This is a genomic window from Aliiroseovarius lamellibrachiae (assembly GCF_018599245.1).
GTDB lineage: Bacteria > Pseudomonadota > Alphaproteobacteria > Rhodobacterales > Rhodobacteraceae > Aliiroseovarius > Aliiroseovarius lamellibrachiae.
Window position 1 is genome coordinate 1 of the sequence record NZ_JAHEVJ010000010.1, and the last position, 57671, is coordinate 57671.

The following is a 57671-nucleotide window of genomic DNA, read 5'->3' on the forward strand; positions in this document are numbered from 1 at the left end:
GTGATTGGTGAGGATACGTCGGAGCGGTTGGACATCATCCCTGCCCAATTCCGCGTGATTGTCACCCGCCGCCCGAAGTATGCTTGTCGCTCCTGCACGAACGGAGTCGTCCAAGCGCCCGCACATCGAACTCGGACTCCGATAGCTGCTTGGTCTTGCTCAGCCCCGCTAACGGCCAGAAGAAAACGAAGTGGTTGGGGAAATCTTCATAGGTGCAGGAAACCGTTTCGCCTGTGGAGAGGTCCTCAGCTTCAAATGTCTGACCGTCGGTGGCCAACAGGAAGCGAACTTTGTTACGCTTCGTCTCGGTCGCTTTGCTGTCACGCAGGGTCGTCAAGGTTTGTGGGACTTGGCCAACGTCACAGGTCTTGAGGTGGATGTGATTTACCTGAAGAACGCCCTCGATATCAGATTTGTTGGACACCCCTTTGCGCAGCTTCTTAATGGTAGCTCCCTTATTCCCAAACGATTCAAGGAAAGCGAATGGAAACTCAGCCGCATCAAAGGGTTGGTCAGCCAAAACAGTGATGGCCTGTTCAATTTCGACAGCGTTCAATTGGTCTCACCCGTTCAAATTACTTCGTGCAGCCCGCAGCTTAGTTCGGTCTGATCTGGATGACGCGATTAATGCACAACTTGGTTGGCAGGCACAATGTCATTCCAAGACAAACAAAACACCAACTATATCAACAGGAAGGTTAACCGCTTATGTCCGGTGACAACCCCTAAGCCCGACATAATTAGTAAAGAGTTCTTACAAGACAGCGCCAACAAAACGCCCCGCGAGTGCGGGGCACTTCATATTGGCTGTCATGCTCCGCGCCTCATTAAGAGCGCTAAGAGCGAGCCGCCGTCGCCGCAAAACCCATCTGAGAGCGCATCAAAGCCATGGGTGAGACGCTAAACTCTTCCGCCCACTGTAAAAAACCCCACATAATCTCACAAAAGCGCTCTTCAGCCCCAGCCGGACCTTTAGGAAGTGGCGGAACGCCTGCCCCATCGAGAATAAAGACTCCCGGCTGGGAGCGACCACTGGCAAGATCTGGGCGGCGGACAATCACAAGAACGGAAGTCGCATCCTTAGGAATTTGGACGTCGCACGCCATGCCCAGCTGTGGCACATCGGTGGCACACCCGGATAGCCAACCTGCCTTAGACACGCCTTGCAAGGCAGAAACGGGCAAGCACGTGATCCGGAATTCACGTTCGGGACGTTGATCAAACCAACGCTGTGCATTTTTCATCCATGGGTGCGGGGTGTTTTGGGTCTGCTTGGACAAAACATGTCCTTTCGGTTTGTTAAGTTTGGTCGCGGACCGGGCGGCGTCCACGGCAATTAAATTTGCGCCCTTGATTTGAGATCTGGCCATTTCCTATCTGCAGATGTGCTGTTGGTACCGCTTTCAGTTGGCTATTAAAGTCGGATATTGATGCCCTGCCAAACCGCCCTGACTTGCGCGCGTTAGAAAAGGATTGAGAGGGGATTTCCACAGTCCGAACAAGCAACTGAGGAAACATTCGACTGGTTCCGGCAGACGGCATTTTCTTCCACCACAGTAGTTTCGCCCTATGGTAAAACCACCGTGGTGGAGGGTGCGCTTTAAAGCGCGCGCACCTCCGCCCCGTTTGGTATTTTCAAAGCCGCCCCACAGTCGTCCACATTTAACTGTGGAACTGAGGATGCCCCGCTGCCGGAGGCTAATACTGTGGCCGTTGGTAACCATTAAACAGCCAAGCCCATGGTGGTGTCGATGTCCTCGCATTCGATAGCGGGGTTTCCAGTTTCAACATATTGCACGGGGCGTCCGGCTCGCCCGTCATGGTGCTCCACGACCTTTAATCCACCGTTGCTCAGCCAACCGTTAAGCATGTCTTTAGCACTTTGAAAGTTAACGGCTTGTTCTGGGGTTCGCTCTTCTGCCTTCAAGCCCCTACCAGCATCCATCCCCAGCGTATCTGCAATCAACCAGCCGACCCAATCCCCAGCACGATAATCTGCACGTGGCCTTTTCGTTGCGCTCATGATTGCGGCCTGCATTCGGTAAAGGTCGTTTGGAGTTCCCTCGACTGGGCCGGGCGGCACCCAATCCTCCACCACAACAACACTATCACCTACAGGATAATCCCGCGTGGCGTTGCCCAATGACACAGGCGTGAGGCGACGCCAGCAGGCAGCTTGAAGGGGGGCCAAATTTGCTTTCCCGTTTGCCACACGCACATAGCTGTGGCGTTCATCCTCGGGAATTCGCAGCTTTTTTGCCTCATTGGTGGTCATGCGGACCACCTGCCTGACATTGCGCGCCCCATCCACAATAGCGGACGCGCCCCGCGCAGCATTCGCCCCGGCAGTGTCCATATCCGATCCAGCAGCTTTCGATGTGTGATGGACCAAAACGATGGCTGCGCCGGTCTTTTCTGTAATGTCGCGCAAGACACCGAGCAGGATGTTCGCAGCGGTATTGTCATTTTCTGGAAGGGTGTGGATCGCCCCAAGTGGGTCCAAAACCAACACGTCCACCTGCGCACCGCACATGGCATCAACAAGCCCGTCTACACATTCCTGCACGACTTCGGGGCCATCGCGCCCTGCCCGAACCAGACACAAGGGCAGTTCACGGCCTGACGTGACAAACAGCCTCCCGCCCAATTCAGCGTCCGAAACCATGTGGTGCATTAGCACAGCAGCTAGACGGCGGTGTTGTTCGTCTTTGGGGTCTTCCGCATTATGAACCCAAACTTTAAGCGGGTGGTGGGGCGCGTCCCCATTGAAAAGCGCTTTTCCAGACGCCATAGCCACTGCCTCGGCCATCATGAGTGCAGACTTGCCCGCTCCACCCGGAGCAACCACTACCGAAATGAAGCCTGCGAAGACAACTTGACCATAAAGACGTGCGCGCGGGGAGATTTGTGAGGGCGCAGGGGAAACGGCCGGAGACAGCGTGAAATTCGACCATGCTTGCTGCATCGCGACACTGCCTTGCTCGACATGGCTGGTGTTGCCGCGTGCGCAAGCAGCGGCCAAGGTAGAAAGGGTCGACATATGCGCATAGTCCTGTTGAGTGAGAGGTGAGCCTGCGAACGCAGCCTGAGCCTCGACAGTTTTTACCGCCTCAACGCCTGCCGGGTTGGTCCGATCTAACGCCTGCATGAGCGTACCCCAACCTGTGTGCGGGTCGCGGCAAGTGTCCCAAAACTCTGCGTCTTTTTCGGGAACACTGAATGCACAACGCGCGGACCAGCTCAGAAACAATTCTCGACCCTCAGCATCCAAACCGGCCTCCTGTGCCGCACCCTTGATGGCATGACCGATGCTCGCCCACTCGCCGCGACTATCAAAAGGGCCATCATTGGGCAGTTGCGCCAGCAGCATACGCAAGGCCTCTAAGCTGGGCGCAGGTCTGCCCCTCTTTGGCGCTCCGCTCGCACCGAGGGAGCTAGAGACCAGAGCAGCAATGCTATGAGCATTCCCTTTTCTTTGCACACCGGGTAGCCCAAGGCGTTCCGCAATTGCCTTCACTTCACTGCATACAACTTCGAGCGACCGCGAGACGGCTGTTTTGCAAGGAACGTCCAGAGGCAAAGCAAACTGCGTGACGTTGCCCCGTTTAAGTTTGCTCGCGCAGGGCAAGTTTACCGTGAAGGGCATGCGAGCGATACGCGCGGGATCAGACATATTGTCAGCCCCAAGACGTTGCATGGCGTCTTTGAGCGGCGCTGCGGCCACCCGCACCGCATCAGTTCCATCCATGCCATCCAAAGCCAGATGCACGTGAAAACCGTTGCCGCTGTTCAGGACAGAGACAGGGGCAAGCGAGCGCAGAGCCTCCAGCGTCCGCGCCCAACCCGGATCCACATCTGGCGCGTCTTTGTTGTCGAGGTCAAAAAACACTGCCCGTCGCGCAATCACGTCGACACTGTTGGCAGATCTAGCCGTTCCTACTAAATCCGCTTTGCGCGGGTTCACCCCAAAATACAGATTCCGAAGACCATTGTAGCGACGAATGAAGGTAGCCATTTTTTCGCGCTCGTCAGAATCTCCCAAGCAACCATTGTAAGAAACGCCTCCCCCTGCCGGATCTAGCGCACGCAACTCAACAGTGTCATTTGGCTGGAAATGATCGGCGAGGACCGCCAGAGAGCGCTCAGCAGCTACACCTCTTGTTAGCGCTTCGTTCAAAGCTTGCGGCAAAGCATCTGCGGCAATCGCTCCGACTGCAAATGCACTTTTAATATTATCCCTCTCGGCGAAGGAAATCAGCCCGCGTTCAGCGGTAATTGTGAACACAGCCAAAAGACCGTGATCAGCGTTGCCGGGTTGTGCGAATGAAGAGTTTTCGCTAGGGTCGAATGACATAAGTAGACTCCTTTCGTGGGCAAATTTTTGGAAGGTCAGCCCCACGAACCGAGGCTGGCCTTTTAAATTTTTGAGATACGGTGAGGGCTTACACAGCGGCGTGACTGTCGGCTTTGCGTGCTTCAATCCAGTCGGCGATTGCATGCTCGCTCCAACGGGACGCACGCCCAATCTTGACGGGTTTTGGAAACTCACCAGCGGCCATTTTCTTGTAAATTGCACCGATCTGAAAACCGACCATGGAAATTACATCTTCACGGGTAAGAAGGCGGTCATTGTGGGCATTGCGGGGGGCGTCGATCATCACACGATTTCCAATTTATTGTTGGGATACCGGAGTAGAATCAGGTGATTTTCTGTGAGCGTCAATGACAATTACAGATATTTATCAATAGCTTATCTGACAGATCAGACAGATATTAAATATTATTCAACAAAGTCAGCGCATTCCAGAGGCCCAAAAAACTGTGTTTTTTTAGCTTCATAAATTTCAAGCCTGACAGGGCAGTCAAACTTTCTGACTACCCTGTCAAATGAAATTTGGGGAGTCGCACTTTGGGATGCGCTATGCCCCGACCGAAGGGCGAATCAAAACCACTTTTCCGGCTTCATCTCCCATATTTTTCACCACCCAAGAATGCAGCCCAAACATCCATCATTTCACGACGCTTCACGACGGCCTGTTCCCGGCGATATGCGCGTTCGGTGCCGCCCAGAGCATGTGCCAGTGCTTCCTCGGCCAGCTCGCGGGGGAAATGTGTTTCAGACCCAGCCCAATCCCGAAACGTCGAACGAAATCCATGCGGGACGTATTCCCCCAATTCCATACGACGCATAACAGCCCGGATAGTCATGTCTGACATGGGCCTATTCTCTTTAGCCCCCTCAAACACGTAGCTATCTGCAGTCGGGTCAGTCAGGCGCAGTCGCTTCGTTTGTTCGAGAATATCCAAAGCGCGCTCTGAAAGTGGCACTACATGCGGTCTCCGCATTTTCATTCTACCTGCTGGGATGTTCCACAGTTTTGCTTCCAGATCGAATTCTGACCAGTGGGCAAGCCTGACCTCCCCTGACCGCGCTGCGGTCAACACGAGGAATTCCAGAGCAAAAGCACCCATGCTCTCTTTGCTCCGCAACGCCTGAATAAATGCTGGCATGTCTTTGCGCGGCAACGCTGGGCGGTGACCGCCTGTCAATTTGCGTGGTGCTGAAAGAGTTGCGTTGAACAATGACCAACGGGCCGGGTTGTCCCTCTGATATGCACCGTTCTGAATGGCGTGATCGAACAAATTCTCAAGCCGCCCTCGGAGGCGCGACGCGGAAACGTGCTTGGTCTCCCACATTGGTTTGAGTAATTCAAGAATGTCCTGCCGGGTGATATCTGCAAGAGGTTTAGCCGCCAGAGGGGCAGCATATTTGCGAAGCGACATACCCCATTGCGCGATGTGCTTTGGATTTGAAAAATTTTGCGTTTTCCACGGCAAGAATGTGTCCACGTAGTCCGCAAACGTAATTTGACTGGCGCGCTCAACCGTCCGGCGCTCCGCATCTGCAATCGGGTCCACGCCCGCTGCAATCAAATCCCGTGCAGCGGCAACTTTCAGTCGGGCATGAGCTAGCGTCGTTCCGGGGTAACTGCCCTGCCCCATTTCTCTTTGAGACTGGCCTTTCATCTTAAAGCGAAACACCCAGCGCTTATGGCCACCAGCAGTGACACGCAGGGACAAGCCACCTCCATCGCTCAGGCTTTTTCCGGGGGCCGCGTTCTTTATTTGTTGCGCGGTCAGGCGGTGAAGCGTCTTTGTCATTTTCCAATTCCTTGATGCAATTGATTAAGTCCGAACTGGACACACAGAAATTTCTACTTCGGCAATGCGATAGCACCGGAAATCCGATCTTTGTTGTTCGCAAAGATCTAGACGATGAGCGGATTTGATTGCACGAGGCTCTCTCTTACTGGTTGGGGTTTATGCCCCTAACATGCCCCTAATATTTAGGGGCAGCAAGTGAAATTCAGTGAACCGACATAAAATCAGTAAGGATCTAAATCCATATATAATCCTGATAAACAACAACTAAATAGAGTTTAATGTAAGTCTATGGAGTTATTAGTGGCGGACTGTCTCTCCGCCATTTACAAACAAATTGAGCACAGCTGCGCCCTCGGCTTATCGGACGACGATCGCGCGCTTTCTTAATAAACGCAGGCCACGGATGTGGATCATTACGCCCCCACCACAATTTCATCCACAAATGATCATTGGATAAAGGGCGATCAGGATCCGCCGGTTTGGCGCGCATCTGTCACTTGGCTGAACCCAGCGTCTATGGATCAGTGGAAATTGGTCTTGTCCTGCGCGGATGACGCAGACCTGGTGTGGTCGGTTCCCCGGACGCGGGTGTCCGACCACAGCCAAAGTGGCACGCGCCTGACGCACTCAGCCGTCACCGCTCAGGCCTTAAACCCGGTCGCCACCACAAATTTCTCAGAACTGTCTGAACGGCTCGACGGGGGTTTCATATATTGAACCTTCTTGAACCTCATGCGCAACAACTTTTGCAGCTCTGCTTCGGCGCCGCCCGCCAGAACCTTGGCGACAAAAGTCCCGCCATCATCCAGCACATCAAAGGCAAAATAAGCCGCCGCCTCGCACAGCGCCATGATCCGAAGGTGATCGGTTTGCTTGTGGCCAGAACTGGACGCGGCCATGTCAGACATCACCACATCCGCCTTGCCACCCAACAGCTCTTTCACCTTTAGGTCAGCGTCATTTTCCATGAAATCAAGCTGGTGGAACTCCGCCCCTGCCAGCCCTTCGACCTCTTGCAAATCAATGCCCAGAAAACGCCCGGTGCGCTTGCCCGGTTTTTCGCCAAGCGCATTGATGCGCGGCACGGCAACCTGTGCCCAACCGCCCGGCGCACAGCCCAGATCAACAACCCGCGCGCCATTGATCAAAAAGCGGAATTTATCGTCGAGTTCCATGATCTTATAGGCCGCGCGACCGCGATAACCTTCGGCGCGCGCGCGTTGCACATAGGGGTCGTTTAACTGGCGCTGCAACCAACGGGTCGACGAATTGCGGCGACCGCGCGCCGATTTCACCTTCACCGTCAGATCCCGCTGTCCCCGACCCGAGCTTTTGCGCGCCCGTTTGGAATAGGTCTTGCCTGTCCCCGGCGTACCCGTTCCAGAGGTTTCACCCGAATTTCCGTTATCGTCCGTACCGTCTGACATCAAAAAGGCCCATCTTCCAAAACACCGTCCGAAGACATCTGCGAATAAAGAATGCCCTCTCTAAGGCCCCGATCCGCAACAGACAAGCGATCCGTGGGCCAAATCCGCAAAAGCGCCTGTAAAATCGCAGCCCCCGACATGATCAACGACTGACGATCCCGGCCAATATGGCTGTTCATGCGCCGTCCTTGTGGCCCAAGCGCAAGATATCCCTGAATGACCCGCTCGATCTGATCCGAGGTCATGCGCAGCCCATCCACCTTGGTGCGGTCATAGCGGCGCAGGCCCAGGTGGGTCGCCGCCACCGTCGTCACGGTGCCCGATGTGCCGATGATCTGAAACCCTTCGCGGGGGGGCTCGTGATAAAACGGGCTGAACCCGGCCAGTTGTTCCTCAAAATGCACCGACATCAGCGCATAACGCCCGCTGTCATCCTCAACATCGTCAAACATCTCGCGCAGGGTCGCCACGCCCAAAGGCACCGAAATCCAATCCACCACAGAGGCGGCCGGAAACGGGCTGGCCCCGCCGACAAACCCACGCCCCATGCGCATGATCGACCGGGGGCGTTCCAAGGGGGGGACTTTTGACAGATCAAGCCAAACCAGTTCGGTTGACCCGCCGCCAATATCCACCACCAGCAATTGTTCTGTGCGCGTGGACACCAAAGGCGCACAGGACACCACGGCCAAGCGCGCCTCTTCCTCAGGCTTGATAATCTCAAGCTTCAGACCGGTTTCGCGGCGCACATAATTCATGAAATTTTTGGAGTTTTGCGCCCGGCGACACGCCTCGGTTGCCACCAACCGCATCCGACCCACATCATGTTTGATCAGCTTTTTGCGGCAAATGCGCAGCGCCTGAACCGTGCGCGCCATAGACGCACGCGACAAGCGGCCAGAGGCCTCAAGCCCCTTGCCCAATTGAACAGACTTGGAAAAGCTGTCCACGACGTGAAACTGACTGCCCTTAGGTTGGGCAATCAACATACGACAACTGTTTGTGCCAAGATCCAAGGCCGCATAAAGCGCACTGGGATCCGGGGTTTTCGGCGCGGGGGTTCGGACCGCTTTTGGGAACGCGCCCGCACCATCGGGACGCTTGGGCGCCATGACAACACGCCCTCCATTTCAAGTTACCCTATAGATAGGCCCGCGCGCGTGCATAAGCAATCCCCAGCAACCTGCGCGCTTATAATCATCTTGAGAAGAATTCACAGGGTTTCGCCGCTTTTATCGCGGTCAAACCATAGCCGCAGAGGGCAAATTCTCTTATGTGGGGGCGCAAAGGCGACAACGCGTCGCTAGTGATCATCGCCATGTCGAAATCCGCCCCTAACATCTGAACGGCGCGTTTTAGAACGGACGAAGTAGTTAAAGGGAGAATCGCAAATGCCTGACGTCACGATCGTTTATTGGCGGGATATGCCCGCACAAGTTATCGTCGGCAAAGGTCGTCGGGGTGCCAAGGCCCCCCTGCCCGAGCGATTTGAACAGGCCATTGACCGGGCCGCCATGAAAATCGGCGCACGCGACAGCGACGCCTATTTGGCGGAATGGCGCAAGGCTGCCCCTTATACTGTTGAGGGAGACCCGCAAGAGATTGCCAAGGCCGAAGCCGCACGCATCGACGCGGAATATGATCAGGAGCGTCTAAAAGCGCTTATTGCCAACGATGGCCAGGCATAAATAAATGCCTTGGCCCAAGCTGATGGAGGCAGCCATGGCGCTGTTGAATTTCCGTAAAAAGACGTCCGAAGATGTCAAAACCTCAAGCCCCGAGCTTCAGGCCTTTTTGAAAGGCTACTCGATCGAGGTGATGCCGCGCACGGCCGCAAAAGTGGAAGATTTCCGCGACCTGCTGCCCCAAGGCACCCGCGTTTACGTGGCCCATATCGAAGGCACCCCAATCGAGGAAATGGTTGAAACCGCCAAGCGGATCAACGGCGAAGGCTATGAGGTGATGCCCCATTTCCCCGCCCGTATCATCAAAGATGAGGCCACTTTGGCCGATTGGATCGCGCGTTACCAAGGTGAAGCCAATGTGAAACAAGCCCTGCTTTTGGCCGGTGGCGTGGCACAGCCGCATGGCGATTTCCATTCCTCGATGCAGCTTTTGGAAACCGGTCTTTTTGATAAGGCAGGCTTTACCCACCTGAACGTCGCGGGCCACCCCGAGGGCAACAAAGACATTGACCCTGATGGATCCCACAAAAACGTCGAAGACGCGCTGCGTTGGAAACAGAAATTCTCTGAAACCACGGATGCCAAAATGGCGCTGGCGACCCAGTTTGCCTTTGAGGCCGGCCCGATCATCAAATGGGTTGAAGACATGCAAGAGGCGGGCATCAACATTCCCGTGCATATCGGCATCGCTGGCCCCGCCAAACTGCAGACCCTGATCAAATTCGCGATCGCTTGCGGCGTTGGCCCCTCGCTGAAAGTGCTGCAAAAGCGCGCGATGGATGTCTCAAAACTGCTGTTGCCGTATGAGCCGACCGAGGTGTTGAACGAGCTGGCCGCCCACAAAGCCGCCAACCCCGATTTCAACATCACCAAAGTTCACTTCTTCCCACTGGGTGGGATCAAAACCAATGCAAATTGGGCCATCAACAACGGCGGCGCGAACACCGCCCCCGTAAATGCAAACAAGGGCTGACCCATGACCAAGACCATCGTAGAATCCGGCACTAAAACGGCCATTATCGGCTTTGATCAGCCCTTTGCCGTGATTGGCGAACGCATCAACCCCACGGGCCGCAAGATCCTGAACGCGGAACTGGAAGCGGGTGATTTTTCCCGCGTTGAGGCGGACGCCTTGGCACAGGTTGCCGCGGGTGCCACCATCCTTGACATCAACTCGGGCGCTGTGTTCTCGGGCAAAATGGCCGAAGATCCCCGCTATGCGGACAACAACTTTGTGGAACCCACATTGATGCGTCAGCTGGTTGAGGTGGTTCAGGCCGTGACCGATTGCCCGCTGTGTATCGACAGCTCGGTGCCCGGCGCGCTTGAGGCAGGCCTTGCCGCCGCCAATGGCCGCCCACTTTTGAACTCGGTCACCGGCGAAGAAGAACGACTGGAACAGGTTCTGCCGCTGGTCAAGAAATACAATGTGCCCGTGGTGGCAATTTCCAACGATGACACCGGGATTTCCGAAGACCCCGATGTGCGCTTTGCTGTGGCCAAGAAAATCGTTGAACGGGCCGCTGATTTCGGCATTCCGGCGCATGACATTGTGGTTGATCCGCTGGTGATGCCAATTGGCGCGATGGGCACCGCTGGTTTGCAGGTCTTTACCCTTGTGCGTCGTCTGCGCGAAGAGCTGGGCGTGAACACCACCTGTGGTGCGTCAAACATCTCGTTTGGTCTGCCCAACCGTCACGGCATCAACAACGCGTTTTTGCCAATGGCGATGGGGGCTGGCATGACCTCGGCGATTATGAACCCGGTTGCGATCCCGGTTGGCCCCAAGAAGTTCGCTGAAAAACGTGCGGAAATCGAAGCCAAAGGCATCATCATTCCCGAAGGTATGGATGACGAAACCATCTGCGAAATCTTTGGCCTTGGATCGACCAAAGCCAAAGCTGGCAAGGAAATGGAGGCCATTCGCGCCGCCAACTTCCTGACCAACAACGATGATGGCGGGGCGGAGTGGATCAAGTTCAACTCGTCCAATTCCGGTGCGGCTGGGGCCGCTGGTGGGCGTCGCGGTGGTCGTCGTCGCCGCGCTTAATGCACCCCATTGTCTTTGACAGTGTAAGGGTTTGACAGTGTAAGGGCTCGCCTCGGCGGGCCCTTTTTCATGCCAGCCCCGCCGTAAACCCCGAGTTTTGCCGATCTCGCGGATCTGACCCTCACAGGCGATCCACCGCCCGAAATCCGATGCCCCCAACAGGCACCTTGCGTCTTGCGCCGATGCCCATATCGTCATGGCATAAACCCTAACGAAGAAGACCACGCACGCAAACACCCCCGTGCGGCAGCTAAAGGAAAGAGGTTCCAATGATGATTTTCAAAACCGCAAGCGTCCTGCTCCTTGCCGCAACCTTCGCCGGTTGTGCCCCAAAACCAGAGCCGATCCCCGCCCCGGCCCCAGTCACGCCCGACGTCACCTATGACAAGCTCGGCAATCCGGTTTATTCGGGCGCGTCCTGACCCAATCAGGTCAGACTTCGCTTAAAACCAGAAAGGCCCGCATCATGCGCGCCTTTCCAAGCTGAACACCCAATGCGACACGCGTTGGGAAATGCGATCCCCCCCCAGAATACGGGGGGTACATCGCGCGCAACTCTCATGGTTTTTGGTGTTTCCCGCACAAGCACGTATCGCGTGACCGCAGCATCACGGGAAACGCCAAACGCCTTAGCGGATGTCACAATGACCTTTGCCGTGAAATGAATTGCGATACCCCAACGGCGTTGCAACAATGCTGACGGCGCCCGTGGCCTTTTTGATAGATGCCCTGAACTTAAAGGCCACTGTTCGTTGATTGCTCTGGCTTCGGGTTCCCTTCACGACCCAGCGCAACATCATTTTATCGGCGCTGTCGCGGATCAGCGTGGAACTGTCAATTCGGCCGTTCAGTTGATCGGATGTCGGCTTTAACAGCTGAACCTCTTTGCTGTCGGTGTTGACCTTGACCAGGGCGACACGGGGTATCCAGCCGCCGCCGCGCGACAGGTCGGTCATTTTACAATCAAGTGTGACGGTTTCGGCAAAACTGGTGTTCGCAACACAAAACGCGAAAAAAGTGGCAAGCAATGCTAGGCGTGACATGGTTATCCTCCAACAAAATCAGTCGAAGGTCATCTATCAACGCCAGATTGATAAGTCCACAAGTTCAAAAGGTTACCGTAAAAATCGCGGCCACTTCACCTCACTTCAGGTGAGCGGCGCGCAATCGCTGCGCGCGTCGCTCACCGGTGGATCACTTCATCATCGCATCCATCGCCATCGGGGCATCGGTGGTGAAAATGTAATCCTCAGCCCCGGAATGACAGGCAATGCAGCCCACATCCGCCCCTTTGGCCACACGGCCCGCAAGGCGCATGCCTTTGGGGTTCATATCCAGCGACCCGTCGGGCAAGTATTTCGCCCAGAACCAGTTTTGGTTATCCTCGTCATAGCCTTTTTCACGCTGAAACATCACCGTATAGGCCCCCAGATGCTTGCCGGGATCCGCCAGCACCTGATCCACCTCTACCCCTTCCGGGCCGAAATTACGTTTTACAATCAAGGTGCCGGTGTGCCCCTGCACCTCGGCGCTGGAATAGAAAGTCTCAAGCATCATGCCGTGCGGTGCGACCCCCTCATAGGGAAAGCTGCGGATCATGCCGTCGCCTGCCAAACGCTGGGCCACCATTTGCGCCCACACGGCCTGCGCGTAATCCGCATCTGCGTCTGTGCCAAAGGGGCTGTCTTGGGCGATGCCCTGCCCGGCGATCCCGACGGCAAGGGCCGCGGCCATTGTTACACTGCGTATCATCACTTTTCCTCCACATGTTTCATGGGATCAGCCTAGCCAATGAAAAGATCACAGGTGCGCAACACTGATCACCTCTGCGCGACAGGACGTGACGAGGAGTGAATGGACAGGGCGGGCCGCGACACCGCACGCTGATCCCATGAAAAAACGTCTCAGGATACGATCGGCTCTGCTTCTTGCCAGCCTGCCTTTTTTGCCACAAACCGCCGCTGGCGAAAGCTGTGTGATCAACGGATCAAACCACAGCTATTTCTTTGCGGTCACCCAGAAAAACGCCCCGCGCCTGACCGCTCAGCTCGCGCCCAACGAAACCCTTTGCACCCCGCAAGTCACCGGTGCCACCGTCAGCGTCTATGAAACCGCCGAGGTGCAGGAAGGCTGTTCGCGCCTGGTGGGATCAAATCAAAGCGACACGCTGGTCACCTATGCGGAATTTGACCGATGCCGCTGGGCCTCTCACGAATAAGGCGCGTCCGGTGTTCTGTGCAGCATCCGATATCGTTGTTGCGTTGAGCGGTGCGAATGGCCACGCATCAGCAATCCGATGTTAGCGCGAAACGCGCGCAGGCCCAATTGACGCCTTTTCCCCGGCGGCATAGCGGCTATGCACCCAACACCCCAATAAAATTGATTTTCGTCAAAGTCCTTTAACCGCGCGAGCGCTAACTGGGTCATACACCGCGCGAACCCAAAGGACTTTTCCCGTGACAACACCCATGACCGCCCCCCTTAAAGGGATCACCATTGTCGACCTGACCCATGTTTTGGCCGGGCCTTATTGCTCGATGATCCTGTCCGATCTGGGCGCCACGGTGATTAAAGTAGAACAGCCCGGAACCGGCGATGACACCCGCCAATTTCCACCCTTTCGCGATGGGCATTCCGCCTATTTCGCCACCATCAACCGCGACAAGAAATCCATCGCGTTGAACCTGAAAGATGACGCAGACCGCGCTGTGTTTGAAGGAATTTTGGCGAAATCCGACGTGGTCATGGAAAACTATCGCCCTGGCGTGATGGAGCGTTTGGGCTATGGTTGGGACGACATTCACGCCAAACATCCACAGATCATTTACGGCGCTGTGTCGGGCTTTGGCCACACCGGACCTGAGGCCTTGAAGCCCGCCTATGACATGGTGGTGCAGGCGCGCGGTGGGGTGATGTCGATCACCGGCGAGAAGAACCGCGAACCGGTGCGTGTGGGGGCGTCTGTGGGGGATATTGTTGCGGGCATGTTCTTGGGGCATGGCTTGCTTGCTGCGCTTTATCAGCGCGAAAAAACCGGATTTGGGCAAAAAATCGACGTGGCCATGCTCGACAGTCAATTGGCGATTTTGGAACATGCGGTGGCGATCACCAATGAAACGGGCGTGGCACCGGGGCCTTCTGGTGCGCGCCACCCGTCGATTGCGCCGTTTGAAGCCTTCCATGCTGAAGATGGGCTGTTTGTGATTGCCTGTGGGAATGATGTCTTATTTTCAAAGCTTTGCGCTGAGCTGGGCAAACCGAAGCTGGCCAAACGTCCCGAGTTTGCGACCAACCTTGACCGGTGCCAAAACGTCATGCAGCTACGCCGGCGGATAGAGCTGATCACGCTGGAGCATCCCGCGGCCTATTGGATTGAAAAACTCAGCGCCGCCGGCATTCCCTGTTCGCCCATTCAAAATGTCGCACAAGTGATGCAGGATCCGCAAATTCTGGCCCGCAATATGGTGCTTGATCTGCCTGCGCCAGACGGGGGGAAACCGTTTAAAGCGGCGGGAAATCCGATTAAAATGGGTGCGATTGTGGATGAAAATGACCACTCTGCGGCCCCTCTTTTGGACCAGCATCGCGCGGAAATACTGGCCTGGTTGGCGGCATAAGGGGGCTGCACATTACGGATTAGGGGCGCTGGCTATTGTGGATTTTGGGGCGCTGCCCATTGTGGATTTAGGGGCGCTGCCCCTCGCCTTACAGGCTCACCCCGAGATATTTCTGGCAAGAAAAAGCAAGGGCCGTTGGGCGTGACCCGCTGTTTAACATGTGAAATCTGCCGCAAATTGACCAGTTGTGCCGCGGATTGACATTGCGCACGCCTGTGTCATGCGTAAGTTGATCAAAAATCAGCTTTACTCAGGACGCGCGCGACATGTCTCAGGAAAACACCTCTGGTTCCCCACAAGATCCTCTTGTGATTTTCACACCCTCTGGCAAGCGGGGCCGGTTTGCGGTTGGCACGCCGGTTTTAACGGCGGCGCGGCAATTGGGTGTGGATCTGGACAGCGTCTGTGGTGGGCGCGGGATTTGTTCAAAATGTCAGATCACGCCGAGCTATGGTGAGTTTTCCAAACACGGTGTGACCGTGCAGGAAGGCGCCTTGTCTGAGTGGAACAATGTTGAGCAGCGCTATGATGATATTCGCGGGTTGCCCAAGGGCCGCCGCTTGGGCTGTCAGGCAAAGGTCGAAGGTGACATTGTCATTGACGTGCCCCCCGAAAGCCAAGTTCACAAACAGGTGGTGCGCAAGCGGGCTGAGGTGCGCGATATCACGCTAAACCCCACCGTGCGCCTGACCTATGTCGAGGTGGAACAGCCCGACATGCACAAGCCATCGGGTGATTTGGAACGTCTGATCACCGCGCTGAAAGCCGCCACAGGGCATGCGCATATTGAGATAGACACCCATCTTTTGCGCCCCTTGCAGCCGATCCTGCGCAAGGGCGAATGGACCGTCACAGCCGCCATTCACGAAGGCCATTCCGGCGGCCATCCCCGCATTGTTGCGCTTTGGTCCGGGTATTTTGAGGGGCCGATTTATGGTCTTGCCGTGGATCTTGGCTCCACCACCATCGCCGGGCATTTGTGTGATCTGTCCACAGGCGAGGTTGTCGCCTCATCCGGGTTGATGAACCCGCAGATCCGTTTTGGCGAAGACCTGATGAGCCGCGTATCCTATGGGATGATGAACGCAGGCGGCGATCTGGAAATGACCGCTTCTGTGCGCGATGGGCTGAACCAACTTGTTGAAGACATTGCAAAAGAAGCGGATGCGGACAAAAGCCAAATCCTTGATTCGGTCTTTGTGATGAACCCGGTCATGCACCATCTTTTCATGGGCATTGATCCGTTTGAACTGGGCCAGGCCCCCTTTGCGCTGGCCACATCGGATGCGCTGGAATTAAGCGCATCTGAGATTGGGCTGAACATTGCGCCGGGCACGCGCACCTATATCCTGCCCTGTATCGCGGGCCATGTGGGCGCGGATGCGGCGGGCGTTGCATTGTCCGAAGCCCCCAATAAATCCGACGACCTTGTGCTGGTTGTGGATGTAGGCACCAACGCGGAAATCCTGTTGGGCGACAAACAGGGCGTGCTTGCCTGTTCGTCCCCCACCGGGCCCGCGTTTGAAGGCGCGCAGATCAGCTCGGGCCAGCGGGCCGCCCCCGGCGCAATTGAGCGTGTGGAAATTGACCCCGTGACCAAAGAGCCGCGCTTTCAGGTGATTGGATCGACCCTGTGGTCGGATGATCCCGAATTTGACACCGAGATCGCCACCACCGGTGTGACCGGCATTTGCGGGTCCGGCATTATCGAAGTGATCGCCGAAATGCGCATGGCCGGGCTGGTGGATGCCAGCGGGTTGATCGGATCAGCCGAGCAAACCGGCACCGATCGTTGCTTCCTTGACGGGCGCACCAATTCATACCGCGTGTGGGACGGCAACGAAGATCACCCCGCGATCACCGTCACAAATGGCGACATTCGCGCGATCCAAATGGCCAAGGCCGCGCTCTATTCCGGGGCGCGCCTGTTGATGGACAAACGCGGCGTGGAAAACGTCGACCGGGTGGTGCTGGCGGGGGCTTTTGGCGCGCATATTTCGTCCAAACACGCGATGGTTTTGGGCATGATCCCGGACGCGCCCTTGGACCGTGTGACCTCGGCCGGGAACGCGGCAGGCACCGGCGCGCGCATTGCGCTTTTGAACCGCGAGGCACGACGTGAGATCGAGACCCTTGTGCGCCAGATCGAGAAAATCGAGACCGCGGTTGAGCCAAGGTTCCAAGAGCATTTTGTAAATGCCTCCGCCCTGCCCAACGCCTCTGACCCCTTCCCCACGCTGCGCTCGGTTGTGGCGCTTCCGGAACCCAGCTTTAACACCGGTGGGGGCGATGGCGACGGTGGTGGACGCAGACGTCGTCGCCGGGGGTAAGCCTTGGCTGCACCAGTGGCGATCTGAGGACATCAAAAATATCTGCGGTGTCAGGGTTTCAACCTTGACGCCCGCGCCCCACTGTCATACCTCACCCCCATCGCGGGTGTAGCTCAATGGTAGAGCAGCAGCTTCCCAAGCTGAATACGAGGGTTCGATTCCCTTCACCCGCTCCAATCCCCCGCCAAATCGAACATGTCATCCGGCGACCGGGGTGTTTCAAATTGAGTAAGGTTTTTATGTCTGATCCAATCACCGCCCCCGCCCTAGATTTTAGCAATGACCCCTTTGCCCGTATTCCGCTGGTCACCCCGCTGAATGCGGCCCAAATGCAAACGGTCGGCGTGCCGGATGGCTGGCATTACGGCTTGGCGGATCGGGTGCGGTTTCACGAATTGGACGCTTTGAACCACGTCAACAACGTCGCCTATTTCCGTTGGTTTGAATCAATCCGCATCCCGTTTTTCGCCCATTACCATGTGTCGTCCTACACCGACGACGACCCACAAGTTGTGCTCGCCACCAACTATGCGCGCTATTTCAAGCCGATGCATCTGGGCGACAATTATGTGATTGCAACCCGCTGTAAATCCTTCCGCAACACCTCGTTTGTGATGGACTATGGCGTCTATGTGCAGGGGCAATTGATGTGCGGATCGGAAAGCGTGATTGTGACCTTGGACCAGGACGGCGTGACCAAGCGCAAACTGCGTGATGAAACCGTCGCGGCCTTTATGCGGGACGGGGCGGAAAACGCCGGTTAACTGCGGGCGAAAAATCGGCAGATTGGGCGCGGAAAACTTTAATGTTTTGCCATCTGCCCCTGTAAACTGTTTACAGTTTTGCCTTTGGGACCTTTAAAGAGTTTACAGTTTCCGGTTTGAAAACTTTAAAGAGTTTACAGTTTTGACCTTACGGTAAACTCAGCCAATCCTTGACGCCACCGGGCAGATCTGGCCGGAAATAGGCCACCATGCGCCCCTCTGGCGGCGCAACCGCCTTTGCCCCCCAAGGCGCCACACCGTGTAAGGTGAACCGGTGCATCAGATACGCCTCTCCCGGCGTGGCATGGACCACCCGGCGCGGGCAGCTCTCAAAGACCTTTTTGCGTGCGTTTACATAGGCTTCTGTGATATCATGGCGGCGCATATCCTTGGGCGCGACCCCGTAAAAGGCGGTCAACATGGCGCGGCGCATCACATGGTGTGAGCCCTCCCAAACCACCAAGGGGCTGGCGTCTTCTGAGGTGAAATTCAGTGGAATTCCAATGACATAGCCATGGGTCTCATCGACGCAACGGCGCCCATTGGACAGCTCGGGCTTGACCCCGTCCAAATGCGCCGCATCGCGGTTTTTACGAAACCTGTGGGCCGCGTCACTCTCATCTTTGTCCTGTTTGGGATAGCCCGGATAGGTGATCGAGATCTGCCCTTTATCAAGCGCATGCCAACCATATGTTTCATCAATAAATTCAAAGAGTTGACCACCTATCGCAGGGCCATTTTCAACCCGGCCTTCCCCATCATTTTCAAGCGCATTCACGCCAACAAACCATGTGCCACCGGCCCGCAACCAATGCGTTTGTTGGTGTGGATCCTCGGTCGCCGCAAGGGCATGCTCGCGCACCTGCGCCACCCAGTGTTCGATGGATTTCTCCGTCGGGAACCGCGCCCAACCAAGGGCAAAAAATGGATGTTTCAAAACCCCAAAGCCTTGCGCAACATGTTAAGCGCAACCAATGTCAGAAAGACAGCAAACACGCGTTTCAGCGGTTTTGGATCCATCGAATGCGCAATTTTCACGCCGTAAGGTGCTGTAATCATTGTCATTGTGATGATGAGCAGAAAGGCCGGAATATTCACCGCACCGATCGTCCATGGCGGGGTCACAGCGATATCAACAAACAGAAACCCGATCACTGACGGCACCGCGATGATCACCCCAAAGCCCGCCGCTGTCGCGACCGCGTTGTGAATTGGGCGGCCATGTAAGGTCATGGTCGGCACGCCGAAACTGCCGCCACCGATGCCCATCAGCACGGATAGAAATCCCAAAACAGGCGAGAGGATCGCGCGCTTCACACCCATTGGCATCTCGTGCGCCAGCCGCCATTCCGCGCGACCAAACCCAAGGTAAGCCCCTACAATCAAACCCAAAACACCGAAAATGCCTTGCAGGACAGTGGACCGCAAACCAGAGGCCACCAGCACACCAATCACCGCACCAACAACGATACCGGGGGCCCAGGATCGCAGAATGGTCCACTCTACCGCGCCTTTTTTGTTATGCGACAGGACCGATCGGACCGAGGTTACGATGATGGTCGCCAAAGAGGTCGCCAAACACACTTGCATCAGCTGGTCAGATCCATAGCCAAGTGTCGAGAATGTATAGAAAAAAGCCGGAACAAGGACGATCCCGCCACCGACGCCCAAGAGCCCCGCCAGCACGCCGGCAGAGCCGCCAATGACAAGCAAAAGCACCACCATCGGCAAAAGTTGGGTCAGTTCAGGCATTCGCCTCTCCTATTCCGGGACATGTGACAGGGCGTGGGCCACAACGTCAATGCCCGCACCGGATTGATGCGCATTTTCGGACAAGCTGCGACGCCACATGCGCGCGCCGGGGCGCCCTGTGAACAGCCCAAGAATATGGCGCGTAATGGCATTTAGCCGCACACCTTGGGCCAGTTGCCGTTCAATATAGGGATACATTTCCTCTACCACCTGATGGGCGGTTTTTGGTTTGTTTTCAGCACCATATATATCTTGGTCCGCGGTCAAAAGCAGGTCACCCGGATTGTGATAAGCGGCCCGCCCAATCATCACCCCGTCCATGTGTTTGAGCTGTTCTTTCGCCTGATCCAAACTCGCAATACCGCCATTGATCGACAGATGCAGATGCGGGAACGCCTCTTTCATTCGGTGCACAAGCGGGTAATCCAACGGGGGAATGTCGCGGTTTTCTTTCGGGCTAAGCCCCTGCAACCACGCCTTTCGCGCATGGATGGTAAAGCGGTTGACCCCGGCGGCGGACACTTTTTTCAGGAAGTCCGGGAGGATATCTTCGGCCTGCTGATCATCGACGCCAATACGGCATTTCACCGTAACTTCAACACCTTGCGCCGCATCTTTCATGGCAGACATACAGTCCGAAACCAGTTGTGCGTCCCGCATAAGAACCGCGCCAAAGGTGCCTGATTGCACCCGATCCGACGGGCAACCGACGTTCAGGTTCACCTCGTCATAGCCACGTTCCACACAGAGTTTGGTGGCGGCAGCGAGCTCTTTTGGATCTGAACCGCCAAGTTGAACGGCCACTGGATGCTCTTCTTCATTGTACCCAAGCAAATGCAACGCCCCACCGCGCACCAAAGCGGGCGATGTGACCATTTCCGTATACAAAAGCGCGTGCTGGCTCATCAAACGATGAAAATACCGACAGTGACGATCGGTCCAATCCATCATGGGGGCCACGCTCAGGCGCGCTGCTGATTTAACAGGGGTCTTCAAGGCGATGCTCCGTCTGCAGTCGATCCGAGGGTTTTCATCCAGATCTTCGCAAAGGGCAAGGGGGTGGGTGTGGTTCCGTCATGTTTGGGAACGCGGCATGAGAGACATCAGGCACAATGACAACCCAATCTCAGCATATAAAAATGGCGACTTCAGGAGAGCCCAAAGCCGCCATTCTCTTTACTTTACAATCACTTCGCGTCAGCAGCGTTGGCCATCAGATATTCCATGACCAGTGCGGCTTCGTCTTCTTCAAGACCTGCGCGTGGGAACATCGAAGGGGTGATGCCTTTCCACTGTTGCTGCGTATAATGGGTCACTTCGCGCGGCGCGTGACAGACGGTGCAGCGTTCATAGAACAGTTTTTCACCCGGTGTCATATCGGCATAAAGCGATGCGGTTAAGGCTTCCAGCCGTTCCAGACCCAACAGCTCATCATCAATGGTTGCAAGCTCGATATCATCGATAATGGCTGGTTTTTCATAGGCCAAGTTGGGACCATCCGGGTCATCACATTTCTTCATCGACACCAAGGTGGTGTTGGCGGTGGTCGCCTGTGACAGGCCAGAGGCACGTTGGGTTGAGGTCAGGAAGTTGACCAGACCCGAGTTGCAGCGCCCTTTGCTGTCCACTTGTGGCCAGCAACCTTCATAGATCGAAATCACGCCGGGCATAATGTCATCGGACACCACGGCCCCGGCCAGAACGGCCCCACGATCATTGTAAAGCTCGACCAGATCCCCGTCTGCGATACCGCGGCTTTCGGCGTCTTGGGTGTTGATCCGAACAGGTTCACGACCTTGCACCTTGTAAAGACCGCGCAGGCTGGACGATTGGTCCATTTGGCTGTGCAGGCGGAACCAAGGGTGTGGGCTGACCACATGCAACTGACCTTCTTTCGCGTTGCCGAGGTATTCGTGTTTTTCCATCCAGACCGGCATGCCGGGGCAGTCTTCGATCTCCATATCCGCAATCAGATCACAGAACATTTCAATTTTGCCAGAGGTGGTGTGCAGCGGGCTGCCTTCTGGATCTTGATAAAACTCGCTGTGACGGGTCCATTTGCGCGCCTCATTCGGGACATTCATCAAGGCATAGCCTTTTTCCCAGAATTCTTCGAACGGCGTGGTTTCAGCCGCGGTGGAGCGTTCGTAGGCGGCTTTGATATGGAACATCTTGTCTTCGCTGTCGGTGAACTGTGCCCAGAGACCCAATTTATCCGCCAGACCTTCAAAAATCTCATAATCCGGCAGGGCATCCCCAATCGGCTCAATGACCTTTTTCATCGCATAGACGCGGTCGTTGGAATAGGTCCCACCCGAGGTGATGTCGTCCTGTTCCAGCGAGGTCGCAGCAGGCAAAGCAATGTCCACCCAACGGGTCGCCGCCGTCCACCAAACATCAACACTGACAATGGTTTCGACCTTTTCCAGCGCGCGGATCAACCGGTTGGTATCTTGCTGGTGCGACATAAAGTTGTTGCCCGCATTAAAGATCATCTTCACGTCAGGATAGGTGTCTTTATTGCCATTATAGCTGAACTCTTTGCCGGGGTTTTCCAGCATTTCAGTGATCCGGCTGGCCGGGCAGATTTTCTTGACCCAGTTGCGGCCTTGGCTCAGGCCAGACGGTGTGGATTTGCCCGAAGCAGGCATCCCGCCATTGCCGTAATGCCACGAGAAACCAACACCTTGGCCCGGCTTACCGATCTTGCCGGTGAGGGCCGCAAAGTTGATGATCGCCCAGTGGGTCATCTCGCCGTGTTGGGCGCGTTGCAGCGACCAAGCGCCCGCAATTTCGGTTTTAGAGGTTGCCAGAAGCTCCGCCAGATCTTTGATCTCTTGGGCGTCCATTCCGGTGATGCCAGCGGCCCATTCCGGTGTTTTTGGCGTGCCGTCTGTGTCACCTTTCACATAGGCAATCCACTTGTCGGCGCCCACGGTGTATTTGGCCATATACTCTTTGTCATCAAGTCCTTTTTCCAGCACATGATAGGCCATCGCATTAAACAGCGCGACATCGGTGTTGGGGATGATTTGCTTCCAGTCCGCGTTCAGATATTGGTCGGACGCAGTGCGTTGTGGGTTGATCGAAATGAACTTGATGCCCGCATCGCGGATGTCTTCCCAATGTGAATACATGCCGTGGTCTGCCACGCGATATTCAACGCGGTTATTCTTGATCGGATCACAACCAACCAGAACAAAGACTTCGGTTTCATCGCGGATGGTTTCCCAAGCGGATTGGGCGGAATACACTTCCATATCACCAATGATATGCGGCAACGCCACTTGGCTCGCCCCGGCGGACCAGTCCCCTGCGGTGTTGGTGCAACCGCCCATCAGGTTGATCAAACGCCCCTGAAGCACGTTTGGACGGAAGGTGCCCGCGTTGGACCAGCCCCCGTATGACGAGCTAAAGATCGCTTCATTGCCCTGGTTGGTGGCGGTATCAAGCAGCGCTTTTGCGGTTAGGCTCCAGGCGGTATCCCAATCCACGCGCACGTATTCCTCTTTGCCACGCAGTTCAGGTTTGGTGTCGCCGGTTTCCCAACCCTCAAGATAGGATTTGCGCACCATAGGATAATCGATCCGGGTTTTGTCATATGTGCGTTCCAGCAGGCCGGTGTTCAGCATTTCGGTTGGCCGGGCATCCAGCTCCATCATATTGTTGATGCCAACAATTTTGCCTTCGCGCACGACGGCTTCAAACGGGCCAAAGTGGCTGGCGTGAAACGTGCGGCCAGAGAAAGAGTTCGGATCAATCGACGCAATCGCAGTAGATCCCAAAAGGCTGGTGGCGCCGAACATCGCGGCCCCCCCTTGCAAAAAGGCGCGGCGGGTTGGGGTGGCATAGGTCATGATAACCTCCATCGGTTAAGTGTTCCGTTGCCCCAAACCTTAAGCATGCGATGTGAACCGGTCTTTCATCTGCAATGAACAGGCTGTTCGAGTTTGTAAAAGAATGTAAAAATGGTCTAAAATCGCTGGAGGGCCTTCCCCACAAGGACTAAGACACCGTCATGGCACAGCATATTATCATCGTAGAAGACGACAGTGTGACCCGCAGGCGGCTGGCGGCCTCATTGCGTAAACAGATGTACCGCGTGTCAGAAGCCGAAGATGCGGATCAGATGGAAGAGATATTAACCCGTGATCCCGCGGATCTTTTGTTGGTGGACATCAACCTTGATGGCAAAGACGGGCTGACCATCACCCGCGAACAACGTGCCAAATCAAAGGCGGGTATCATCCTGTTGACCAGCCGCGATGATCAGATTGACCGGATTATTGGGCTTGAAATGGGCGCAGATGATTATGTGACCAAGCCGTTTGATAAACGAGAGCTGTTTGCCCGCGTGAAAAACCTATTGACCCGGATCAGCGAAATTGGCCTGACCTCAGCCCCTGCCCCCGACCCGGTTTGGCGTTTTGGCCGTTGGGTTCTTGATCCCATGCGCCGCCGGTTGGTGGATGAGACAGGCGAGGTGGAACCCCTGACCCGCGCCGAATTTGAACTGCTGCACGCCTTCACCCGCTATCCCGGTGTGATCCTATCGCGTGATCGTTTGCTGGACCTGATCCAACACCGCCAATGGGCACCGGACAATCGCACCATTGATGTACTTGTCGGACGGATCCGCAAGAAGATCGAGGTCAACCCCGCCCTGCCCAACTGGATCATCACGGTGCATGGCGAGGGTTATGTTTTTGCCGCATCAGATGTCTGACTTTCCAGGCTGAGCTGCGCCTGTTTGGCAGCCAGTAACAGTGTCTGGCGTGCAGCGTCTGCCGAGATCACAAGCGCATCCTCATAGGTTTCCAACACATCTCCATCCGCAGAAGATGCTTCAATTTCAGCCAGTTGCGCGCAAAACTTGGTCAAACGGTAATTTGCGGACGCGCCTTTTAGCCGGTGTGAAAGCTTGCGCGCGGCCTCACCATCGTTCTCACGCAGTGCCGTCAAAAGATCCGGCACTGTGCTGTCCAGTTGGCGCAGGTATTCCCCTATAATCTCAGCCGTTTCTTCCGCCCCAAGGTCTTCCATATCCTCACGCAGCGCCGTCAGGGTAGAGCTGTCGGTTTCACGGTCCGCCTCCACAAACGCCTCTCCTCCGAGCACCTCGCGCAGCATCCGGGGGGACACAGGTTTGGTCATCACCCGCGCCACACCCAAACGCGCGCGCTCCTCTGGGGTGTCGGAGATATTATGCGCGGTCAAGGCCACCATAAGGGGGGGATTGGACAGCTGTTTGGTGATCTCAGCGGCAACCTCAATCCCTGTCATATCCGGCAGATCCAGATCCAAGAGGATCACATCAAACGCGGCGCCATCCCCCTTTATGGTCGAGGCCAAAGCGGCCTTACCCGTTGCGGCATCCGTCACCCGACAGCCCAGGCGTTCCAGATATCCGTGGGCCACCATCCGATTGACCGCGTTATCCTCAACCAACAACACATGTTGTCCAAGGTCCGCCACAGGCGAGGTTTCCGTAACACGCGCCACCTGGCTCAGGTCCCCTTCTGGCAAAGAAACGGTCAAAGAAAAGCGCGACCCCATGCCCGGTTCGCTTTCCACACTCAGCAGCCCGCCGATCACTTCGGTCAAGCGGCGTGAAATCGACAGGCCAAGCCCCATGCCTTGAATGTCCGCTTTTTGCCCCGGATCCGCGCGCCCGTAGGCGTCAAAAATGTAATCCATGTCCTGTGCGGCAATGCCAATGCCGGTATCGACCACCACAAAGCTGATGACATGCCGCGCTTTTTCATCGTCAAAAGCATGTTCCACCACCAAATCGACCCGCCCGTGGTCGGTATATTTTGTGGCATTTGACAGGAGGTTCACCAACACTTGGCGGATTTTGGCAACATCACCGTAAAACGCAAAAGGAAGATCCGCAGGCACCTGTACGCCATATCCAAGCCCGCGTGCCTCGGCGCTGACGCTGAGATAGGTGCCCAACTGGCCCAAAAGATCCCGCGTATCAAAATGCACAGGGGCAGCACGCATTTTATCGCGTTCGGTGCTCGCGTAATCCAGCAGATCATTGGTGAGACCCAACAGATGTTCTGCCGACAGCCGCGCGATGTGCAACCGGTCACTTTCTTTGCGATCTTGCCCCTGCCCCGACATGTCACTTTCCAACAGGCGCAACATCCCGATGATACCGTTTAACGGCGTGCGGATTTCATGGCTCATCATTGCGAGGAATTCTGACTTGGCGCGATTGGCATCCTCGGCTTCCGCGCGTGCAACATCATGGGCTTTCATCTCGGTCACAATGTCACCAGTGCGCAGCCGCACGGTTTCCTCAAGCTCATCACGAAGCTCACGCGCCTTGGCGGCCCGTCCGCGCAGGATGTGCAGCGCCTTTTCCATCTCGCCAATTTCATCGCGGCCACTGACCGGAATATCGCGGTCGTACTCCTCATGCGCCAATGCTTCGATATGTTGCGCCACGCCGCGCAGACGGCCCACCACCTGGCGGCGCGCAAACTGCCAGCTGACAAAGGCCGCCCCTGTTGCCAAGACCAGCAGCAACCCAAGCCCGACAGAGATCCGTCGCCCGAGCGTTTCGGTGCGCTGTTGCGAGCGCACCGCGTTGGCCTGAAGACGCGACAAAAGATCATCCGATAAATTGGTCAGACGGATCACATCCTTGCGGATTTGCACAAGCAAGCTCGACATTTCGCCACCATCCGACAGCACCACAGCCTGCCGGGCGAAACTCCCCCCGGGCAAGAGTTCTTTGCGCAGCAAAGCCATCAGGTCCACAGCCCGCGCCCGTGCCGCATTTGCCACGAGATAGCTCAAGCGTCGTTCCGCAAATTCAAGTTCCGCAATCGCCAGCGTCCGCTGCTGCCCCAATATCTCCGCATCGGTCAGATCCACCACGCGCAACAGCATGTTTCCCGCTTTGTCGATTGCGCGCCCCAGCTCCACCTGACGGTCGTAGGCAAAGAAATCACGGTCCGCCAGCCCATCCAATGTCTCGCGCGATTGCGGGCCGGATTTGACATAAAGATCCGCGATTGTCGCTGTCACGCGCACACGCGCGATATCCAGTTGGCTGGCCAACAGATCCTGCATTTCTTCCAATATGTCCGCGACGAAAATCATCTGCCGATCAAGACCCTGCCGCTGTATCAAGCGGCTTTCGGCGACCTCACCAAGACGCGAGATCGCGGTTTGCAATTGCTGTAACAGCACAATGCGGTCACGTTGCGAAGGGACAGCGTCCTTCCGGTCCAAGGCTTGGAAATCCGACAGCAGTTCATCCAGTTCAAATTGCAACGAACGCACAAGCCCTTGCAAATCGTCCAAATTCCCCACTTCGGAAAAGGATGGGGCCAGCGCGGCCACAAACACACTTTCATCAGAGATTTTGCGTGCCAAGGAGAGCGCAGGTAGGTTGTTTTGTATCAAAGCGCGCTGTTGCCCGGACAGATACCAGTTTGCCCCAAGGGCGACCAAACTGACCAAGACGGATAAGCTCACAATGAAGGTGAACACCCGAAGCAATTGTTTATCAAAGCCGATCTGCCGCATGGCGCGACGGTATGGCGAATTGCGGCCCGCTGCAATCCTAACCCTCATCTGCGTGTTGATGGGGATGTCCGCCCCGTTGCCCGCCGTTGCACAAGGCAAAGCGCGCGCATCGATCTGCGTGGTTGTTCCTCATTTCAAGGACGAATATTGGCTGAGCGTCGGTTTCGGTCTGCAAGAGCAAGCGGCGCAATCCAGGGTGGATTTGCTGTTTTACGAATCTGGCGGGTATCTGGCCTTGTCTCGACAAATCCCCTTGTTAGAAACCTGCCTGTCCAACGGGGTGGATGCCATTTTACTGGGGGCCGTGTCGGCGGACGCGCCAAAGATGTTGGCAGCTGTGAAAGCGGCCAGCCAAACCGTGCCTGTGCTTGCTTTGGTCAATGCGTTGCGCGCGCCGGATCTCGCCGCCTCCATCGGGGTGGATTGGCGCGAGATGGGGGAGGCTGTTGGGGCATATTTGGCAAGTCGCCACCCCAAAGGCACCGCGCCGGTTCAGGTGGGGTTTATCACCGGCCCGAAAGATAGCGGATGGTCCCCCCTTCTTGAGGACGGTCTGCGACAGGCTCTCGTTGAAAGCTCGGCCGAGATTGTCACCACCCGCCATGCTGATACTGGGCTTCGCGAACAATTGCGCGAAGTTGAAGCAGTGTTGGCTGAAATTCCCGATCTGGATTACGTCATTGGCAGCGCCCCCGCCATTGAGGGCGCTATGGGACTGGCTGCGCAAAATGTTGGGAACTCCCCAAAACTCATTGCCACCTATATTAGCCATTCGGTGCGCCGGGGGTTGCAAAGCGGCAAGGTGCTGGCGGTCCCCTTTGATGATCCGGTCGCGCAGGGTCGATTGGGGGTTCTGGCTGCTTTGCGCGCCATCAACGGCGAGATTTCCCCCACCCTTATCGGGCCAGACATCAGGCTGATTGATACAGACAATCCAGACAAAGACCACCTGCCCCTGGCGCCTGCTGGGCTTGTCCTGGCGATTGAATAGGCGCGAAACCGGCGCGCTGTATTTTTCAACGAGCCGGTTTCAATTGTTCCGTTTCCGCAAATTATGCTGCGATCTTTGGATGGTTAGCGCGGCGCCATACGGATTGCGCCGTCCAGACGGATCACTTCGCCATTCAGCATCGGGTTTTCCACAATGTGGCGGGCAAGGTTGGCAAACTCATTTGGGTCACCAAGACGCGATGGGAACGGCACCTGAGCGCCAAGGCTGTCCTGCACCTCTTGCGGAAGGCCCGCCACCATGGGTGTTTTGAAAATACCCGGTGCGATGGTCATCACCCGCACACCGTCGCGCATCAGGTCGCGCGCCATCGGAAGGGTCATCCCCACAACGCCCCCCTTGGAGGCAGCATACGCCAGCTGGCCGATCTGACCGTCAAAGGCCGCAATTGAGGCCGTATTGATGATCACCCCGCGCTCGCCATCTGCGTTCAATGCGTCGGTTGCAACCATGCCTGCTGCGGCTTGGCTGGCGCAGTTAAACGTCCCGATCAGGTTTACGGTGATCACTTTGGCGAACATCTCTGCGTTATGCGGCGCGCCTTTGGATACGGTTTTTGAGGCGGGCGCGATGCCTGCGCAATTGACCATAATGTGTTCTTGGCCGTGGGCGGCGCGCAGGGTCTTGAAGCCTTCTGCGACCGAAGCTGGGTCCGCGACATCCACCTTGGCAAATGTCCCACCGATTTTGGCGGCCATTGCGGTGCCTGTTTCTTCATTCAGGTCGAAAATACCGACTTTGGCCCCTGCTGCGGCCAAGGCTTGCGCCACAGCGCCGCCCAATCCGGATGCCCCGCCCGAGACGACGGCAACGGTGTTTTCTGTGATCTGCATGAAAGCGTCCCCCAATGGAATGAATGTTGGGCTGGCCTAGCATTAATTGCACAAGCGTTCAATTGTCGGTCCGCAAAGTTACGCTGCGTCCCCTTGCGCCCTTTGTCGCGGGTCAAAGGTTTCATTCAACCACAGCGAGACCTCCTCCGAACAGGTCAGCCCCTCGTAACGATGGATAATGCGAAAATGTTGCGTGCCGATGGCCAGCCCATTTTGTGGGCGGCGCAAGAACGATTTGATCACCACTCGGTCCGATTTCGAAGAATGAGACCCTGCATTCAACTGTGGTGGTGCTCCGCTTGGGCGCGGAACACCTGTTTTATCAATTGGTTATCGGTTGGCCTCTGCCATTGACCACAGGATCTCGCAACGTGTTCCAGACCGGCAATAGGCAAACACTGGCCCCGGGGCTTCATCCACAACGCGGGTGAATTCCGCCATCACCGCCAGCGCATCTTCGCGGCTGGACATCGGCAAAAAGGACGTTTGCATCCCGGCAGCCTCAGCCGCTTGGGATATTTCGGCCCAAGTGGGTTGGCCGGGGTCTTCGCCATCCGGGCGATTACACATCAAGACGGTGAAACCGGCTTCTTTAATGGCTGGCACATCCGACACCGCAATTTGCGGGGCAACCGTAACCCGGTCGCTCAGTTTCTTCGCTATCATATGATCCTGTCCTCATATTTGCGCGGCATCAGCCACATTCATCGGATAATCAGAATGCGTTCACAGCGCGTTCACCGGGACTTTCAGAAAGGTGTTCCCCTCTTCATCCGCCGGTGGCATTTCTCCCGCGCGCATATTGACCTGAAGTGAGGGGATGATCAACTTCGGCATGTCCAATTCTGCATCCCGTTTGGTGCGAAACTGCACGAATTCCTCTTTGGTCTTGCCGCCGCCCACATGAATATTGTGGGCTTTCTCATCCGCCACGGTGGTTTCCCACTGAATGTCGCGGCCGTTTGGACCGTAATCGTGACACATGAACAGGCGCGTCTCATCTGGCAAAGACAGCACTTTTTGGATCGAGTCATAAAGCTCGCCCGCATCCCCACCGGGGAAATCAGCGCGCGCTGACCCGCCGTCTGGCATGAAAAGTGTGTCGCCGACAAAAGCCGCATCCCCCATCACATGCACCATACAGGCGGGCGTGTGTCCGGGGGTGTGCACCACCTGCGCCTGCATTTCACCAACCATATAGCTGTCGCCATCCTCAAACAGCTGATCAAATTGGCTGCCGTCGCGCTGAAATTCTGTGCCTTCGTTGAACACTTTGCCAAACACGTCTTGGACAACGGTGATGCCCGAGCCAATGCCAATTTTTCCACCCAGTTTTGATTGCAAATAGGGGGCGGCTGACAGGTGATCCGCGTGCACATGGGTTTCAATCACCCATTGCAGCTCCAACCCATTTTCTTGAATGTAATCAACAATCTGATCCGCATTCTCATGGGAAATCCGCCCGGCGGCATAGTCGATGTCCATCACGCTGTCGACCACCGCACAGGCCATCGTCGCGGGGTCTTTCACAACATATGAAATCGTGTTGGTGGCTGGGTCGAAAAATGCTTTGACCACGGGTTTGACAGTGGCAGTGATACCCATCGACATATGCTTTCCTATTCTATTGTGGCGCCCGGTGGCGCAGCTGCGCATCACGCCGTTTTGCGGTTTGGGCAATCATCCAGCGGGCGGCGAACAGCCCCGCGATCATCGAAACCATGAAAAGGGCAACGTCTTGATTGCCGGTTGAAACCACCGGAAGCGCGGCCCCCGGACAAAAGCCCGCAAGCCCCCAACCTAGTCCAAAGGTCAGGCTTCCCAGCACCAATTTGCGATCGATAAGCCGCGTGCCCGGCAGGGTGAACTCCCGATTAAACAGGGGCTGACCCCGGCGGAAAACAAGATAGTACCCAGGCGCCGTGACCAACAGCGCGCCCCCCATCACAAAGCCAAGGCTTGGATCCCAAGTTCCTGCAATATCGAAAAAATTCAGCACCTTGGCTGGGTTCGCCATGCCGGAAATGGAAATCCCCAGGCCAAAAATCAGCCCAATGGCGTAGATCAGAATAAGCTGCATATTCACCCCCCCACCAAATGACGCATGACAAAAACCATGACCGCGGTTCCGGCCATAAAGCTGAGTGTGGCCACGATCGACCGGGGGGACAAACGCGCCATACCACAAACGCCGTGGCCAGATGTGCAGCCTGCCCCATAGGTCACGCCAATGCCGACAATAAAGCCGCCAATGATCATAGTTGTGCGGCTGATCGGCACCTCAATCGTGGGCAAGCTTCCGGTCAGGAACAGATAGACAAAAGGCCCCGTCATCATGCCCAACAGGATCGCGGCGCGCCACGCCCAATCGGTTGAACTGCTGGGTTGCAAGAACCCGGTTAAAATGCCCGTGGCGCCAAACACATTGCCCCGCGCCCACATCAGCATGACTGACGCCAAACCGATCAATAGCCCCCCGAAGGTTGACGCCAAGGGGGTGAATTCTGTTTCCATTTTGATTGCCTCACTCAGATCCAATTCGCATGAGACAAAGGTAATGCGGTGCGTGAGGGCTGGCAAGCGGTTACATTCGGTTTAGTGAATGCTTTTGACTCAGATCAAAGACACACCCCGACGCGCCAATGCGATCACTCAGCAACCGCCTCTTGCACAATTCCATCAAGCAAGTCCTGCACCGCCTGCATCTCGCCCTCAGGATATTTGCGATAGCCCACGACAACTTCGCCCTCACGATCCGACACGAAAATCGAATAGGGGCAATATGAGATATTCATCGGGTTGGCTTCCATCACCTTTCGGCTAATGACAGCAGAGCAGAATAGAAAAATATCAGCGTTTTCAAAGAGAACCACGTCAGATCCCACATCTTTTCCAGTCCGTGCCAGCATCTCGCCAGTGTGGCTGGTGTGGTCAATTTTCAGGCCGGCCCCAACAATTGCGCTTTCCACTGCAAAGGTTGCATCGTCAAAATCGCCATCAAATGGATAGACAATCCCCGTACCCACGTCGCGTGCATTTGGCCCTTGGGCGGCAAGCGGAGCGGCGAGAAGAAGAGTGGTGATTACACCAGAAGTGACGATCGACAAAAGGGGGCGCATGGGGGTCTCTTTCCACGGTTATAGGGCGGAGCCATAGGCGGACGGACCGCCACCGGATCCTGAACACATTCAGTTTCAGGCATATTCGCAGCCCTTTCACCGTCTGGCAAGACCTATCACCAAACCTCTGGTGTCAATCCCTGTTCCGCCAAGGTCTGAAACTCCGCCTGCAAATAACGTTGAAATAACTGAGACTTATACGCATCTGATGACACGTATTCGAGGGACTTTAGAAAGTGAAACGGCTTGAAATACCCCGGCATGCGAAACACCTCTGCCGCCACGCCCTCTTCTTTGGAAAAGATCACACTGGTTGGGGTGAAATTAATCCCCCATTGCGCCGCCAATTCTCGTTCTTCGAGGGGGGTGCCGTTCAAATCAACCACCTCGCGCGCGCCCCACAGATTAAGCTGCACAACCACAAAATGCTGTTTCAAATGGCTGACAATCTCGTCACGCGCAAAGTTCACCTGATGCAGTTCACGGCAATAGGGACAGCCCTTTTGTTCAAACAACACAAGCAGATCCTTACCCTCTGCTGTGGCCTCATCAAGATCATCGGCGAGCTCAAGAAAACTGTCGGTGAGCCACGGCTGTACATACAGGCCATCGTCGCCCAACTCGGCCGCCGTTGCGGGCATAAGATGAAGACAGATCACGGTGAGTAGGCACACGAAACGTCGCATATCGCTCTCCTGTTTAAGCAGTCAGACCAGCCTAACACGAGATGGGGATTTCACCAAAACCCAACGAAAAACGCCGCACATTTCTGTACGGCGTTTTGAGTGTCTTAGAGGGGGTGGACTACTGGCTGTTGGATTTCAGGAATTCCAGAACAGCCGCGATATCCCTCTCTTTCTTTAGACCGGAAAAGGACATTTTGTTTCCCTTCAGGTACTTACGTGGATTTGCCAAATAGCCAGACAAGGTATCTTCTGTCCAAACAAGCCCACCGTCGCCGGCTGCCAGCATCGCTTTGGAGTATTTGAACCCCTCAGTGGTCGCCGCAGCACGCCCCCAGATCCCGTTCAGGATCGGACCCGTGCCGTTCTTGGCCTTATCGCCGACCTTGTGGCAGGCCTTACACTTTTTAAAGACCTTGGCCCCTTTTGTGGCCAGCTCTTCATCAAATGTCACCGCCGCCGGAACCACTTCGGCCACTTCAGCCACTGCGGGTGCGGGTGCGGGTGCCGCCGCTTGGGTTTCCAAAGGCTCAGCACCTGCATTTGGGTCGCCCGGGAACACCACAGTTTTCGTGATGCTCACCGCCGCTGGTTTACAATCGCTCATGCAGCGGTTGGTAAAATTGCTGTATTCGGTGGCGGCGCGGTCATCAATGACGAACCCATCTGAATTGGGCATTTTTACAGACGTAAATGTCTCTTTTGACAGGACAAAATCGTCGTCAACCAGATCGTTGGAATAAAGGATATAGGCCACGATCCCATAGACATCATCATCTGAGAGGGTTTGGGCCGCGCCAAACGGCATAGAGCGGCGCACATAGTCAAAGGTGGTCGACAGATATGGCCAATAGGAGCCGACGGTTTTCAGCGGATCCTCATCCGCCAATGTGTCCGCTCCGCCCGAAAGCTTGGGCCAATTGCCCACCCCTTCGGCAAAATCGCCGTGGCAGACCGCGCAATTGTCGACGAACACCTCTTCGCCCACTTCAACGCTACCGGACCCTTCGGGCAGGTTTGAGCCATCGGGAAATACGTCCCGATCCCAGGCTGCAATCTCATCTTGGGTGGCAGTGCGCCCAAGGCCATATTTCTCGGCCAATACCGGCGTTGTGATCACGGTGGCGATCGCAGTTGCCATCAAGAGTTTAGGAAACTTCGACATTGTTCGCCTCCCCGTTTGCGTCGACGTGCCAGGTCTGAATGCAGTTGTTGTGGTAAATTGAGTTCACCCCGCGCACGTCGCGCAGCTGGGCCTTGGTCGGTTGCACATAACCGGTGTCATCCATCGCGCGCGATTGCAGGAACATCTCTGATCCGTCCCAATCAATATCCAGATAGAACCGCGTCAAAGCCATGGCTTTTCCGGGTTCGGCCAAGCGCGCCTCGGCCCATGTCACACCACCGTCCAGCGACACATCCACCGCCGTGATCGCCCCACGGCCAGACCACGCCAGCCCGGTGATGACCAGTGGCCCTTTGCCGTGTTTGATTGGCATTTGCGGGCTGGGGCTGGTCACAACGGATTTCGCATCCATCACCCAGGTCCACTTGCGCGATGTGCCATTCTCAAGCGTGTCAGTGTATTTCGAGGTTTCTTCGCGGCTTTCCACCGGGGCGTCCATGACCTCCATCCGGCGCAGCCATTTCACCCACATATTGCCTTCCCAACCGGGCACAACCAAGCGGACCGGATAGCCATGCTCCATCCGCAGCGCTTCGCCATTGGCTTTGAACGCAATCATGCAGTCATCCAGCGCTTTTTCCATCGGAATGGACCGCCCGTTAGAGGACGCATCGGCGCCTTCCACGTAAAGCCATTTGCCCGCGAGATCGCCCGCGGCGTCCAGCCCAGCCTCTTCCAGAAGCGTGCGCAAGGAGACGCCGGTGTATTCCATATTATGGATCATACCGTGTGTGTATTGCGAGCCATTGAGCTGCGCGCCCGCCCATTCCATGCCGGTGTTGGCCGCACATTCGAGGAAAAAGGTGCGGCTCACCCGCGGAAAACGCTCAAGATCAGCATAGGAAAACACCAATGGAGTGTCGACCAAGCCGTTGATCATCAAGCGATAATCTTCTTTCTTCAGCGAAATCGCCCCCGAATGGTGGCGTTCAAACGCACAGCCCTGCGGCGTGATGGTGCCATCAAGCGCGTGGATCGGTGTGAAGTTGATCGAGCTGATGGTGTCCGCCGTCAGCCATTCCACATTGCGGCGCACCACGTCACCCTCAAACTCAATCGGCATGCCATAGGGGCTGGCGTCCACGCCGTCCCCCAAACCACTGGCCCATTCCTGAACCTCGGTGATCAGCGGATCACCCTCGGCTTTTGCGGCCCCCGCGGCGCCAACAGCCACACCCGCGGCGGCGGCCCCTTGCAGAAACCCGCGCCGTGAGGGCCCGTTTGTGTTAGAGCTGTCACTCATCTGGCATCTCTCCTCTTACATCTCAACATTCACCTATGTGCATGAATAGGCGCGAAAAAATTGGCCCAGGCGCGATGCGCCCAGACCGTTGGGCTTAGGCGCCCACCACTTCTACGGAATTGTTCGGGTCAAGCTTGATGGTGCCTTGCTTGCGGATATGGCTTTCCACCACGTCCCAAATCTGCGGCCCTTCTGTGCCCTCATTCACCGAGGCCCAACCGGCCACCACATAGGTTTTCGACGGATCAATGGCCTCGCCTGTCTTGAGCAAAGTCATCTCGGTGATCCGGTCGCCCTGCGGCTTGGTCACATCAATCCGGTACCCCATGCCACCGATGCGCACCATATCGCCGCCCTGCTGGTAATAGGGGTCAGGGTTAAACAGGTTGTCCGCCACATCCTCTAAGATCGTGTGGATGAATTCCCCTGTCATTTCAGAGCGGTACGCCTCGCCGTAAGACATAGAGGTCACGTTAAAGATGTCTTCGCGCGTGATCTCTTGCCCCGGCAAGATCGACGGCCCCCAACGCACGCCCGGCGACATCGCAATGTCGGCCTCGCGTTCATTGATCAGCGCATCACAGATCAGATCATCCCATGAGCCATTGAAATTGCCACGGCGATACAAAAGCGTATCGGTGGTGCCGATCACCTCTTCCAGCTCGGCCTTATAAGGCGCACGTTGGTCGTCGATCAGCTTGGTAATTGTCGCATCTGGCGTGATCACATCCGCAAAGATCGGGATCAGTTTATGGCGAATGCCCATCATCTTGCCGTCGCGCACATCAAGATCAATGCGGCTGACGAACTTGGAATTCGATCCCGAGGCGATGATGAACGTCTGTTCCACCTGCACGGGTTCAGGCAGCGCATCATGGGTGTGCCCGGACAGGATCACGTCGAGCCCCTTCACACGGGTCGCCATTTTCTTGTCCACATCAAAGCCATTATGCGACAGGCAAACAACCAGTTCGGCCCCTGCGGCGCGCACTTCGTCAACCATCGCCTGCATGTTCTCATCGCGGATCCCAAAGGAGTATTCAGGGAACATCCAACGCGGATTGGCAATCGGCATATAGGGGAAAGCCTGACCGATCACGGCGATTTTCACCCCGCCCCGTTCAAAGAACTTATAGGGTTTGAACAGTTCTGCCGGTTCATCCCACTCCGCGTCAAAAATGTTCTGGCCAAGGGCAGCAAATGGCAGACCTTCGACGATTTCATTCACACGATCAGACCCCAGCGTGAATTCCCAGTGGAAGGTCATCGCATCTGGCTTCAGCGCGTTCATCACATTGACCACATCTTGGCCTTGGGTGTGATGACAGGTGTAAGATCCGTGCCAAGTATCGCCACCATCCAGCAACAACGCATCGGGGCGATCCGCGCGAATGGCGTTCACAACCGTGGCCACTCGGTCCATACCGCCGACTTTGCCATACCCTTTAGCCAGGGCCGAAAAGTCATCATACGTCAACGCGTAAGCCGAAGGGGAACCGTCTTCGATCCCGTAAGCTTTGCGGAAATCCGCACCGGTCACATGGGGCATCTGGCCATTGGCGGCCCCGACCCCGAGATTGATCGACGGCTCGCGGAAATAGATCGGTTTGAGCTGGGCGTGAATGTCTGTGATGTGGATCAGGCTGACATTGCCAAAAGTATCAAACTTCAGAAGATCATCCTGCGTCAGCGCTTGCTGGGCGGCCAGTTTGGCCCAATTGCCAAAACCAGAGGTGCCGTAAAGGGCTGAGGCGGCCATTGAGACCTGAAGAAAGTCGCGGCGAGAGATCATGTGCGGTTTTCCTTGATTTCAAGTTCGGCGCGAGCTTACCCATGCCGAGGTTTGAATGTGTTCAAATAAAGAAATCCCGCCCGAGCAAAAGCCCGGACGGGGTTTGATCAGTTGCGGACTGACGGTCCTTCGATCGACAAGCCATTGCCGCGCGATGCCACATACATTTCCAGCGCGATGAATTCATCGGAACCGGGCTTGTAGGTTTGCGCGCGCGTGTCACGTACGCAGCCCTTAAAGCGGGAATGCACGCCATTCAGCTTGGCATTTTTCAAACGGTACGTTGGAAAGCCATTGATCTGACCCTGTGACAGGTGGTCTGCGCGGATCATGTTGCCATAATTTTCTTCATGGCAAGATGCACAAGACAGATCCAGTTGGCCGGTGCGGGTGTAATAGAGCTCTTTGCCCTTTTCCCACGTCGCTTGACCGGGGCCATCGATGGCAACATTCACGGGCATGCCGCGCGACACAGAAGACAACAGGGCCTCCATGTTGATCGCAGGGGATTTGTCATACCCCCAAGCTTCGGCGCCCATGCGGTTTTCACGGCAATCGTTCATCTGCATCTGCAGAGTATAGACTTTTTCGGCACCATCATTCCATTTCGGGAACGTGGCTTTTACGCCCGCCATGCTTTCCGCGTCGCCATGACAATCGGCACAGGATTTGCCCTTTTCCCCTTCTGGGGTGGACCATGCTTCCTCGGCGGCTTCAACCCAGATCATGCCGGGATTATCAAAGTCGTCGCCTTGCATTTCCTGAGTTTGGTCTGAGCGAAACACCCAACCCGAGATCACTTCGTCCAGCGCATCAGACAGATGTGCAGGAGCCGCAGTGCGGGTCACGATTTCAATCTCGCCGTTTACGATAAGTTCAGCGCTTTCATCGGCCGTGGCTATATTTGCCCCGATCATTGTCGAGGCAGCCAGTATTGCTGCGATGCCGTATGTTTTCATACTTATTCCTCCCTTACGCTGATCTTTAGGCGACCTTGATTGATTTGGTGGTGTCGTAAACCGACCCATCGTCATCGTACCAAGTGAACTTGAAATCACCTGCCGCATCGACTTTGGCGTCGAACTCAAAATACGGGTTGGTCGAAATCGCGCTTTCCATCGTCACATCCACGACCATCGCACCGTTGAATTCACAGGTGAAACGGTGGATGATCGAACGCGGAATGACGTTGCCGTCTTTGTCTTTGCGCTGGCCTGATTCCATCTTGTGGCTGATCAGGGTTTTAAGGGTCACGACATCGCCAGCAGAGGCAGATTTCGGGACTTTCACGCGAGGTTTTACACCTTTTGCCATATTTCAGATCTCCAATATCTTATGTGGTCGCAATCCCGAACTGCAAAACCGGTCTCCCGTTTTGCTGGGATCGCCTCCTGTATGTCGCAATCCCGAACCGCAAAACCGGTACCCACTTTTGCTGGGATTGCTCCGCGATTAGCCGCCGCAGCCGCCGATGGTGACCTTTACGGTCGATTGCGCTTTGGCAAAACTGCCGTCCGCCATTTTGGCAATGGCAACAACGTCTTGCGTGCCAGCCAAACGAATGCGGGTCGAGGCCGCTTGCGAGCCTGCAGCCGGTCCAAAGTTGAACTGCGCCACACCTGGGGTTGGGTTGCCCATTGCCAGAATAAGGATCGCTGCTGCACCGGGGGCATCCACGGATACTGGAACAGTGTTGCCGTTTTCTGCGATTTCCGGCGCGGTCAGTGTGACCCCGCCTTCGCCAACGTCAGCCCCGCCCGTAAAGGCAGCAATGGCTTCGTCGGCGGCGGCGCTGGCGCGCATTGGCAACATGGCAACGGCGGTTGCACCGAGACCAAGAGCCAGAGCTTCACGACGTGTGAATTTCATGTTTCTCTCCTGTGAGTATTTCTGTGGCCCACGGACCGCTTATTTAAGCGTCATCAGATAGGCGACAACATCTTCGATCTGCTGAGCTGTCAGCAGCGGTTCAACAGCACCTTCATGGGCTTTGCCTGTGTAGGCTTTGCCAAGGCGGTTGAAACCTGTGGTTTTGTAGAATGCCGGCATGACCGTTTCTTCAAACGTGCGTTTGCTGTCCACCAAAAGGCCGCGCAGCTCTGCTTCGGACCAGCGGTCGCCCGCCCCATCCAAAGCTGGCCCGACTTCACCGTGAAACGGCACATCGGCCAGATCGGTGATTTCGTGACAAGCAATGCAATTGCCTTGCGATTTGGTCGAGGCAATCTTTGCCCCCGACATCGCGTCTCCGGGTTGGCCAGTCAGCGATTGCGCGACAGCCCCTTCTTCGAACGTGACACTTTCTGGTGCCACTGTTTCGGCGTTTGCCGTTGTAAGCCCTGCAAGCAGAGCGACAAGCGTGATCGTTGTCCGCTTCATGTTACCTCCCATGACGTAATAAGAGTAAGCTACGCATGTGAAGCAAATTTCGCAACATCAAATTCCATTGTTTGAATTGATATAGATCAAGTGCGAAATATTGTTACCCACACCCTCATAATATTAACGAATCCTTTGGTATACATCGCGTATTCAGTAGTTTTCGAAAACGACAAGCGCGCGTTTCACACACCACATCAGGTCAGCATATATGACCCATTTGTAACGCAAACCCATCGTTGAGTTGCCCAGTCAGGCCAAACTGCACCCCGGAATTCAATCGCTTGGCCAAGATCACAAATATGTGATTCCCGTTAGCCAAGTCGCGTCAATGAAGGGAACCAATCAATCAGCCATTGCCCAATGATATTCACCTGACCCGATGCGATCAGCAGCGCAAAGATGATCAGCATCACCCCCATCGCCTTTTCCACATAGGGCAGAAACCGGCGGTGCCGCGCGGCCCATTTGATAAAGCCAACCGAAAAGAACGAGGCAACGACAAAGGGGGCCGTCATGCCCAGGCCATAGATGGCCAAAAGCAAGGCCCCACGCCACAACTCTCCCATACCAGAGGCGATCATCAGGATCGAGGCAAGCACCGGCCCCACGCAGGGGGTCCAGCCAAATCCAAACGCCAACCCCATCAGATAGGCGCCAACAAGGGTGCTGGGCTCTGCGCGGCTGTCCAAACGCGCTTCTCGGTACAACAGTGGGATGCGCATCACGCCCAGGAAATGCAGCCCAAACAGCACCAAAAGCGCCGCCCCTGCATAAGCAAAGACATCTTTATACTGTGCAAATGCGGTGCCAAGCGCCGTGGCCCCCAGCCCCAACAGCACAAAAACTGTGGTCACGCCCAGAGAAAACGCCATGGACGCAAAGATCAATCGTTTGCGCGCGCCGGGGGCAATGCCGCCTTCATCCTGCAACTCAGACATCGACAAACCCGCAAGATAGCTCAGATAAAACGGGACCATAGGCAGGATACAGGGGCTGGCGAAAGACAACAGACCGGCAAGCGCAGCACCTGCAAAACTAATCTCAAACATCGACGGCCCTTTTCTGTCCCCAGGTTAGGCGTTTTGCATTCAGATCAGATGGGTGACTTGAAACCTGAACATATTCAATTTATGTGTTCTGAACGACCGAAGGTCAACCTGGGACGTTCAACATGATCCATCGCATGAAAACCATTGCGCTTTCCACCACCCTCGCTTTTGCGGGGATGATCTCGGCCGTTCAGGCGGCGGATTTGGTGATGGTGGAAGAGCCCGGTTGTGTCTGGTGCGCGCAATGGGAACGCGATCTGGGCGCCATTTATCCCAAAACCCCAGAGGGGAAATTTGCCCCGTTGCAACATGTCCAAATCCGCGACACCCGAAAAGACACGCTTGGCTTTGCCCTGACACGTCCAGTTTCCTTCACCCCCACCTTTGTGTTGGTCGAAGATGGTGCCGAAATTGGCCGGATTGAGGGCTATCCCGGCGAAGACTTCTTTTGGGGCTTGCTTGAACAAATGCTGATCAACACCACGGATTATCCCAAGCCGGTCAGCTGACAGTAGATCCCCTGCCCCTACATGTTCCGGGCTTTGGTTGACGCGACACCCCGCCACGCTGCAACGTTTGCAATATTCGCGAAGTCTTCTATATAATGCCTGAAAGGCGCAATGCTTGTGATCAAGCATGAAAAACGCTGTAAAAAGACGAAATCAAAGGATCAGGTGATGGCGCTACCAGTCATTCGTGAAAATATGACCTCTGACGAGCTGGATCAAATGATGACCAGCGCGTGCGACGCCTCCACTTTGCTAAAGGCAATCAGTCACGAAGGGCGGTTGATGATCTTGTGCCACTTGGTCACCGGCGAGAAATCCGTGACCGAGTTGGAAAAGCTTTTGTCGGCCCGCCAAGCGGCTGTTTCCCAGCAATTGGCCCGTTTGCGGCTTGAAGGTTTGGTGACGCCACGACGTGACGGCAAAACCATTTACTATTCCTTGACCGATGATCGGCCCCGGCGCATCCTCGAAGTGATCTATGAAATGTTCTGCTCCATTGATACCCCCGTCGAACCTAAAGCGGCTGAATAAAAGAGAAACGGGACAGGTCTTTGATTAAAAAGGGTTTTCAAGACGCTCACGCGACATTCAAGGGGCCAATCCGCTAGAAACGGCGCTGGCTGGTTTTTTGTCATAAATCGCAGTTTGGTCAACTCATCAAGCGCCAAGATGTCGGCCCAGACGTCTGGCACCCGGATGTAAGGGAGGAGGCGCATGTTAGACTGGATCAGCGATGCCAATCTGGCCGCCCTGGTGGGGCTTCTGGGCGGGGTCATGCTCGGTTTATCCGCGCGTATGGGCCGCTTTTGCACACTCGGCGCAATAGAAGACGCGCTTTATGGCGGGTCTTTCCTTAGGTTGCGCATGTGGGGCGTGGCCATTGGTGTGGCTATGGTTGGGACCTTCCTTTTGATTGGCGCCGGCGCCCTTCCGGCCGCGGATGCGGTTTACCTGCGTCTGGCCTGGAACCCGCTGGCGTCCATTGTGGGCGGTTTGGTGTTTGGCTATGGGATGGCGCTGTCTGGCAACTGCGGCTTTGGCGCATTGGCCCGACTTGGCGGCGGAGATCTGCGGTCTTTTGTGATCGTTTTGGTCATGGGGCTGTCTGCTTATGTCGCCATTTCGGGGCCCCTTGCACCGCTTCGCGTGGCTCTTTTCCCAGAGGCCCCAGCCGAAGGCACCCTGCCCTCATTTGCCTATGGTATTGAGCGTTTGACCGGAGTTTCCGCCAGCATGATTGGTCTGATCGCAGGCATACTTCTTTTGCTTGTCATGCTGTCAAATTCGGAACTGCGTGGTGCCAAACAAGAACTGATTTGGGGCGCCATCGCCGGGCTGGCCGTGGTGACAGGCTGGGGCGGCACCGCTTGGGTTCTGGGCAATGGGTTTTCCGCTATCCCCCTTGAAAGTCACACGTTTTCAGCCCCGATTGGGGACACGCTTCTCTATCTGATGACCTCAACCGGGAACACTCTGAACTTTGGTGTTGGATCGGTCGCGGGCGTGCTTTTGGGGGCCTTCATTGGCAGTCTTTTTCGTGGCCATTTTCGTTGGGAAGCCTGCGAGGACCCGCGCGAGTTAAAACGGCAAATCGTAGGGGCAATGATCATGGGCTTTGGGGCGGTGATCGCCTTTGGCTGTTCAATCGGTCAGGGCTTGTCGGCCTTTGCCCTGCTTTACTACGGCGCGCCCGTCACATTTCTGGCAATCGTCGCTGGTACGGCCCTTGGGTTGCGACACTTGATTTCTGGGTTTGCGGCGGCCGAGTAATTCCCGCCCCAACGCACACTCTTTGGCGCGGCGCATCACACGGAAAATCCGACGCTTTTCACCTTTCCCCCTCATGCGCCTGCCTATAGGGTCTGCGCGACATGGAACTGAAATGCGCAGGCAGTCCAACGATGAAAAGCTTTTCCCCCGGCCCGGAACACGCGCTTGAACTGCGCGCAGCTCTTGGCACCTTTCCCACCGGAGTGACCGTGATCACTGCCGCCCCCCCCGTGAAGGGAAAAGTGACACCTGTGGCAATGACCGCCAACAGCTTCACTTCGGTGTCATTGAACCCGCCGTTGATCCTCTGGTGCCCTGCACAGATCTCTGCGCGCCATGACGCCTTTGTCAACGCAGTGCAGTTCTCGGTGCATATTCTGGCCGAAGATCAGCGTGCCGTGGCCCAGCATTTTGCCCGTTGTGGGGATGATTTTTCCGCTATTCCTCATCACATTGACCCCCACGGTGTGCCCCATCTGGACGGCTGTGTGACGCGTCTTGATTGCACCACCGAACAGGTGATGGATGGCGGGGATCACTCGATCATTCTTGGCCGTGTACAAAGTGCGCACGTCACAGACGCCCGCCCGCTGGCTTTTTGCACCGGACGGTTTTCCGACGTGAGGGTCGACACCTAATTCACTGATATTTTTGGAAATTCATCAGTTCATCAAAATTCCGGCGCGTTCGAATTGGACATCGGCCACCTGACCATCATCATAGGTCAATTGCACATCCACCGTGTTCACCGATTTCAGATCAAACCGGACAAAGGGCAAAGCATCGGTGGCCTTGATCGCGTTGGGTTGTGCTTCATCTTCGTAGCAAGGCTCTGCATCAAACACCTGTTGCGCCCCGCCATTGATGCTGTAACGCACCCCCTCAAGGCCGCAACGCCAAGCCAAAAGATGGGTAAAATACAACAGATCCTGTCCGTCATATTCCCGCAGTGCCACCCAAGTGCCCTTGGTGGCCTCAAGAATCGGGCGCACCTCATCCGCTGTGGTAAATTGCCCCGCCGCGGCGGTCTCGGTTGAAAGTGTCAAAGTGCCCGTCGCAAGGCTGGTGAAAATCCCAGCAAGAACCAATTGTTTTTTCAACATTTTGAGCAACATCAGCAGCACCCTTCACATAATGAATTCCCGCGCATTTGATCAAAGGAGGCACCTTCGCCCCCTTCCCAACGCAATGGGATCTGACCTATACTGCCCGAAAAGAACAGGGTGAGCAAAGACCAATGGCTAAATCGGCGAAAAAGCAGGCAAAATCGGCCAATTCCATTCGAAAAGAGGCGCCCACGCCTGCAAAAAGCAATGCAAAATCGACGCCAAAGGCGAAAACCGTCAAACCAGCAGCGAAATCCGATGCATCCAAGCGGAAAAAAGCAGATGGAAAAGCCAGCGGTTTCAATATTTTACTGATTGGGCAAGCGGGACGTCTGTCTTATGAGGCATTGCTGTTTGTCGCCTCTCTGCGCAGCGCTGATCCTGACTTCAAGGGCCGGGTGTTCATCGGCGAACCTCAGCCGAGTGAACGCTGGCCCCATGATCCTCGTATTCGCCCCGTCGTACGAGAGGCGCTGGAAAGCTTGGGCGCTGAAATTCTGCCCTTTGAAAACCAACATTTTGGCGCCAGCTACCCCAATGCCAATAAAATCGAAGCGCTGACAAAAATGCCCAAAGGCGAGCCTTTTGTGTTTTTTGACAGTGATACTGTGATCACCGGAAAACTGTCTGACATCGCGTTTGATTTCGACCGCCCGTCCGCCTCAATGCGGCGCGAAAACACCTGGCCAAAGCTTGAGCTTTATGGTCCGGGCTACGGCGAGACGTGGAAATCCCTTTACGACAAGTTTGGCTTGGATTTTGACGCCTCGCTTGATCTGTCTGAACCAGATGAACATTGGGAACGCTATATGTATTTCAATGCCGGGTGGTTTTTCGGGGCCTGTCCGCAAGACTTTGGGGCGCGCTACATGGAGTATGCGTTGGCGATCCGCGACGATGCCCCAGAGGCGCTTGTGTGCCAGGAAAAATTCCCTTGGCTTGATCAAATTGCGCTGCCTCTTGTAATCGCCTCTTTCGGGGGCGGACGACCGGGGCCGGAACTTGACGGATTGGACGGCGATGTCAGCTGTCATTGGCGCATTCTGCCCTTGGCCTATGCGCGCGAAGCTGACCAGGTCATTGATGTGATTGAGACGGTTTCTGCACCCAATAAACTCAAGAAAATCTTTAAAGAATACGAGCCTATGTTGCGAATGATCTATCAAGGGCGTGGTCAAAAAGTCCGCGCCATGTTTGATCGTGAAAACCTGCCACGCCGCGAGCAGATGATCCGCAATCGGATCAAACGCGAAGGGTTTTGGATGCGGTGATCAACTGGCGAAGACATCCCCCATATCTTTGAACCCTTTGACTTCTATGGGGTTGCCAGATGGATCGCGGAAAAACATCGTCCATTGTTCGCCCGGTTCGCCTTTGAAGCGCGCAGTCGGGGGGATCACCCATTGGATCCCGGCGGCCTCAAGCCGGTCCGCCAAATCGCGCCAGCGATCATAGGGCAACACAATTCCAAAATGCGGCATCGCCACCATATGCGCACCAACTTTTCCGCTGTCGGTGGTGGCAAAAGGCACCCCCAGATGCAGGCTCAACTGATGACCAAAAAAGCTAAAATCCACCCAAGTTTCAGTTGATCGCCCTTCACTGCACCCCAAGACATCGGCGTAAAACGCACGGGCAGCGGCAAGGTCCGTCACATGAATGGCAAGGTGGAACGGGGTTAACATCGAGCATCCTTTCGTGGGGGGCTTTGCCTAATGTGGCACGCCTTTAACCTGAGATGGGGAAAGGGAGAAACGCCACGAAATCCAGCAACATGTGGACGTTCTGTCACAAACCAGTGTTTCAAGGTCATGACGAAACGCTTTAACCTGCGGGCGTGGGAACGTCCAGCGCGCAACCGACACCAAGGGTGTCTTTAAACGCGCAGGCCCCACATGGGATCGCGGCCCCCTCACCGAAAAAAATTCCAGAGATCCGCCAAATCGCAGAATTTGTTCCCAGACGGAAAATTCCGCGTAAACGCCCTCCCTATTCGCAACGCCCCGTTGAAGCCATCAAGGCTTTCCCCTAGCCTGCCCACAACAGACATAAGGGAGAGTTCCATGTCAGACGATCGCCAATTGGGCTTTGATACATTGCAAATTCATGCAGGCACCGAGCCTGATCCCGCGACCGGTGCCCGTCAGGTGCCGATTTATCAGACCACCGCCTATGTGTTCAAAGATGCGGATCACGCGGCGCGTTTGTTTAATCTTGAGGAAGTGGGCTATATCTATTCCCGCCTGACCAACCCCACCGTGGCCGCATTGCAAAACCGCATTGCCGCACTCGAGGGGGGGGCTGGTGCCGTGTGCTGCTCGTCTGGACATGCCGCGCAAATTATGGCGCTGTTTCCGCTGATGGGCCCCGGGCTGAATATCGTTGCGTCGAACAAGCTTTATGGCGGCACTGTCACCCAGTTCACACAAACATTCAAACGGTTCGGCTGGTCGGCTAAACTGGTTGATTTCGACGACCCCGCCGCGGTTGAGGCGGCAATCGACGACAACACGCGCGCGCTGTTCTGCGAAAGCCTTGCCAACCCTGCCGGCGTGCCAACCGATATTCCAGCAATGGCCGCGATTGCCGACAAAGCCGGTGTGCCACTGGTTGTCGACAACACCGCCGCTACGCCGTATCTGTGCAACCCCATTGAAATGGGGGCGACTTTGGTGGTGCATTCCACCACTAAATATTTGACAGGCAATGGCACCGTAACCGGCGGCGCAATTGTGGACAGCGGCAAGTTTGACTGGATGGCCTCGGACAAGTTTCCATCGCTCAGTCAACCCGAACCGGCCTATCACGGCATCACTTTTGGCGCAGCACTTGGCCCGATGGCCTATACGTTCCACGGCATCGCCATTGGCCTACGCGACCTTGGCATGACCATGAACCCGCAAGCCGCACATTACACGCTGATGGGGATTGAAACCCTGTCATTGCGCATGGAAAAACACGTTGAGAACGCGCAACAAGTGGCGGAATGGCTGGAAGCCGACCCCCGAATTGACAGTGTGTCCTATGCGGGCCTTGCCTCGTCGCCGTATCATGCGCGCGGCAAAGAGCTGTTTCCGAAAGGCGCGGGTGCGTTGTTCACAGTCGGCGTAAAGGGCGGATATGACGCCTGCGTTAAGCTGGTCGACAGCCTGAAGCTGTTCAGCCATGTGGCCAACCTTGGCGACACCCGTTCGCTGATCATTCACTCCGCTTCCACCACCCACCGCCAACTGTCGCCAGAACAGCAAGAGGCCGCAGGCGCGGGTGCAAATGTGGTGCGCATTTCCATCGGAACTGAGAACGCAGCGGACATCATCGCCGATCTGGATCAGGCGCTGACCGCGGCAACCGCATAAGTTTACACCAAACCAAAAATGGCCGTCTATTTATTGGCGCATTCCGGATTTTGGGACACAAAAAGACCTCGGCAAAAATATGCCGAGGTCTCTCTATTTCTTAGGCATGATTTGAATCAGCTTAGATTTCAGCGGGAAGCTCTTCCGCATCTTTATTGTTTGCTTCCATTAGCTTCTCCTTTCTCCGCGCCATTGTTTCATGCCATTCCTGAGCTTCACGGTCTGTGAAAAAATCAGCGTCGGGAGCAAGCCTGATTACCGCACTTTCTACCTCATCAAGTGAAACTCGGAAAAATTCTTTTCGCATGTTCGCCATATTCACACGCTTTTCCGCAAACTCTTTATGGAGAGCTCCCTCCAATGCTGGGGCCTCCTCCGAATAGATCATCGCATGAGTGTCAAAGGTGAAAGGAACACTGGCATCGCCCAACTCCCGAACGCGATCATTGGGGTCCAGGCGTCGGGTCAAGCCAATTTTGACCATGTCCTCTCCGAAGGAGCCGATATTTGAGATGACATAGACATAGCCAGACCTGGTCATTTCGGCCATAGCACGCGCCCTTTCGCTCGTGGCGTGAGCTTGCTCCAATGCGGCTTCAAGTTCTTGAAGCTTCTTTTGCATGGCCTCGCTGGTCTCGCCAACGTCTGCTTCTTTCCGAGCTTTTTCGAGAAGCGCTTGATACTTCTGCACCTCTTTCTCAGCAGCCCGAGCTTCCGCGAGGAGTTTCTTTTCTTCTCTTTCCGCCCTGGCGAGTTCTGCCCGCTCATCTTTTTCGATTTTCATCTGCTCGCGGTATTCATGGGTCAGATGCAGTTCATCAATTTTCATCGCCACATAGTCATCATTGATGTCGAGATTCATTGAGGTGTTCTCTTTCGAGATCGCTTTGGCGGCATTCAAAATCCGCTTTTCCATTGCAACCACATTGTTCCAACGCGTGTTGGCAATCGCGGCCTCGCACTCATTGTTAAAAGCTCGCATGGTCAATCGGGTTTGACGGTTGATCATTGTTTGCCCTTTTGCGCGACTACCTTCGACGGTCCAATCTGTCGGGCAAATTGTTGCTTCCCTGGCCGATACCATCGCTTTCTCGCGGGCCCGGATTTCTTTGATCTGGTCCTTATAGGTTTCGCTATCACCAAAATCAAAATGTGGCTCATAGACACCGAGTTCTGCAATAGCCAATCGGTCGTCATAGACTGCAACCTGTTCCTTCAATTGGTCAAGCAGCTTGCGCTTCTCCGCATATGATGCCCGCGTTTTCTGAATGCCACCTTCAAGCTCGACAGCATCCCTCTGCAAGCGTTCGACTTCAGTTTCGATGGATGTAATCGCTGAATATTTTGTCTTGAGATTGCCCAACTCTTCATCAACTGCTTCGGCTTCTTTCGATGCTTTTGCCAGCTTCTTTCGGGCCAAGATCCATAGAATGAAAAATAGAGGAGCACTGAAAAACCAGAGCAATGCGATGATAGTATAAGGGTCCATAAAAGTTCCTTTTTCGCAAATTGAATTGAAAAGCCACACTCCTGCACAGCTCATAGGGTAGTTGTGGCTTTGCGGCGTCGCAAACAACAATTTCCCTGGATCGCGCTAATCCAACAACCTCAACAAAAAGGATTTTTACCGTGTCTCGAACTTCTTCCAGAGCGGTGTTCCGTGATACAGCCACGGCCTATAAAGGATGCGCCGTGGATCACGGGGTGGCACGAGTGGTCGGTGTCATCCTACGCGCATCAGCTCCCAACCTCAGCGCTGGCGTGCTTTGGACCGGTGCCAGCTTTCTTTGCTTGGGTGCTTTGACTTTCACCTTTGACCCAGGGTGCCGGATTGACTGCGTCCCGCTTGATACCGCGACCTGATTGGAACTCCTTGCGGAAGCACTCGAATAGGGGCGCACTTCGAACCAGTTATAGTAGATGCGATAGATGGTTAGGAACGCCACTAAGACTGCAGGATTGTAAGTAGCGCCGTTAATGTAGCTTGGGCCATTTCGAGCGGATCTTCCTCCAGCCCTTTTGGTGGGACTAACCCTCTCACGGAGAGAATTCATGAAGCTTGAGACCGGGTGGATAGTTGCTTTGATGTATCGGCGAGCAAGTGCATCGCAGAGATCTGCGTCTGTAGGCATTACATGAAATGCACTGCGTTTTAGTTTCTGCCGATATTTCTTTCGAATGACAGGAAAGCCAACGACTTTCCGCGTCTCCCCATGGATTTCCATGCCAGACTTGACCCATAGCTGGGGAAACTGCGCAGACCGGAAATTGGTGATTGGGAATGGTGTCATATGGCTCGTGGGATCACGACTGAAGGCAGGAACCATTGTGCTGGCGCAATACTGAGACAGGAGCGCGTAATCAGATGTTTGTGTCTGCCCGGACGCATGCGCGCGCCTTGAAGACATCGAGAGCTGTTTTGAATGCCGTTGCTCTGCGGGAGTTTTCGGGCTCCGAGGCATTTTTGTCGAAATGCATGACATGCCATTCGAAACGGTCTTCTTCGATCCAATCGCGGAAAATGTGCGGCACGACCCGAACCATGGTTGCTTCTTGCTCACCAACGATTGTCAGGCGCTTAGCAGGCAATAGATCACGAAGACACGCCAGGTGGGCGGCCTTTGTGTATGTTGGCTTCACAACAGATCCATTGAAACTCCCGCGGGAATCGCGGTCTGTTTCCTGAAAGCTGAAATATCCATTGCGCAAAGTATTGATGATTTTCCTATGCTCGTTTGCATTGGCAATCTCATCCAGTGCATCCTGTGGAAGTTGGGTCAACCCTTGGGCTGCATATGCCTTGTCGAGCCTTTGACTGAAGACACGCCAATGGCTTTCAGCACTGGCAAACAGTGCGGCTTCTTCGTATCGCCCTGTTGGTCTTTGGAAATGCATTGATGGAACGGTAAAATTGTGCCCGGATTTCTGTGCATAGGCCTGTCGCACATTGGTGGGCATCAGTTGGTCGTCCAGGTAATTCTCCTGAACTGCCTGAACTGGGTCGACCGTTGTGTCGAAATTTGCATCTATGCGAAACACATAGCCTGTGTCGATATCGGCACTGACGGAGCACTGCAGAGGGGTCAGGCGTCGATCGGAGCGGCTTTCCCAATTGACGCTGATAACAACATCATCATGGGCAATTCGCATGTGAGGGTGGCCACCCTGTGCTTCGCTCTTGTCCCTCCATTCTTTCAGCTTCGCCCGCTCAAACGCCAACAGTGTTTTTTCCAGCCAGAATATCCTGTTATAAACACGCTCAACCCCGCATTTCTTACTCGTGTCTGGATCAGCCAACAGCTTCCTCAGAGCGGAGATACCGGCACCATTGACCAACGCGCGCAGCAGTCTGACATTGTCATGCATTTTTTCCTGCTGTTGGTGATCAACGGATACTGAAAAACGTGCACCCGCTTTGCCCTTGCAAGGCTTGTGAATAACTCTGAATCCAGCTGGCTTTGCTTTGCGCCCGTTCTTTCCGGCGGGGATCTTCCCATGGGCGCCATTGAAAATGAAGTCGCCCGGCTGTTCGAGATATCTTGCGCCGCAGTGGCCGCAAACTGGGCCTTCCAGAACCCCGTTTGAGTGATCAGTCGGCCAAACTCTGACTCGAAGTGTTTGTTCGAAAGAACATTGAAAGATACGTCGCAGTCGTGATTGTCCTGCAGGTGATGGCATACCAGAGACTTCCCATCTTCCCACTGCCGAGCATCCTTCGAGTATTCGAGGGCTGTTGAGACAACCTGAGAATCTTGGTCGCCAGTGATGGTGTATTTCCCTCTACCTTTGCCCAACGAAGGATTTGTCGCAAATGCCTTTTGCTTTCTCGCCTGAGCGTTTCTACCTACGAAGGATTGGTAGATGAAGTCAGGCGCAATACCGTAGTTCCCGCAGTCGGGATCGCCACAGCAGTTGAGGTTGATTGTATCCCCGATTTCAGGGTAGATTTGAGGAAGAGACAGTTTGGGCACGGACTTCACAGCGACACAGCCTTTCGTTCTGTTTCGTTTGGTCAAGTCGCCCTCCGCCAGGCGGTGTTCATATTGGCCAACTCTCCCAAAACCAAAGACTTAACCGCATTTTTTTGAAAAGTGTGGCTCCGGGACTTTTCTCCCGGGCAATGAACAATCTACTATCAGAAAAGACTGTTCAATATCAAACGCCTGCCGAGCGAAAACTCGACAGGCGTTGCTTTTGTGTCCCAAAATTCGGAATGCGCCATCTATTTATGGCGGCCATTTTATTTCAATGAGTTACGTTGTGAACTTAATCTCTCGACATCAATTATTATGCCATTTGAACCTGCGCCGAAATCTCCGCGTTACCCGCTACAATCGGCATGTTTGATGCATCTGCCATACCGCGCACGCCCATGTTCGGCATTGCCCCAGACGACGGGACGAAAGACAGCACAGTAATCTTTCCCAGGGCCATCCCCGCCGCCATCCCAGCCGCCATCCCAGCCTCCGATGCCACGCCTACTGTCCTCTGACCGCAACCGCATCATTCGCGTCAAGCGCACGCCCAATAGCGATCGCGCCATGTCTGGTGCGGCCGAGACACTGGCCCAGCCCGTGATCCGTAAGGTCGCAACCGCGCCTGCGAGCGCTGAAACAGACCCCAATGCGCAGCGAAAGTGGCAAAAATACCGAGTAATTTCTTCATGTTACGTCCCTATTTTCCAGCAACTTGCGCCAATTGTCGCCCCATTCAATCGAAAGCCTCGCGCCCCCTTCCCATGGGCAAAATCCTGCTATAGTTTCAAAGCGGTGGCAGAAAGAATATGGCCAGGACATCTTTGGTGTGAACTGGTCGGGGTATGTGGCGCTGGGGCCTGCGCGGTTTGATCGTGTGTGTTTGGTTGCGGGAATTAGGAATGTGAGACGGGTATGACGCCAAATTTTGCGCTTGATCTGACCCATGACGGTATTGGCCTTTTGCATCGCAGCAAAGGGGGCTGGCTGCTGGCAGGAGAGGTTCGTCTGGACGACCCAGACCTGACCGCCCGCCTTGGCATGATGCGCCAAACAGCAGTTGATCTGGAAAGCGGTGGGTTCACCAGCCAATTGATCGTCCCTGCGTCCGAGATCCTGTTCACGACAATGACAGCGCCCGGTCCCGATAACATCACCCGAGAAGCGCGTATTCGCGAAGGGTTAGAGGGGCTGACCCCCTATCCGGTTGATGAGCTTCTGTTCGATTGGCACGCAGATGGCGACATGGCCCATGTGGCGGTCATTGCCCGCGAAACCTTGGCCGAGGCCGAAGGGTTTGCACTTGATAACCGGTTGAACCCAGTGTGCTTTTGCGCGCGCGCCCATGGAAGTTTTGACCGGCAAGTCTATTTTGGCGCAACCTCCTGTGCGGATCAATTTTTGCGAAACGGCGCCAAAGTCGATCCAGATCGCCGCCCTATTCCGGCGTTGATGGGCACAGGCGTCGCCACAATCGAACGCACAGAGATCGCCCCCACAGAGCCTGACGCAGCGCCCGGCGCACCCGACGCAAATGTCAAAGCATCACCTTCTCAGGCACTGAAAGGTGCCCCGGATGAAGAGGCAATACACCCGCCGCAAATGACGGCCTCGTCAAAATCGCCTGCGGTTCAATCCCCCTCGGATATGCCTGAACTTGCCCCTTTCCCTCCGGCATTTGAACCCGCAGATGACAGTGCTGAACCGGGCGCGCAACCCGCCCCTCTGGGCCGCCTGCCAAAAGCACCAAGCCTCACGTCGCCCGCTCACCAAAATGACGAGGCGGGCCAAAATGACGAGGCGGGAAAGACGGCCGACGCCCCTGTTGCCGCAGCTAAATTGGACAGCGCACAAAAGCCACCAGCCCCAGTCACGGGACCATCGCCTCGCACCCCAGCGGCCGCCGATGCCCCACCCGCGTTTTCGACACGGCGCAGCATTGACGCGCAGCCAGACGCCAGCACAGATGCGCCCCTGCCCAGCCAAAGCATCGCACCGCGCATCCTTGTCGCCCCTCCAAGCTCAGGAAGTGATGTGGGGCGCCCGGCGCAACCGCAAAAACAGGCCCATGTTCCAGTCACCGCGCCAAATGTGGTCGGCAAGTCCGAGCGGTCGGCGGCGCCTGCCCCCACGAAGCGCGCCAAACAGGGCGCACGAAAGCTGCAAGACGCCGCCCGCGCGGGGCTTGGAAAAGGATTAAGCAAAGGAATTTCAAGTGGCCTGGCCGGCGCAACAACAGCCGCCAGCGCCGCGTCTGCGTTGGCCAGTCGTACCGCGAGCGCCTTGCCCAAACGCCAAAAGGCCGCCGCACAGGAACACCCGATCGAAGACACCTCGGTCGCAGGCCCTATCCCCGGTGACATGCCGCCATCCCAATCGAGACCTCGGGGAGCGCACCACAAAACAACCGCAGCAAGTGCTGCAACAATCGAGGCCGACGCCCTCACCATATTTGGCGCTCGTGCCCAGCAGACTGTTGGTGGAAAGCCCAAATTCCTTGGTCTTTTCCTCGTGCTTGGCCTACTTTTGGTTTTGGCAATCGTTGCTGTTTGGTCGATGTTTTTTCTGTCCGACCAAAGCACGGGCCTGTTTCCCGGACGCGACGATCAGTTTGAAAGTGCAATCACAACCGGACCGGAGACTGGCACAGAGGATCGCTTCGCCAGCCTGCCTGAATTTGACCCAGAGGGAGAGGATCGGTTCAGCGAGTTTGATCCTGATGCCCCGTCAGGTGCCGATACTGAGACAGACGCCAGCTTGGGTGAAGGTGATCCGCAGATACGACCTGAGCCTCTCTCGGCGGAAGCGGCAGAAACCCGATACGCGGCCACCGGAATATGGGAGCGCGCGCCAGATCCGCTTACGGATCATGTCGTCGGGCGGCTTGACGGGCTGTATGTGGCCTCAATCGACCCCGTCACCTCGGGGCATGATGCGGTTGCCTTGCCCTCGGACAAGTTGGCGGCGCTTGAAAACGCCCCAACGGAGCTTTTGGCCCCGCCGCCCAGCGGTACGCGATTTGATCTTGATGAACGCGGATTGGTTCGGGCAACGCCGCAGGGCAGTCTGACGCCAGAAGGGGTTTTGGTCATTGCCGGACGCCCCAGCGTGGTTCCCGCAGAACGGCCAGGGGATGATACGCAAGACACCGCGCCATTGGTGGAAAACACCGCCCCCAGCATTCGCCCCAAAAGCCGACCTGATGGGCTGATCGAAAGCAATGAGCGCGAGCTTTTTGGCGGACGGTCCCGCGTTGAAATGGCAGGCCTGCGTCCCAAACCGCGTCCACAGTCCATCGCAGCCTTGACACAGCAAGCCGCGGCGATTTTCGACGCCGTTGCCAACGCCGCAATTGATGACGCTGCCGCGGCGGCGGCGGCGGCGGTCACCGCGCCCACTCAGCTGGCTGTTACCCGGTCCCCCGAACCGAAGTCGCGCCCGCAAGGGTTTGATAAATTGATGGAAGCCGCCCGTGCAAAGGATGCCTCAGATGGATCTGTGGTTGTGGCCGCTGCCCCGCGCAATCAAACAGTCACCCCGGCCATTCCCACCCGTGCTTCGGTGGCAAAGCAAGCGACTGTTAAAAATGCCATTTCCCTTCGCAAAGTCAGTTTGATTGGCATCTATGGCAGTTCATCCAAGCGGCGCGCTTTGGTGCGTTTACCGTCGGGGCGATATGTAAAGGTTGGCATTGGGGATCGTTTAGATGGCGGCAAGGTGGTGTCAATTTCCGCAAGCAAACTGGTCTATAAAAAAGGCTCTCGGTCCAAAACATTGCAGGTCTTGCCGTTTAGCTAATGCGTATTGCGCCAAACCTGTTTTTCAGATTTCCACATGCATTTGAGGCGTCTGTGTTCAAAGAAACAGCCGCCCCTAAAAAGGAGCGGCTGTTGTCGTGAGTGGTGTTTTCTTTCAGGGACTTAGGCCTTACGCCACATCCCCGAGTTCGCCGTTTTCAATCTGCTCGCGTTCAATCGATTCAAACAGAGCTTTGAAATTGCCTTCGCCGAACCCATCATCGCCTTTGCGCTGGATAAATTCGAAAAAGATCGGGCCGATCACGGTTTTTGAGAAGATTTGCAGAAGAATGCGGGTCTCGCCACCACCAACAACCCCTTCACCGTCGATCAGGATGCCATGTTTCATCATCAGCTCTTTGGGCTCGTCATGGCCGGAGACGCGGTCATATGACATGTCGTAATAAGCTTCATTTGGACCGGGCATAAATTTCAGCCCGCGATCAGCAATTGCGGCGACCGACCCATAGATATCTTCTGTGCCCACGGCGATATGCTGGATGCCCTCGCCGTTGTATTTCTTAAGGTAGGCAACAATTTGGCCTGTCTCGCCGCGGTCTTCGTTTAACGGGATACGGATCTTGCCACAGGGCGAGGTCAGCGCACGCGAGAAAAGCCCGGTGAATTTGCCCTGAATGTCGAAAAAACGGATTTCTTCAAACCCAAACAGATCACCGTAGAATTTGAACCACACATCCATATTGCCCTTAAAGACGTTGTGGGTGAGGTGATCGAGGTAATAGAACCCTTCGCCTTTCGGATAGGCATCGGCCACCCAGTCAAACTCGGTATTATAGGCGCTCTGCTCATGGTATTGGTCGATGAAGTAAATCAGGCTGTCACCAATGCCGTAAATCGCAGGCACATCCAGTGATTTTCCACCACCTTCATAGGGTTTCGCCCCCATCTTCACCGCATGATCAAAGGCATGCTGGGCATCCACAACACGCCAGCCCATGGCCGACGCACAGGGTCCATGTTCTTCGCTGAATTTCTCAGCCTGACTGCCGGGTTCCATATTGATGAGATAGCTCACATCGCCTTGTTGCCACAGTTCTACATTGCGGGTTTTGTGGTTGGCGGTGTGGGAGAAGCCCATTTTTGCAAACACATCGCGCAGCTCTTGTGGCTCGGGATGGGCAAATTCGACAAACTCAAACCCATCCGTACCTGCGGGGTTTTTCTCTGAAATCATGGCGCGTGGCGCATCGTGGGGGAACGGACCCATTGGGATCTCCTCATTCGCATTTCTTAACCTGTGAAGATCGTAGTCCATAGAACAGACGGAAAGTGCGCATTGTGGTGCGGAATCGACCCTGATATTGCGCAGTTTTCGCACATATGCTAAATAATGCGCGCAATTTCCGCACCAAAGGACCATCCCATGCCGACGCTCGACCAAATAGATTCTCGTCTGCTTGAAGCATTGCAGAAAAATGCCCACCTCACCGCGCAAGAGTTGGGCGAGCGGCTAAACCTGTCGGCCAGCCAAGCCGGGCGGCGCCGTCAGCGGCTTGAGGAACAAGGCCTGGTGACAGGCTACGCCGCGCGGCTGGACCCCATGAAGCTTGGCCTGTCGGTACAAAGCTTTGTTCAGGTCGAAATGGCCAGCCACGCCCCAGAAGCCGCAAAATCTTTTGCCCAATTGATCGACACACGAACCGAGGTGATTTCCGCCTGGACCCTGACAGGGGCCGCCGACTATTTGCTGCGGGTTTATTGTACCGACCTCGAAGCACTTAACCGATTGATTCATGACGTTTTATTACCGCACCCCTCTGTGTCGCGGGTGCAAAGTCAAATTGTCATGAACCAATTAAAGGCGGACGCGCCCTTACCCACACGATGAAACGAAATGCGCGAACGAATGGGTCATTTTTCCACCAATATTAACCAACCGGGAAGATCTTCACCTTAAAACTAAGGTATCTGATCTAGAGAGTGGAATTGACCTGTGAGCTTTGTTAACCGCCGTATTGAAAACCGTCCTGAAACAGGCGAAGCCCCCTTTCATTTCAACGAGATCTTCTTTTCACGCACGGACGATCGCGGGGTTATTCTCTCGGGTAACCATGTCTTCCAACGCGTTGCACATTATCAATGGGACGAACTTCTTGGGCGGCCTCACAAGATCATCCGCCATCCGGATATGCCGCGTGGCGTGTTCTGGAAAATTTGGGATGAGCTAAAAAGCGGCCGTACAATCGGGGGCTATGTTAAAAACCTCTCGAAAGATGGGCTGCATTATTGGGTCTATGCCGTGATGGTCCCCTTCGGTGACGGGTATCTCTCGGCGCGGATCAAACCGTCCTCTGACATGCTGCAAACCGTTAAAACCCTTTATGCTGAGTTGCTGCACGAGGAAAACACAAACAATTTGCCACCCGAAGACAGTGCAAACCTGATGCGCGAAAAAATCCTTGCCCTTGGTTTTGACAGCTATGAGCATTTTGCGTCCTATTCTCTGTCCGAAGAGTTAATGTCTCGCGATGCAAAACTGGGCAAACCAGAGGACCGCGAAGTCGCTG

At 55.5% G+C, this 57671-nt stretch carries 54 protein-coding genes, 1 tRNA gene and 2 pseudogenes (1 of these 57 running past the window's edge); 21 read left to right on the top strand and 36 right to left on the bottom strand.

Annotated elements, in window-relative coordinates; translation table 11 throughout:
• A pseudogene (locus KKW20_RS15385) lies at window positions 1-123 on the top strand (IS66 family transposase zinc-finger binding domain-containing protein); the annotation flags it as partial.
• 40 nt (window positions 124-163) lie between these two features.
• Here KKW20_RS15385 and KKW20_RS16670 read toward each other — a convergent pair.
• The 7 genes and pseudogenes from KKW20_RS16670 to KKW20_RS15420 form a co-directional block, all read right to left on the bottom strand.
• Window positions 164-556: pseudogene (locus tag KKW20_RS16670) on the bottom strand (type IIL restriction-modification enzyme MmeI); the annotation flags it as partial.
• A gap of 280 nt (window positions 557-836) precedes the next feature.
• On the bottom strand, window positions 837-1244 hold the full coding sequence (locus KKW20_RS15395; protein ID WP_214568805.1) for a hypothetical protein: 408 nt from the start codon (window positions 1242-1244) through the stop codon (window positions 837-839).
• 479 nt (window positions 1245-1723) lie between these two features.
• The gene (locus KKW20_RS15400; protein WP_214568806.1) at window positions 1724-4498 is read right to left on the bottom strand and encodes an AAA family ATPase; all 2775 of its coding nucleotides are present in this window, start codon (window positions 4496-4498) and stop codon (window positions 1724-1726) included.
• Window positions 4443-4658 carry a helix-turn-helix transcriptional regulator gene (locus KKW20_RS15405; RefSeq protein ID WP_214568807.1) on the bottom strand — a complete coding sequence of 72 codons (216 nt, stop codon included), beginning with the start codon at window positions 4656-4658 and terminating at the stop codon, window positions 4443-4445. Before KKW20_RS15405 ends, KKW20_RS15400 begins: the two co-directional genes overlap by 56 nt.
• Window positions 4659-4962: 304 nt before the next feature.
• A complete protein-coding gene (locus tag KKW20_RS15410) occupies window positions 4963-6162 on the bottom strand; it encodes a tyrosine-type recombinase/integrase (protein ID WP_214568808.1) in 1200 nt (399 codons plus the stop codon).
• 644 nt (window positions 6163-6806) lie between these two features.
• The gene (locus KKW20_RS15415) at window positions 6807-7592 is read right to left on the bottom strand and encodes an RlmE family RNA methyltransferase (protein WP_214568809.1); all 786 of its coding nucleotides are present in this window, start codon (window positions 7590-7592) and stop codon (window positions 6807-6809) included.
• Window positions 7592-8704 (bottom strand): Ppx/GppA phosphatase family protein, encoded by a 1113-nt coding sequence (locus KKW20_RS15420; protein ID WP_214568810.1) that lies wholly within the window; start codon window positions 8702-8704, stop codon window positions 7592-7594. Before KKW20_RS15420 ends, KKW20_RS15415 begins: the two co-directional genes overlap by 1 nt.
• Window positions 8705-8983: 279 nt before the next feature.
• On the opposite strand from KKW20_RS15420, the gene KKW20_RS15425 reads away from it, so the two are divergent.
• From KKW20_RS15425 to KKW20_RS15440, 4 genes are all read left to right on the top strand, one after another.
• Window positions 8984-9280 (top strand): virulence factor, encoded by a 297-nt coding sequence (locus KKW20_RS15425; protein WP_214568811.1) that lies wholly within the window; start codon window positions 8984-8986, stop codon window positions 9278-9280.
• 34 nt (window positions 9281-9314) lie between these two features.
• Complete coding sequence (locus KKW20_RS15430; protein WP_214568915.1) at window positions 9315-10250, top strand: methylenetetrahydrofolate reductase; 936 nt, start codon at window positions 9315-9317, stop codon at window positions 10248-10250.
• Window positions 10251-10253: 3 nt separating this feature from the next.
• Complete coding sequence (locus KKW20_RS15435) at window positions 10254-11327, top strand: dihydropteroate synthase (RefSeq protein ID WP_214568812.1); 1074 nt, start codon at window positions 10254-10256, stop codon at window positions 11325-11327.
• Between the two features lie 269 nt (window positions 11328-11596).
• The gene (locus KKW20_RS15440) at window positions 11597-11749 is read left to right on the top strand and encodes a hypothetical protein (RefSeq protein WP_214568813.1); all 153 of its coding nucleotides are present in this window, start codon (window positions 11597-11599) and stop codon (window positions 11747-11749) included.
• 207 nt (window positions 11750-11956) lie between these two features.
• Here KKW20_RS15440 and KKW20_RS15445 read toward each other — a convergent pair whose 3' ends face one another.
• Both KKW20_RS15445 and KKW20_RS15450 read right to left on the bottom strand, forming a co-directional pair.
• Window positions 11957-12283: a hypothetical protein gene (locus KKW20_RS15445; protein WP_214568814.1), complete on the bottom strand. Its 327-nt coding sequence runs from the start codon at window positions 12281-12283 to the stop codon at window positions 11957-11959.
• Window positions 12284-12521: 238 nt separating this feature from the next.
• On the bottom strand, window positions 12522-13079 hold the full coding sequence (locus KKW20_RS15450; protein ID WP_246534642.1) for a hypothetical protein: 558 nt from the start codon (window positions 13077-13079) through the stop codon (window positions 12522-12524).
• A gap of 139 nt (window positions 13080-13218) precedes the next feature.
• Between KKW20_RS15450 and KKW20_RS15455 the strand changes: the two genes are divergently transcribed.
• The 5 genes from KKW20_RS15455 to KKW20_RS15475 all read left to right on the top strand — a co-directional run bounded on the left by KKW20_RS15455 (window position 13219) and on the right by KKW20_RS15475 (window position 18038).
• Window positions 13219-13545 carry a hypothetical protein gene (locus KKW20_RS15455; protein ID WP_214568815.1) on the top strand — a complete coding sequence of 109 codons (327 nt, stop codon included), beginning with the start codon at window positions 13219-13221 and terminating at the stop codon, window positions 13543-13545.
• 250 nt (window positions 13546-13795) lie between these two features.
• Window positions 13796-14944, top strand: coding sequence for a CaiB/BaiF CoA transferase family protein (locus KKW20_RS15460; protein ID WP_214568816.1), 1149 nt, complete (start codon window positions 13796-13798; stop codon window positions 14942-14944).
• A 266-nt stretch (window positions 14945-15210) separates the two neighbouring features.
• On the top strand, window positions 15211-17274 hold the full coding sequence (locus tag KKW20_RS15465; protein WP_214568817.1) for an ASKHA domain-containing protein: 2064 nt from the start codon (window positions 15211-15213) through the stop codon (window positions 17272-17274).
• Window positions 17275-17376: 102 nt separating this feature from the next.
• Window positions 17377-17450, top strand: a tRNA-Gly gene (locus tag KKW20_RS15470).
• 63 nt (window positions 17451-17513) lie between these two features.
• Complete coding sequence (locus KKW20_RS15475) at window positions 17514-18038, top strand: acyl-CoA thioesterase (protein ID WP_214568818.1); 525 nt, start codon at window positions 17514-17516, stop codon at window positions 18036-18038.
• A 148-nt stretch (window positions 18039-18186) separates the two neighbouring features.
• Here the strand turns inward: KKW20_RS15475 and KKW20_RS15480 are convergent, their stop codons facing one another.
• From KKW20_RS15480 to KKW20_RS15495, 4 genes are all read right to left on the bottom strand, one after another.
• Window positions 18187-18975 (bottom strand): hypothetical protein, encoded by a 789-nt coding sequence (locus KKW20_RS15480; protein ID WP_214568819.1) that lies wholly within the window; start codon window positions 18973-18975, stop codon window positions 18187-18189.
• On the bottom strand, window positions 18972-19790 hold the full coding sequence (locus KKW20_RS15485) for a sulfite exporter TauE/SafE family protein (protein ID WP_214568820.1): 819 nt from the start codon (window positions 19788-19790) through the stop codon (window positions 18972-18974). Before KKW20_RS15485 ends, KKW20_RS15480 begins: the two co-directional genes overlap by 4 nt.
• A 9-nt stretch (window positions 19791-19799) precedes the next feature.
• Window positions 19800-20786, bottom strand: a complete 987-nt coding sequence (dusA, locus tag KKW20_RS15490; RefSeq protein WP_214568821.1) for a tRNA dihydrouridine(20/20a) synthase DusA — start codon at window positions 20784-20786, stop codon at window positions 19800-19802.
• A 191-nt stretch (window positions 20787-20977) separates the two neighbouring features.
• Window positions 20978-23647 (bottom strand): molybdopterin-dependent oxidoreductase, encoded by a 2670-nt coding sequence (locus tag KKW20_RS15495; protein ID WP_214568822.1) that lies wholly within the window; start codon window positions 23645-23647, stop codon window positions 20978-20980.
• A 161-nt stretch (window positions 23648-23808) separates the two neighbouring features.
• On the opposite strand from KKW20_RS15495, the gene KKW20_RS15500 reads away from it, so the two are divergent.
• Window positions 23809-24516: a response regulator gene (locus KKW20_RS15500; RefSeq protein ID WP_214568823.1), complete on the top strand. Its 708-nt coding sequence runs from the start codon at window positions 23809-23811 to the stop codon at window positions 24514-24516.
• Here KKW20_RS15500 and KKW20_RS15505 read toward each other — a convergent pair.
• Window positions 24489-27335: an ATP-binding protein gene (locus KKW20_RS15505; protein ID WP_214568824.1), complete on the bottom strand. Its 2847-nt coding sequence runs from the start codon at window positions 27333-27335 to the stop codon at window positions 24489-24491. The two genes, KKW20_RS15500 and KKW20_RS15505, sit on opposite strands and share 28 nt — an antisense overlap.
• On the opposite strand from KKW20_RS15505, the gene torT reads away from it, so the two are divergent.
• Entirely contained in the window at window positions 27334-28326 is a 993-nt protein-coding gene (gene torT / locus KKW20_RS15510) for a TMAO reductase system periplasmic protein TorT (RefSeq protein WP_214568825.1), read from the top strand. The genes KKW20_RS15505 and torT overlap by 2 nt on opposite strands.
• A gap of 83 nt (window positions 28327-28409) precedes the next feature.
• Here the strand turns inward: torT and KKW20_RS15515 are convergent, their stop codons facing one another.
• The 15 genes from KKW20_RS15515 to KKW20_RS15585 all read right to left on the bottom strand — a co-directional run bounded on the left by KKW20_RS15515 (window position 28410) and on the right by KKW20_RS15585 (window position 40631).
• Window positions 28410-29177 carry an SDR family NAD(P)-dependent oxidoreductase gene (locus KKW20_RS15515; RefSeq protein WP_214568826.1) on the bottom strand — a complete coding sequence of 256 codons (768 nt, stop codon included), beginning with the start codon at window positions 29175-29177 and terminating at the stop codon, window positions 28410-28412.
• Window positions 29178-29507: 330 nt separating this feature from the next.
• Window positions 29508-29843, bottom strand: coding sequence for a protein tyrosine phosphatase family protein (locus KKW20_RS15520; RefSeq protein ID WP_214568827.1), 336 nt, complete (start codon window positions 29841-29843; stop codon window positions 29508-29510).
• Between the two features lie 60 nt (window positions 29844-29903).
• Entirely contained in the window at window positions 29904-30788 is an 885-nt protein-coding gene (locus KKW20_RS15525) for an MBL fold metallo-hydrolase (protein WP_214568828.1), read from the bottom strand.
• Between the two features lie 13 nt (window positions 30789-30801).
• Entirely contained in the window at window positions 30802-31257 is a 456-nt protein-coding gene (locus KKW20_RS15530) for a YeeE/YedE family protein (protein ID WP_214568829.1), read from the bottom strand.
• Window positions 31258-31259: 2 nt separating this feature from the next.
• A complete protein-coding gene (locus tag KKW20_RS15535) occupies window positions 31260-31691 on the bottom strand; it encodes a YeeE/YedE family protein (RefSeq protein WP_214568830.1) in 432 nt (143 codons plus the stop codon).
• Between the two features lie 134 nt (window positions 31692-31825).
• On the bottom strand, window positions 31826-32296 hold the full coding sequence (locus tag KKW20_RS15540; RefSeq protein WP_214568831.1) for a DUF302 domain-containing protein: 471 nt from the start codon (window positions 32294-32296) through the stop codon (window positions 31826-31828).
• 116 nt (window positions 32297-32412) lie between these two features.
• Entirely contained in the window at window positions 32413-32982 is a 570-nt protein-coding gene (locus KKW20_RS15545; protein ID WP_214568832.1) for a thioredoxin family protein, read from the bottom strand.
• A gap of 118 nt (window positions 32983-33100) precedes the next feature.
• Window positions 33101-34144: a c-type cytochrome gene (locus KKW20_RS15550; protein ID WP_214568833.1), complete on the bottom strand. Its 1044-nt coding sequence runs from the start codon at window positions 34142-34144 to the stop codon at window positions 33101-33103.
• Entirely contained in the window at window positions 34128-35408 is a 1281-nt protein-coding gene (gene soxC / locus KKW20_RS15555) for a sulfite dehydrogenase (RefSeq protein ID WP_214568834.1), read from the bottom strand. The genes KKW20_RS15550 and soxC overlap by 17 nt, the downstream gene beginning before the upstream one ends.
• A 94-nt stretch (window positions 35409-35502) precedes the next feature.
• Window positions 35503-37200, bottom strand: a complete 1698-nt coding sequence (gene soxB, locus KKW20_RS15560) for a thiosulfohydrolase SoxB (RefSeq protein ID WP_214568835.1) — start codon at window positions 37198-37200, stop codon at window positions 35503-35505.
• A 107-nt stretch (window positions 37201-37307) separates the two neighbouring features.
• Window positions 37308-38159, bottom strand: coding sequence for a sulfur oxidation c-type cytochrome SoxA (gene soxA, locus KKW20_RS15565; RefSeq protein WP_214568836.1), 852 nt, complete (start codon window positions 38157-38159; stop codon window positions 37308-37310).
• 25 nt (window positions 38160-38184) lie between these two features.
• Window positions 38185-38514 carry a thiosulfate oxidation carrier complex protein SoxZ gene (soxZ, locus tag KKW20_RS15570; RefSeq protein WP_214568837.1) on the bottom strand — a complete coding sequence of 110 codons (330 nt, stop codon included), beginning with the start codon at window positions 38512-38514 and terminating at the stop codon, window positions 38185-38187.
• A 138-nt stretch (window positions 38515-38652) separates the two neighbouring features.
• Entirely contained in the window at window positions 38653-39069 is a 417-nt protein-coding gene (gene soxY / locus KKW20_RS15575; RefSeq protein ID WP_214568838.1) for a thiosulfate oxidation carrier protein SoxY, read from the bottom strand.
• Window positions 39070-39108: 39 nt separating this feature from the next.
• Window positions 39109-39579, bottom strand: coding sequence for a sulfur oxidation c-type cytochrome SoxX (gene soxX / locus KKW20_RS15580; RefSeq protein ID WP_214568839.1), 471 nt, complete (start codon window positions 39577-39579; stop codon window positions 39109-39111).
• 314 nt (window positions 39580-39893) lie between these two features.
• The gene (locus tag KKW20_RS15585) at window positions 39894-40631 is read right to left on the bottom strand and encodes a cytochrome c biogenesis CcdA family protein (RefSeq protein ID WP_214568840.1); all 738 of its coding nucleotides are present in this window, start codon (window positions 40629-40631) and stop codon (window positions 39894-39896) included.
• 122 nt (window positions 40632-40753) lie between these two features.
• Here KKW20_RS15585 and KKW20_RS15590 point away from each other — a divergent pair, with 122 nt between their 5' ends.
• The 4 genes from KKW20_RS15590 to KKW20_RS15605 all read left to right on the top strand — a co-directional run bounded on the left by KKW20_RS15590 (window position 40754) and on the right by KKW20_RS15605 (window position 43548).
• Entirely contained in the window at window positions 40754-41140 is a 387-nt protein-coding gene (locus KKW20_RS15590) for a thioredoxin domain-containing protein (RefSeq protein WP_214568841.1), read from the top strand.
• A 168-nt stretch (window positions 41141-41308) separates the two neighbouring features.
• On the top strand, window positions 41309-41671 hold the full coding sequence (locus KKW20_RS15595) for an ArsR/SmtB family transcription factor (RefSeq protein ID WP_214568842.1): 363 nt from the start codon (window positions 41309-41311) through the stop codon (window positions 41669-41671).
• Window positions 41672-41854: 183 nt separating this feature from the next.
• Complete coding sequence (locus KKW20_RS15600; RefSeq protein WP_214568843.1) at window positions 41855-42910, top strand: YeeE/YedE family protein; 1056 nt, start codon at window positions 41855-41857, stop codon at window positions 42908-42910.
• A gap of 131 nt (window positions 42911-43041) precedes the next feature.
• On the top strand, window positions 43042-43548 hold the full coding sequence (locus KKW20_RS15605; protein WP_214568844.1) for a flavin reductase family protein: 507 nt from the start codon (window positions 43042-43044) through the stop codon (window positions 43546-43548).
• Between the two features lie 24 nt (window positions 43549-43572).
• Here KKW20_RS15605 and KKW20_RS15610 read toward each other — a convergent pair whose 3' ends face one another.
• On the bottom strand, window positions 43573-44025 hold the full coding sequence (locus KKW20_RS15610; protein ID WP_246534643.1) for a hypothetical protein: 453 nt from the start codon (window positions 44023-44025) through the stop codon (window positions 43573-43575).
• 122 nt (window positions 44026-44147) lie between these two features.
• Here KKW20_RS15610 and KKW20_RS15615 point away from each other — a divergent pair, with 122 nt between their 5' ends.
• Window positions 44148-45287 carry a hypothetical protein gene (locus KKW20_RS15615; protein ID WP_246534644.1) on the top strand — a complete coding sequence of 380 codons (1140 nt, stop codon included), beginning with the start codon at window positions 44148-44150 and terminating at the stop codon, window positions 45285-45287.
• Here KKW20_RS15615 and KKW20_RS15620 read toward each other — a convergent pair whose 3' ends face one another.
• Window positions 45288-45701 carry a VOC family protein gene (locus tag KKW20_RS15620; protein WP_214568845.1) on the bottom strand — a complete coding sequence of 138 codons (414 nt, stop codon included), beginning with the start codon at window positions 45699-45701 and terminating at the stop codon, window positions 45288-45290.
• Window positions 45702-46079: 378 nt separating this feature from the next.
• Here KKW20_RS15620 and KKW20_RS15625 point away from each other — a divergent pair, with 378 nt between their 5' ends.
• Window positions 46080-47372 (top strand): O-acetylhomoserine aminocarboxypropyltransferase/cysteine synthase family protein, encoded by a 1293-nt coding sequence (locus KKW20_RS15625; protein ID WP_214568846.1) that lies wholly within the window; start codon window positions 46080-46082, stop codon window positions 47370-47372.
• Window positions 47373-47493: 121 nt separating this feature from the next.
• Here the strand turns inward: KKW20_RS15625 and KKW20_RS15630 are convergent, their stop codons facing one another.
• From KKW20_RS15630 to KKW20_RS15640, 4 genes are all read right to left on the bottom strand, one after another.
• Window positions 47494-48861 carry an SNIPE associated domain-containing protein gene (locus KKW20_RS15630; protein WP_214568847.1) on the bottom strand — a complete coding sequence of 456 codons (1368 nt, stop codon included), beginning with the start codon at window positions 48859-48861 and terminating at the stop codon, window positions 47494-47496.
• Window positions 48862-49733: 872 nt separating this feature from the next.
• A complete protein-coding gene (locus KKW20_RS16590) occupies window positions 49734-50738 on the bottom strand; it encodes a hypothetical protein (protein ID WP_246534645.1) in 1005 nt (334 codons plus the stop codon).
• Entirely contained in the window at window positions 50678-51388 is a 711-nt protein-coding gene (locus KKW20_RS16595; protein WP_246534646.1) for a hypothetical protein, read from the bottom strand. The genes KKW20_RS16590 and KKW20_RS16595 overlap by 61 nt, the downstream gene beginning before the upstream one ends.
• 271 nt (window positions 51389-51659) lie before the next feature.
• On the bottom strand, window positions 51660-51848 hold the full coding sequence (locus tag KKW20_RS15640; protein ID WP_214568848.1) for a hypothetical protein: 189 nt from the start codon (window positions 51846-51848) through the stop codon (window positions 51660-51662).
• A 413-nt stretch (window positions 51849-52261) separates the two neighbouring features.
• Between KKW20_RS15640 and KKW20_RS15645 the strand changes: the two genes are divergently transcribed.
• Complete coding sequence (locus KKW20_RS15645) at window positions 52262-55144, top strand: hypothetical protein (RefSeq protein ID WP_214568849.1); 2883 nt, start codon at window positions 52262-52264, stop codon at window positions 55142-55144.
• Between the two features lie 129 nt (window positions 55145-55273).
• Here the strand turns inward: KKW20_RS15645 and hppD are convergent, their stop codons facing one another.
• Entirely contained in the window at window positions 55274-56371 is a 1098-nt protein-coding gene (hppD, locus tag KKW20_RS15650; RefSeq protein WP_214568850.1) for a 4-hydroxyphenylpyruvate dioxygenase, read from the bottom strand.
• Window positions 56372-56527: 156 nt separating this feature from the next.
• Between hppD and KKW20_RS15655 the strand changes: the two genes are divergently transcribed.
• Window positions 56528-56992, top strand: a complete 465-nt coding sequence (locus KKW20_RS15655) for an Lrp/AsnC family transcriptional regulator (protein ID WP_214568851.1) — start codon at window positions 56528-56530, stop codon at window positions 56990-56992.
• A 105-nt stretch (window positions 56993-57097) separates the two neighbouring features.
• A protein-coding gene (locus KKW20_RS15660) for a PAS domain-containing protein (protein WP_214568852.1) crosses the window boundary here: on the top strand, window positions 57098-57671 show its beginning. The gene runs 647 nt beyond the window's last position; 574 of the gene's 1221 nt are visible here — the first part of the coding sequence; it begins with the start codon at window positions 57098-57100; its stop codon lies beyond the right edge, outside the window.

Bases quoted from the DNA above. Each gene is read 5' to 3' on its own strand.
- KKW20_RS15410 (WP_214568808.1), bottom strand. From the start codon at position 6,162: ATGACAAAGACGCTTCACCGCCTGACCGCGCAACAAATAAAGAACGCG.
- KKW20_RS15440 (WP_214568813.1), top strand. From the start codon at position 11,597: ATGATGATTTTCAAAACCGCAAGCGTCCTGCTCCTTGCCGCAACCTTC.
- KKW20_RS15505 (WP_214568824.1), bottom strand. From the start codon at position 27,335: ATGCGGCAGATCGGCTTTGATAAACAATTGCTTCGGGTGTTCACCTTC.
- hppD (WP_214568850.1), bottom strand. From the start codon at position 56,371: ATGGGTCCGTTCCCCCACGATGCGCCACGCGCCATGATTTCAGAGAAA.
- KKW20_RS15610 (WP_246534643.1), bottom strand. From the start codon at position 44,025: ATGTTGCTCAAAATGTTGAAAAAACAATTGGTTCTTGCTGGGATTTTC.
- KKW20_RS15435 (WP_214568812.1), top strand. From the start codon at position 10,254: ATGACCAAGACCATCGTAGAATCCGGCACTAAAACGGCCATTATCGGC.
- KKW20_RS15395 (WP_214568805.1), bottom strand. From the start codon at position 1,244: ATGAAAAATGCACAGCGTTGGTTTGATCAACGTCCCGAACGTGAATTC.
- KKW20_RS15530 (WP_214568829.1), bottom strand. From the start codon at position 31,257: ATGCAGCTTATTCTGATCTACGCCATTGGGCTGATTTTTGGCCTGGGG.
- KKW20_RS15460 (WP_214568816.1), top strand. From the start codon at position 13,796: ATGACCGCCCCCCTTAAAGGGATCACCATTGTCGACCTGACCCATGTT.
- KKW20_RS15535 (WP_214568830.1), bottom strand. From the start codon at position 31,691: ATGGAAACAGAATTCACCCCCTTGGCGTCAACCTTCGGGGGGCTATTG.
- torT (WP_214568825.1), top strand. From the start codon at position 27,334: ATGGCGCGACGGTATGGCGAATTGCGGCCCGCTGCAATCCTAACCCTC.
- soxA (WP_214568836.1), bottom strand. From the start codon at position 38,159: ATGAAAACATACGGCATCGCAGCAATACTGGCTGCCTCGACAATGATC.
- KKW20_RS15595 (WP_214568842.1), top strand. From the start codon at position 41,309: ATGGCGCTACCAGTCATTCGTGAAAATATGACCTCTGACGAGCTGGAT.
- KKW20_RS15500 (WP_214568823.1), top strand. From the start codon at position 23,809: ATGGCACAGCATATTATCATCGTAGAAGACGACAGTGTGACCCGCAGG.
- KKW20_RS15620 (WP_214568845.1), bottom strand. From the start codon at position 45,701: ATGTTAACCCCGTTCCACCTTGCCATTCATGTGACGGACCTTGCCGCT.
- soxB (WP_214568835.1), bottom strand. From the start codon at position 37,200: ATGATCTCTCGCCGCGACTTTCTTCAGGTCTCAATGGCCGCCTCAGCC.
- KKW20_RS15615 (WP_246534644.1), top strand. From the start codon at position 44,148: ATGGCTAAATCGGCGAAAAAGCAGGCAAAATCGGCCAATTCCATTCGA.
- KKW20_RS15585 (WP_214568840.1), bottom strand. From the start codon at position 40,631: ATGTTTGAGATTAGTTTTGCAGGTGCTGCGCTTGCCGGTCTGTTGTCT.
- soxY (WP_214568838.1), bottom strand. From the start codon at position 39,069: ATGAAATTCACACGTCGTGAAGCTCTGGCTCTTGGTCTCGGTGCAACC.
- KKW20_RS16590 (WP_246534645.1), bottom strand. From the start codon at position 50,738: ATGCATGACAATGTCAGACTGCTGCGCGCGTTGGTCAATGGTGCCGGT.
- KKW20_RS15430 (WP_214568915.1), top strand. From the start codon at position 9,315: ATGGCGCTGTTGAATTTCCGTAAAAAGACGTCCGAAGATGTCAAAACC.
- KKW20_RS15405 (WP_214568807.1), bottom strand. From the start codon at position 4,658: ATGATCGACGCCCCCCGCAATGCCCACAATGACCGCCTTCTTACCCGT.
- soxX (WP_214568839.1), bottom strand. From the start codon at position 39,579: ATGAAGCGGACAACGATCACGCTTGTCGCTCTGCTTGCAGGGCTTACA.
- KKW20_RS15450 (WP_246534642.1), bottom strand. From the start codon at position 13,079: ATGATACGCAGTGTAACAATGGCCGCGGCCCTTGCCGTCGGGATCGCC.
- KKW20_RS15625 (WP_214568846.1), top strand. From the start codon at position 46,080: ATGTCAGACGATCGCCAATTGGGCTTTGATACATTGCAAATTCATGCA.
- KKW20_RS15630 (WP_214568847.1), bottom strand. From the start codon at position 48,861: ATGGACCCTTATACTATCATCGCATTGCTCTGGTTTTTCAGTGCTCCT.
- KKW20_RS15515 (WP_214568826.1), bottom strand. From the start codon at position 29,177: ATGCAGATCACAGAAAACACCGTTGCCGTCGTCTCGGGCGGGGCATCC.
- KKW20_RS15455 (WP_214568815.1), top strand. From the start codon at position 13,219: ATGAAAAAACGTCTCAGGATACGATCGGCTCTGCTTCTTGCCAGCCTG.
- KKW20_RS15425 (WP_214568811.1), top strand. From the start codon at position 8,984: ATGCCTGACGTCACGATCGTTTATTGGCGGGATATGCCCGCACAAGTT.
- soxZ (WP_214568837.1), bottom strand. From the start codon at position 38,514: ATGGCAAAAGGTGTAAAACCTCGCGTGAAAGTCCCGAAATCTGCCTCT.
- soxC (WP_214568834.1), bottom strand. From the start codon at position 35,408: ATGAGTGACAGCTCTAACACAAACGGGCCCTCACGGCGCGGGTTTCTG.
- KKW20_RS15525 (WP_214568828.1), bottom strand. From the start codon at position 30,788: ATGTCGATGGGTATCACTGCCACTGTCAAACCCGTGGTCAAAGCATTT.
- KKW20_RS15600 (WP_214568843.1), top strand. From the start codon at position 41,855: ATGTTAGACTGGATCAGCGATGCCAATCTGGCCGCCCTGGTGGGGCTT.
- KKW20_RS15415 (WP_214568809.1), bottom strand. From the start codon at position 7,592: ATGTCAGACGGTACGGACGATAACGGAAATTCGGGTGAAACCTCTGGA.
- KKW20_RS15545 (WP_214568832.1), bottom strand. From the start codon at position 32,982: ATGCGACGTTTCGTGTGCCTACTCACCGTGATCTGTCTTCATCTTATG.
- KKW20_RS15485 (WP_214568820.1), bottom strand. From the start codon at position 19,790: ATGCCTGAACTGACCCAACTTTTGCCGATGGTGGTGCTTTTGCTTGTC.
- KKW20_RS15465 (WP_214568817.1), top strand. From the start codon at position 15,211: ATGTCTCAGGAAAACACCTCTGGTTCCCCACAAGATCCTCTTGTGATT.
- KKW20_RS15655 (WP_214568851.1), top strand. From the start codon at position 56,528: ATGCCGACGCTCGACCAAATAGATTCTCGTCTGCTTGAAGCATTGCAG.
- KKW20_RS15645 (WP_214568849.1), top strand. From the start codon at position 52,262: ATGACGCCAAATTTTGCGCTTGATCTGACCCATGACGGTATTGGCCTT.
- KKW20_RS15420 (WP_214568810.1), bottom strand. From the start codon at position 8,704: ATGGCGCCCAAGCGTCCCGATGGTGCGGGCGCGTTCCCAAAAGCGGTC.
- KKW20_RS15445 (WP_214568814.1), bottom strand. From the start codon at position 12,283: ATGACCGACCTGTCGCGCGGCGGCGGCTGGATACCCCGTGTCGCCCTG.
- KKW20_RS15520 (WP_214568827.1), bottom strand. From the start codon at position 29,843: ATGATAGCGAAGAAACTGAGCGACCGGGTTACGGTTGCCCCGCAAATT.
- KKW20_RS15495 (WP_214568822.1), bottom strand. From the start codon at position 23,647: ATGACCTATGCCACCCCAACCCGCCGCGCCTTTTTGCAAGGGGGGGCC.
- KKW20_RS15590 (WP_214568841.1), top strand. From the start codon at position 40,754: ATGATCCATCGCATGAAAACCATTGCGCTTTCCACCACCCTCGCTTTT.
- KKW20_RS15605 (WP_214568844.1), top strand. From the start codon at position 43,042: ATGAAAAGCTTTTCCCCCGGCCCGGAACACGCGCTTGAACTGCGCGCA.
- KKW20_RS15540 (WP_214568831.1), bottom strand. From the start codon at position 32,296: ATGCGCCCCCTTTTGTCGATCGTCACTTCTGGTGTAATCACCACTCTT.
- KKW20_RS15400 (WP_214568806.1), bottom strand. From the start codon at position 4,498: ATGCAATCGCCGACTGGATTGAAGCACGCAAAGCCGACAGTCACGCCG.
- KKW20_RS15550 (WP_214568833.1), bottom strand. From the start codon at position 34,144: ATGTCGAAGTTTCCTAAACTCTTGATGGCAACTGCGATCGCCACCGTG.
- KKW20_RS15475 (WP_214568818.1), top strand. From the start codon at position 17,514: ATGTCTGATCCAATCACCGCCCCCGCCCTAGATTTTAGCAATGACCCC.